The 57,671-nt window shown below is 38.8% G+C and carries 59 protein-coding genes (2 of these 59 only partly in view); 21 read left to right on the top strand and 38 right to left on the bottom strand.

The features are described 5' to 3' along the window. Positions 1–390, top strand: partial view of a response regulator transcription factor gene (locus ACSLUO_RS00920; RefSeq protein WP_448245437.1) — the 3' portion only. It extends 225 nt beyond the left edge of the window; the window shows 390 of its 615 coding nt (coding positions 226–615); the start codon falls outside the window, past its left edge; it ends in the stop codon at positions 388–390. A 77-nt stretch (positions 391–467) separates the two neighbouring features. Here the strand turns inward: ACSLUO_RS00920 and rsmI are convergent, their stop codons facing one another. Then, entirely contained in the window at positions 468–1,316 is an 849-nt protein-coding gene (rsmI, locus tag ACSLUO_RS00915) for a 16S rRNA (cytidine(1402)-2'-O)-methyltransferase (RefSeq protein WP_448245436.1), read from the bottom strand. A gap of 205 nt (positions 1,317–1,521) precedes the next feature. Here rsmI and ACSLUO_RS00910 point away from each other — a divergent pair, with 205 nt between their 5' ends. The 4 genes from ACSLUO_RS00910 to dolP are packed head-to-tail and all read left to right on the top strand — an operon-like array spanning position 1,522 to position 4,883. Continuing rightward, on the top strand, positions 1,522–3,336 hold the full coding sequence (locus ACSLUO_RS00910) for a penicillin-binding protein activator (RefSeq protein ID WP_448245435.1): 1,815 nt from the start codon (positions 1,522–1,524) through the stop codon (positions 3,334–3,336). Further along, positions 3,323–3,706 (top strand): YraN family protein, encoded by a 384-nt coding sequence (locus ACSLUO_RS00905; RefSeq protein ID WP_448245434.1) that lies wholly within the window; start codon positions 3,323–3,325, stop codon positions 3,704–3,706. The genes ACSLUO_RS00910 and ACSLUO_RS00905 overlap by 14 nt, the downstream gene beginning before the upstream one ends. Positions 3,707–3,720: 14 nt before the next feature. After that, a complete protein-coding gene (locus ACSLUO_RS00900) occupies positions 3,721–4,308 on the top strand; it encodes a phosphoheptose isomerase (protein WP_448245433.1) in 588 nt (195 codons plus the stop codon). A gap of 2 nt (positions 4,309–4,310) precedes the next feature. Then, entirely contained in the window at positions 4,311–4,883 is a 573-nt protein-coding gene (dolP, locus tag ACSLUO_RS00895) for a division/outer membrane stress-associated lipid-binding lipoprotein (RefSeq protein WP_448245432.1), read from the top strand. 94 nt (positions 4,884–4,977) lie between these two features. Here the strand turns inward: dolP and ACSLUO_RS00890 are convergent, their stop codons facing one another. From ACSLUO_RS00890 to zapE, 8 genes are all read right to left on the bottom strand, one after another. Beyond that, positions 4,978–5,448: a ClpXP protease specificity-enhancing factor gene (locus ACSLUO_RS00890; RefSeq protein ID WP_448245431.1), complete on the bottom strand. Its 471-nt coding sequence runs from the start codon at positions 5,446–5,448 to the stop codon at positions 4,978–4,980. Then, positions 5,448–6,092, bottom strand: coding sequence for a stringent starvation protein SspA (gene sspA / locus ACSLUO_RS00885; RefSeq protein ID WP_448245430.1), 645 nt, complete (start codon positions 6,090–6,092; stop codon positions 5,448–5,450). The genes ACSLUO_RS00890 and sspA overlap by 1 nt, the downstream gene beginning before the upstream one ends. 83 nt (positions 6,093–6,175) lie before the next feature. Next, on the bottom strand, positions 6,176–6,880 hold the full coding sequence (locus ACSLUO_RS00880; protein ID WP_448245429.1) for a cytochrome c1: 705 nt from the start codon (positions 6,878–6,880) through the stop codon (positions 6,176–6,178). Then, a complete protein-coding gene (locus ACSLUO_RS00875) occupies positions 6,880–8,142 on the bottom strand; it encodes a cytochrome b (RefSeq protein WP_448245428.1) in 1,263 nt (420 codons plus the stop codon). The genes ACSLUO_RS00880 and ACSLUO_RS00875 overlap by 1 nt, the downstream gene beginning before the upstream one ends. Beyond that, positions 8,142–8,732 (bottom strand): ubiquinol-cytochrome c reductase iron-sulfur subunit, encoded by a 591-nt coding sequence (gene petA, locus ACSLUO_RS00870; protein WP_448245427.1) that lies wholly within the window; start codon positions 8,730–8,732, stop codon positions 8,142–8,144. Before petA ends, ACSLUO_RS00875 begins: the two co-directional genes overlap by 1 nt. Before the next feature lie 288 nt (positions 8,733–9,020). Further along, on the bottom strand, positions 9,021–9,413 hold the full coding sequence (gene rpsI, locus ACSLUO_RS00865; protein ID WP_448245426.1) for a 30S ribosomal protein S9: 393 nt from the start codon (positions 9,411–9,413) through the stop codon (positions 9,021–9,023). Between the two features lie 3 nt (positions 9,414–9,416). Further along, entirely contained in the window at positions 9,417–9,845 is a 429-nt protein-coding gene (gene rplM, locus ACSLUO_RS00860; RefSeq protein ID WP_448245425.1) for a 50S ribosomal protein L13, read from the bottom strand. 316 nt (positions 9,846–10,161) lie between these two features. Continuing rightward, positions 10,162–11,277: a cell division protein ZapE gene (zapE, locus tag ACSLUO_RS00855; protein ID WP_448245424.1), complete on the bottom strand. Its 1,116-nt coding sequence runs from the start codon at positions 11,275–11,277 to the stop codon at positions 10,162–10,164. Between the two features lie 223 nt (positions 11,278–11,500). On the opposite strand from zapE, the gene ACSLUO_RS00850 reads away from it, so the two are divergent. The 3 genes from ACSLUO_RS00850 to ACSLUO_RS00840 all read left to right on the top strand — a co-directional run bounded on the left by ACSLUO_RS00850 (position 11,501) and on the right by ACSLUO_RS00840 (position 14,573). Next, positions 11,501–11,956, top strand: a complete 456-nt coding sequence (locus ACSLUO_RS00850; protein WP_448245423.1) for a Z-ring associated ZapG family protein — start codon at positions 11,501–11,503, stop codon at positions 11,954–11,956. 75 nt (positions 11,957–12,031) lie between these two features. Beyond that, entirely contained in the window at positions 12,032–13,384 is a 1,353-nt protein-coding gene (locus tag ACSLUO_RS00845; protein WP_448245422.1) for a Do family serine endopeptidase, read from the top strand. 181 nt (positions 13,385–13,565) lie between these two features. After that, positions 13,566–14,573, top strand: coding sequence for a trypsin-like peptidase domain-containing protein (locus ACSLUO_RS00840; RefSeq protein ID WP_448245421.1), 1,008 nt, complete (start codon positions 13,566–13,568; stop codon positions 14,571–14,573). An 80-nt stretch (positions 14,574–14,653) separates the two neighbouring features. Here the strand turns inward: ACSLUO_RS00840 and murA are convergent, their stop codons facing one another. The 7 genes from murA to mlaF are packed head-to-tail and all read right to left on the bottom strand — an operon-like array spanning position 14,654 to position 19,265. Next, entirely contained in the window at positions 14,654–15,913 is a 1,260-nt protein-coding gene (gene murA, locus ACSLUO_RS00835) for a UDP-N-acetylglucosamine 1-carboxyvinyltransferase (protein WP_448245420.1), read from the bottom strand. 22 nt (positions 15,914–15,935) lie between these two features. Further along, positions 15,936–16,193: a BolA family protein gene (locus ACSLUO_RS00830; protein ID WP_448245419.1), complete on the bottom strand. Its 258-nt coding sequence runs from the start codon at positions 16,191–16,193 to the stop codon at positions 15,936–15,938. Between the two features lie 26 nt (positions 16,194–16,219). Continuing rightward, on the bottom strand, positions 16,220–16,519 hold the full coding sequence (locus ACSLUO_RS00825) for an STAS domain-containing protein (protein ID WP_448245418.1): 300 nt from the start codon (positions 16,517–16,519) through the stop codon (positions 16,220–16,222). Continuing rightward, positions 16,520–17,179, bottom strand: a complete 660-nt coding sequence (locus ACSLUO_RS00820) for an ABC transporter substrate-binding protein (protein ID WP_448245417.1) — start codon at positions 17,177–17,179, stop codon at positions 16,520–16,522. Positions 17,180–17,187: 8 nt separating this feature from the next. After that, the gene (gene mlaD / locus ACSLUO_RS00815; protein WP_448245416.1) at positions 17,188–17,658 is read right to left on the bottom strand and encodes an outer membrane lipid asymmetry maintenance protein MlaD; all 471 of its coding nucleotides are present in this window, start codon (positions 17,656–17,658) and stop codon (positions 17,188–17,190) included. A gap of 27 nt (positions 17,659–17,685) precedes the next feature. Beyond that, positions 17,686–18,465 (bottom strand): lipid asymmetry maintenance ABC transporter permease subunit MlaE, encoded by a 780-nt coding sequence (gene mlaE / locus ACSLUO_RS00810; RefSeq protein WP_448245415.1) that lies wholly within the window; start codon positions 18,463–18,465, stop codon positions 17,686–17,688. Further along, positions 18,462–19,265, bottom strand: coding sequence for a phospholipid ABC transporter ATP-binding protein MlaF (gene mlaF, locus ACSLUO_RS00805; protein WP_448245414.1), 804 nt, complete (start codon positions 19,263–19,265; stop codon positions 18,462–18,464). The genes mlaE and mlaF overlap by 4 nt, the downstream gene beginning before the upstream one ends. 234 nt (positions 19,266–19,499) lie before the next feature. On the opposite strand from mlaF, the gene ACSLUO_RS00800 reads away from it, so the two are divergent. The 12 genes from ACSLUO_RS00800 (at position 19,500) to mgtE (ending at position 29,050) form a co-directional block, all read left to right on the top strand. Beyond that, complete coding sequence (locus ACSLUO_RS00800) at positions 19,500–20,480, top strand: calcium/sodium antiporter (RefSeq protein WP_448245413.1); 981 nt, start codon at positions 19,500–19,502, stop codon at positions 20,478–20,480. 44 nt (positions 20,481–20,524) lie between these two features. Further along, positions 20,525–21,496, top strand: a complete 972-nt coding sequence (locus ACSLUO_RS00795; RefSeq protein ID WP_448245412.1) for a KpsF/GutQ family sugar-phosphate isomerase — start codon at positions 20,525–20,527, stop codon at positions 21,494–21,496. Position 21,497: 1 nt separating this feature from the next. Next, positions 21,498–22,043, top strand: a complete 546-nt coding sequence (gene kdsC / locus ACSLUO_RS00790; protein WP_448245411.1) for a 3-deoxy-manno-octulosonate-8-phosphatase KdsC — start codon at positions 21,498–21,500, stop codon at positions 22,041–22,043. Next, complete coding sequence (gene lptC / locus ACSLUO_RS00785; RefSeq protein WP_448245410.1) at positions 22,040–22,606, top strand: LPS export ABC transporter periplasmic protein LptC; 567 nt, start codon at positions 22,040–22,042, stop codon at positions 22,604–22,606. The genes kdsC and lptC overlap by 4 nt, the downstream gene beginning before the upstream one ends. Positions 22,607–22,643: 37 nt before the next feature. Further along, entirely contained in the window at positions 22,644–23,282 is a 639-nt protein-coding gene (gene lptA, locus ACSLUO_RS00780) for a lipopolysaccharide transport periplasmic protein LptA (RefSeq protein ID WP_448245409.1), read from the top strand. After that, a complete protein-coding gene (gene lptB, locus ACSLUO_RS00775; protein WP_448245408.1) occupies positions 23,272–24,003 on the top strand; it encodes an LPS export ABC transporter ATP-binding protein in 732 nt (243 codons plus the stop codon). Before lptA ends, lptB begins: the two co-directional genes overlap by 11 nt. 88 nt (positions 24,004–24,091) lie before the next feature. Beyond that, positions 24,092–25,591 (top strand): RNA polymerase factor sigma-54, encoded by a 1,500-nt coding sequence (locus tag ACSLUO_RS00770; RefSeq protein WP_448245407.1) that lies wholly within the window; start codon positions 24,092–24,094, stop codon positions 25,589–25,591. 20 nt (positions 25,592–25,611) lie between these two features. Next, complete coding sequence (hpf, locus tag ACSLUO_RS00765) at positions 25,612–25,899, top strand: ribosome hibernation promoting factor (RefSeq protein ID WP_448245406.1); 288 nt, start codon at positions 25,612–25,614, stop codon at positions 25,897–25,899. Positions 25,900–25,902: 3 nt separating this feature from the next. After that, positions 25,903–26,355: a PTS IIA-like nitrogen regulatory protein PtsN gene (ptsN, locus tag ACSLUO_RS00760; protein ID WP_448245405.1), complete on the top strand. Its 453-nt coding sequence runs from the start codon at positions 25,903–25,905 to the stop codon at positions 26,353–26,355. Positions 26,356–26,361: 6 nt separating this feature from the next. After that, complete coding sequence (rapZ, locus tag ACSLUO_RS00755; RefSeq protein ID WP_448245404.1) at positions 26,362–27,216, top strand: RNase adapter RapZ; 855 nt, start codon at positions 26,362–26,364, stop codon at positions 27,214–27,216. A 3-nt stretch (positions 27,217–27,219) separates the two neighbouring features. Next, entirely contained in the window at positions 27,220–27,495 is a 276-nt protein-coding gene (locus ACSLUO_RS00750) for an HPr family phosphocarrier protein (RefSeq protein WP_448245403.1), read from the top strand. Positions 27,496–27,691: 196 nt separating this feature from the next. Further along, positions 27,692–29,050, top strand: a complete 1,359-nt coding sequence (gene mgtE, locus ACSLUO_RS00745; RefSeq protein ID WP_448245402.1) for a magnesium transporter — start codon at positions 27,692–27,694, stop codon at positions 29,048–29,050. Between the two features lie 55 nt (positions 29,051–29,105). Here the strand turns inward: mgtE and pmbA are convergent, their stop codons facing one another. Continuing rightward, positions 29,106–30,449: a metalloprotease PmbA gene (gene pmbA, locus ACSLUO_RS00740; RefSeq protein WP_448245401.1), complete on the bottom strand. Its 1,344-nt coding sequence runs from the start codon at positions 30,447–30,449 to the stop codon at positions 29,106–29,108. A 183-nt stretch (positions 30,450–30,632) separates the two neighbouring features. On the opposite strand from pmbA, the gene yjgA reads away from it, so the two are divergent. Further along, on the top strand, positions 30,633–31,136 hold the full coding sequence (yjgA, locus tag ACSLUO_RS00735; protein WP_448245400.1) for a ribosome biogenesis factor YjgA: 504 nt from the start codon (positions 30,633–30,635) through the stop codon (positions 31,134–31,136). A gap of 400 nt (positions 31,137–31,536) precedes the next feature. On the opposite strand, the gene tldD is transcribed toward yjgA, so the two are convergent. The 21 genes from tldD to mshL all read right to left on the bottom strand — a co-directional run. Further along, positions 31,537–32,976, bottom strand: a complete 1,440-nt coding sequence (gene tldD, locus ACSLUO_RS00730) for a metalloprotease TldD (RefSeq protein ID WP_448245399.1) — start codon at positions 32,974–32,976, stop codon at positions 31,537–31,539. Then, positions 32,976–33,821 carry a carbon-nitrogen hydrolase family protein gene (locus ACSLUO_RS00725; protein ID WP_448245398.1) on the bottom strand — a complete coding sequence of 282 codons (846 nt, stop codon included), beginning with the start codon at positions 33,819–33,821 and terminating at the stop codon, positions 32,976–32,978. The genes tldD and ACSLUO_RS00725 overlap by 1 nt, the downstream gene beginning before the upstream one ends. Then, entirely contained in the window at positions 33,811–37,833 is a 4,023-nt protein-coding gene (locus ACSLUO_RS00720) for a YhdP family protein (protein WP_448245397.1), read from the bottom strand. Before ACSLUO_RS00720 ends, ACSLUO_RS00725 begins: the two co-directional genes overlap by 11 nt. Positions 37,834–37,835: 2 nt before the next feature. Next, positions 37,836–39,311, bottom strand: coding sequence for a ribonuclease G (gene rng, locus ACSLUO_RS00715; RefSeq protein ID WP_448245396.1), 1,476 nt, complete (start codon positions 39,309–39,311; stop codon positions 37,836–37,838). Further along, positions 39,308–39,898, bottom strand: coding sequence for a Maf family protein (locus ACSLUO_RS00710; protein WP_448245395.1), 591 nt, complete (start codon positions 39,896–39,898; stop codon positions 39,308–39,310). Before ACSLUO_RS00710 ends, rng begins: the two co-directional genes overlap by 4 nt. Before the next feature lie 13 nt (positions 39,899–39,911). Next, positions 39,912–40,391: a rod shape-determining protein MreD gene (gene mreD / locus ACSLUO_RS00705; protein ID WP_448245394.1), complete on the bottom strand. Its 480-nt coding sequence runs from the start codon at positions 40,389–40,391 to the stop codon at positions 39,912–39,914. Beyond that, complete coding sequence (mreC, locus tag ACSLUO_RS00700; RefSeq protein WP_448245393.1) at positions 40,378–41,250, bottom strand: rod shape-determining protein MreC; 873 nt, start codon at positions 41,248–41,250, stop codon at positions 40,378–40,380. Before mreC ends, mreD begins: the two co-directional genes overlap by 14 nt. 64 nt (positions 41,251–41,314) lie before the next feature. After that, positions 41,315–42,358 carry a rod shape-determining protein gene (locus ACSLUO_RS00695; RefSeq protein ID WP_448245392.1) on the bottom strand — a complete coding sequence of 348 codons (1,044 nt, stop codon included), beginning with the start codon at positions 42,356–42,358 and terminating at the stop codon, positions 41,315–41,317. Between the two features lie 539 nt (positions 42,359–42,897). After that, on the bottom strand, positions 42,898–47,850 hold the full coding sequence (locus tag ACSLUO_RS00690) for a DUF6701 domain-containing protein (RefSeq protein ID WP_448245391.1): 4,953 nt from the start codon (positions 47,848–47,850) through the stop codon (positions 42,898–42,900). Continuing rightward, positions 47,847–48,323: a hypothetical protein gene (locus ACSLUO_RS00685; protein ID WP_448245390.1), complete on the bottom strand. Its 477-nt coding sequence runs from the start codon at positions 48,321–48,323 to the stop codon at positions 47,847–47,849. The genes ACSLUO_RS00690 and ACSLUO_RS00685 overlap by 4 nt, the downstream gene beginning before the upstream one ends. Positions 48,324–48,418: 95 nt before the next feature. Further along, positions 48,419–49,261, bottom strand: a complete 843-nt coding sequence (locus ACSLUO_RS00680; protein ID WP_448245389.1) for a PulJ/GspJ family protein — start codon at positions 49,259–49,261, stop codon at positions 48,419–48,421. A gap of 55 nt (positions 49,262–49,316) precedes the next feature. Then, positions 49,317–49,904, bottom strand: coding sequence for a type IV pilus modification PilV family protein (locus ACSLUO_RS00675; protein WP_448245388.1), 588 nt, complete (start codon positions 49,902–49,904; stop codon positions 49,317–49,319). Beyond that, positions 49,894–50,391, bottom strand: a complete 498-nt coding sequence (locus ACSLUO_RS00670) for a prepilin-type N-terminal cleavage/methylation domain-containing protein (protein ID WP_448245387.1) — start codon at positions 50,389–50,391, stop codon at positions 49,894–49,896. Before ACSLUO_RS00670 ends, ACSLUO_RS00675 begins: the two co-directional genes overlap by 11 nt. Positions 50,392–50,479: 88 nt before the next feature. Further along, a complete protein-coding gene (locus ACSLUO_RS00665; RefSeq protein ID WP_448245386.1) occupies positions 50,480–51,022 on the bottom strand; it encodes a type II secretion system protein in 543 nt (180 codons plus the stop codon). Between the two features lie 55 nt (positions 51,023–51,077). Then, positions 51,078–51,701, bottom strand: a complete 624-nt coding sequence (locus ACSLUO_RS00660) for a prepilin-type N-terminal cleavage/methylation domain-containing protein (protein ID WP_448245385.1) — start codon at positions 51,699–51,701, stop codon at positions 51,078–51,080. An 86-nt stretch (positions 51,702–51,787) separates the two neighbouring features. After that, complete coding sequence (locus tag ACSLUO_RS00655; RefSeq protein ID WP_448245384.1) at positions 51,788–52,300, bottom strand: hypothetical protein; 513 nt, start codon at positions 52,298–52,300, stop codon at positions 51,788–51,790. A 12-nt stretch (positions 52,301–52,312) separates the two neighbouring features. Further along, complete coding sequence (locus tag ACSLUO_RS00650) at positions 52,313–53,548, bottom strand: type II secretion system F family protein (protein ID WP_448245383.1); 1,236 nt, start codon at positions 53,546–53,548, stop codon at positions 52,313–52,315. 2 nt (positions 53,549–53,550) lie between these two features. Continuing rightward, entirely contained in the window at positions 53,551–55,272 is a 1,722-nt protein-coding gene (locus tag ACSLUO_RS00645) for a GspE/PulE family protein (RefSeq protein WP_448245382.1), read from the bottom strand. 2 nt (positions 55,273–55,274) lie between these two features. After that, a complete protein-coding gene (locus tag ACSLUO_RS00640; RefSeq protein ID WP_448245381.1) occupies positions 55,275–56,471 on the bottom strand; it encodes a tetratricopeptide repeat protein in 1,197 nt (398 codons plus the stop codon). Then, positions 56,468–57,385, bottom strand: a complete 918-nt coding sequence (locus ACSLUO_RS00635; RefSeq protein WP_448245380.1) for an ExeA family protein — start codon at positions 57,383–57,385, stop codon at positions 56,468–56,470. Before ACSLUO_RS00635 ends, ACSLUO_RS00640 begins: the two co-directional genes overlap by 4 nt. A gap of 35 nt (positions 57,386–57,420) precedes the next feature. Then, positions 57,421–57,671, bottom strand: partial view of a pilus (MSHA type) biogenesis protein MshL gene (gene mshL / locus ACSLUO_RS00630; protein ID WP_448245379.1) — the end only. It continues 1,411 nt past the right edge of the window; only the last 251 of its 1,662 coding nucleotides appear in the window; its start codon lies beyond the right edge, outside the window; its stop codon occupies positions 57,421–57,423.

The raw sequence follows: 57,671 nt of genomic DNA, 5'->3' as shown, positions 1-57,671 counted from the left end.
AAAGCGCCCAATTTAAAAACGATTATCATGACTACGTTCGCACGTAGTGGTTATATTAAAAGAGCTATTCAAGCGAATGTTAAAGGTTTTATTTTAAAAGAATGCCCCTCTGATGAATTAGCTCAGGCCATTCTAAAGGTATTTAATGGCAAAACCATTATTGATCCTGAATTAGCCATTAATGCATTAAGCGATAATGATCCGCTCACCGACAAAGAGCGCAAAGCATTAAGGTTAGCCGGTGAGGGATTATCAACAATGGAGATTGCTGAAAAGCTATTTTTATCGGAAGGCACTATCCGCAATTATTTATCAGAAGCCATTGCTAAACTCAACGCCACTAATAGAATTGATGCGGCTCGCATTGCTCGGCAAAAAGGCTGGTTATAAAATTCCGTAAGTGGTTAAGTTGCTCATAACAGCAATTAACCACAGTTTCACCATGACATCTTACTAATATTGCCGCACTATTCTTTCATTGCTAAGGCAACGTCATACAAGGTATTTTTTTTCACACCATAAATACTGGCAGCTATAGCACAGGCTTTTTTCGGTGGTAGCTCTTCTAAAAGTAGCTTTAAGGTGGTAATTATTTGGGGCGAAATTGCATTAGGGTCAACTTTATGACCTTCAATTATTAAGACCATTTCACCTTTTAACTGATTTGCATCTTCTTGTAACCAAGCTAATAAATTACCCGCCGTGTCATTATGAATGGTTTCAAAGGTTTTGGTCAGTTCACGAGCAATTACAATTTGGCGATCTGCACCGAGTACCTCAACAATATCTGCAACAGTATCAATGGCCCGACGTGGAGCGTCATAAAACACCATAGTACGGGGTTCATTAGCAAGCTCTGCCAACGTTGTTTTTCTAGCGCCTGATTTAGAAGGTAAAAAACCTTCAAAGCTAAATCTATCCGTAGGTAGACCTGACGCGCATAACGCGGTAATTAAAGCGCAAGGACCAGGAATAGGTACAACCGGTAAATCCTGCGAGCGTAAATATTTGACAATATGAAAGCCAGGATCACTGATCAGTGGTGTGCCCGCATCAGACACTAATGCAATGCTTTTCCCCTCTTTGAGCATATCCGCAATTTGCTCTTGGCGCTGGCGCTCATTGTGATCATGTAAAGATAAGGTTCTATTTTTTATTGAAAAATTTGATAATAATTTTCCCGTATGACGAGTATCTTCACAGGCGATCACATCCACTTGCGCTAAAATATCTAACGCTCGCTGGCTAATATCAGCCAAGTTTCCGATTGGCGTTGCAACAATATATAAACTTCCTACATCAACCCTTGTTGTCATTTTTTAACCTTATTTCAAATATTGAGTTCATTTTCTCTGTTAATGAGCTTAACCATACTTTATGCAATAACGCAGTTTAACCAAGACAAGTGTTGAGACAAATGAAGATGGCGTTTATTATAACCTTACTATTAAACTCTCTGGTATCTAACTAGTGCGCTTTACTCTTAATTTTCCATCTTTTTTTACAAATATAGGCCATATTTTGGCTGTTATTATGATTTCAGGCTATTTAGCCAGTTGTTCAAGCTCTACAACCTCGTCAACCAATCAAGCTATAAAAAAAACACAGCAACAAGTTGTTAAACGTTCAACACAAAGTGCTGAGCAATTAGTTAAGCAAGCTAAAGCGGCAGACACTGAGCAAGCAAATACATTATTGATACAAGCAAGCCAGCAATATTTAATTGAAAATTCACCGGAGCAATCATTATGGTTAAGTGAGCAATTAGCAACACTTGAGCAAACGCCGGCGGAGCAATACACCTTAGCTGTAACGGCAGCACAAGCAAACTTAAGTTTAAATGAAATTGAGCGAGCGCAAGCTCAACTACAATACTGTGAACAACTCGCTGAGCTTCATGGCATTAAACACAACTTTGATTTTTACAATACTTGGTATCAAGTTGACACATTAAGAGCACAAGCGGTAACTGCCTTAAATGCTTATCTACACGCCTTTTCATTGAATGCTGCGGCATCAGAAGAAGATATAAATTATATCTGGCAAAACATTAGTCACTTTTCATTATGGCAACAAGATCAGCTAGCTAAGCTGCAAGCACCGCTAGTTGATGGTTGGGTAAAGCTTACTCAAATAACAAATCAATATGGCGGCAGCGACAATTTTTCTACTCAACTCTCTGTTTGGCAAAAAAATCATCCTAGTCACCCAGCCAATAGCATAGTTACCTTATTAAAAGCGCAAGAGCAGCAAAATGCGCTACAAGATAATATGATCACTCATGTTGCCATTATTTTACCTTTATCAGGTAAACAAGCAGCTGCAGGTAAAAGCGCACAGCAAGGTGTTTTGGCAGCTTATGCAGAAAACCCTTATACCACACTTCATTTTATTGACTCTAATGGTTTAGATTTTCTTACGTTACCACAAACCTTAACGTCACTAACTGCTAGCCATGTGATTGGCCCTTTATTAAAAGAAAACGTTGAGCAATATTTAGCAATCCCTGAACTTAACTTACCCACCCTTGTATTAAATATTCCTGACAACCTGATATTGCAGCCGCAACAAATGGCACTGTCAATGCGGCCAGAAGATGAAGCACAGCAAGCAGCTTCTGTACTTAGCCAAAAACAATTTAAACACCCTGTTGTATTAAGCCATCAAGATAATGTTAGCTTGCGCATTGCGAAAGCCTTTGTGCAAAAATGGCATAGCTTAACTGGCGAATCTCCTGACATTGTTAATTTTGAGCAAGGTAAAAAAATGCAAGAAATACTCAAGCAAACCTTGTCGGTAGATGAAAGCCAAAACCGTATCAATGCGTTGCGTAGCCGCTTACGCCAAGCAATTAAAACGGAAGCAAGAAGCCGTCGTGATATCGACATGATTTATATTGTTGGTAACCCACAACAAACTCGTTTATTAAAGCCCTATATTGACGTTAATATCAGTCCTTTTGCCGATATTATTCCGGTATTTTCCAGTTCACGTAGCCATTCAATAAATACTGACCAAAGCACCATTAATGACTTACGAGGTTTAACCTTTACCCAAATGCCTTGGCTATTAAGCAGCTCGCAACAAAATAAAAAATTAGCGAATACCAGCAAGCAATTATGGCCAAAACGTAGTGATAGTTTGCAGCGTATTTTTGCTATGGGCTACGACAGTTTGCATTTATTGGCAAAATTACCACAAATGCAACAACATCACTTTATTCGTTATTATGGTCAAACAGGAATTTTAAAGTTAGGCCAAGATAATATTATTACCCGCTCGTTATTATGGGGTACTTATAAAAGAAATAAGGTGGCTGAAATTGCTATGGAATAAAACATCCGATAAACCATCCAGCAAACAAATTGGTGACAAGGGAGAATTAATCGCCAAACGCTATTTATTAAGCCAAGGATTAGAAATTGTTACACAAAATTTTCATTGTCGCTTCGGTGAAATAGATCTTATTGCCAAAGCTGCTGACTGCTACATTTTTATTGAAGTAAAATTTCGCCATCAAAATCAATTTGGCGGGGCAATATCGGCAGTATCAGTAAGCAAACAAGAAAAAATCAAAAAAAGTGCACGAATTTACCTGCAACAACAGCAATTAAATGAATATAATACCGCCTGCCGATTTGATGTGGTTGCCCTAGAGGGTGATCGCAATCAACCGCAAATAACCTGGTTAACAAACGCCTTTTAATGGAATCAGACTAAATGTTAGACCTAATCAATAGTAATTTTACTGAAAGTATTCAAACCAAAATTGCCGCTAGCGAAGCCTTAGCGGGCCCCATTGAAAAAGCGGGCATGACCATGGTGCAAAGTTTGTTATCAGGAAATAAAATTTTATGTTGTGGTAATGGCGGCTCAGCTGGCGATGCTCAACACTTTTCAGCTCAATTATTAAACCGTTACGAAACTGAACGGCCAAGTTTACCAGCAATTGCTTTAACTAGTGATACTTCAACAGTAACCTCTATTGCCAATGATTATTCATTTGATGAAGTTTTCTCAAAGCAAATAAGAGCGCTAGGTAGCCAAGGTGATGTTTTGTTAGCAATTTCTACCAGTGGTAACTCTGCTAACGTGATCAAGGCAATTGAAGCGGCTGTGGCTCGTGATATGCCGATTGTCGCCTTAACCGGTCACGACGGTGGTGACATCGCCGGATTATTAGGTGAAAACGATGTTGAAATTCGTGTACCGTCACAACGAAGTGCCCGTGTGCAAGAAGTACACTTATTAGTACTACATTGTCTTTGCGAAATTATCGATACAACTCTATTTCCACAAGGTGGTTAATCGTGTCTACAAATAAATTACTGCTCACTATTTCTATTGCTGCCATTTTACAAGGTTGTGTTGCCGCAGCCGTTGTTGGTGTCGTTGGTGGTGCCACCGTTGCTGCTGATAAACGAACGGTTGGCCAACAAATAGATGATCAAACCATAGAATTTAACGCCTATTCTGCCCTAAATAAACACGAAGGAATTAAAGAGCATACCAATTTACAAGTCACTAGCCTCAATGGTAGCGTTTTAATTGTTGGCCAAGCACCTAATGCCTTTTTAAAAGAATTAGCGGTAAAAACGATAGCGGAATTAAATGGTGTCCAACAAATTCACAATCAAATTCGCATTTCCAATAATACGTCAATAACCACGAGCACCAATGATGTCTGGTTAACTTCGAAAGTTAAAACCGCACTTTTTGGTAGTGATACGTTAGAAGCTACTAATATTAAAGTGGTTACTGAAAATGCAGAAGTTTTTCTGATGGGGTTAGTATCAACCGCTGAAGCAAATGAAGCCGTTGAAATTGCGCGCAATGTTTCAGGCGTAAACCGAGTATTTAAAGCCTTCGAGTATGTTGATTAACTGCTGCTAACTTCTGCACTGCGTCTAATTTCAGACATTAAAAAAGCAAGTTTAAAACTTGCTTTTTTTATACCTGACATTTGTCAATAACCCGTTATTTTACAACTTTTAACGACGGTCTTTTTTTCGCCGGCGGCTTAGTATCCGCTTCCGAACTAGGCTCTTCCGCTTTTGTAGTAGACTCAACTGAAGATAAATTAATTTCTTCTATCTCATCTTCATCTTCCGCTAAAGCATCATCAACTTGTTCAACCGGTAAAGCTGTACCAACACCATTTTCTTTTGCGTAAATAGCCGCTATTGCGCCGTATGGCACAAATAAGTGCTCTAACTTTCCACCAAAACGCGCACTAAACTCAATAGCATGCTCGCCTAATGATATAGCGCCAACTGCGCCTTGTGAAATATTTAATACAATTTCACCATTTTGCACAAAGCTCATTGGCACCATCACGTTATTCACAGTGGTATCAACAACAATATAAGGTGTTAACTGATTATCAGAAATCCAATCATAAAAAGCCTTAACTAAATAAGGCTTATTTGATGTCATTTCAATCGACATTATGCCGGATTACCAAAACGTAATTCGCGCTCAACTTCAGTTAATGACGCTTGGAAAGATTCACGTTCAAATAACTTCAGCATGTATGATTTCAGCTCTTTAGTCCCTTGGCCAACTAACTCGATACCTAATACCGGTAAACGCCATAATAACGGAGCTAAATAACAATCAACTAAGCTAAATTCTTCACTCATAAAGTAAGGTGCTTCATTTAAGATTGGCGCAACACTTAATAAACTTTCTTTCAATTCTTGACGCGCTTTTTCTGCTGCCGCTTCGTCTTCGTTAGCTAAAATAATTTTTGCTAAGCTGTACCAGTCGTGTTCAATACGATGCATCATTAAACGACTACGACCACGTGATACTGGATACACTGGCATTAATGGTGGATGAGGAAAACGCTCATCTAAATATTCAATAATAATGCTAGCTTCATATAACGCAAGTTCGCGATCAATTAGCGTAGGCACAGTTCCGTATGGATTTAAATCAATTAAATCTTCTGGCAAATTAGCCAGATCAACTAAATGGATATCAACACCGACACCTTTTTCAGCCAATACGATGCGCGTTTGATGACTATACATATCATCTGCATGTGAATACATCGTCATCACTGAACGTTTGTTTGCTGCTACGGCCATTTATGCCTCCAAAATTACATTTTTAAATACGGACAAAGGGGGCACTAATGCCCCCAAATAAAATATTCTATAGAATTAACGACTTAGTGTACGTCTTTCCAATATTCTTTCTTAAGTAAATAAGACAAGATTAACAAGATGAATAAAAAGCCAATTACCCAGTAACCTAAGTTTTGACGCTCAAGTTTATTTGGTTCAGCAGTATACTCAAGGAAGTTAACTAAGTCGCGCACAAAAGCATCATATTCTTCAGTGGTCATTGAACCACCTGTTGCCGCGGTTAAGTTTCCATGTTCATCTTTTGTTCGAATACCTTGCAAGTTTTGTAAAACATGCGGCATACCAACATCAGGGAAAATTGTATTATTTACCCCAAATGGACGTTTTTCATCAACATAAAACGAACGTAAATAGGTATACACCCAATCAGGTCCATTTTTTCTGAATCTTGCTACTAAGGTTAAATCTGGAGGTGTGCTACCAAACCATTGCGCAGCTGCTTTTGCTGGCATGGTGTTTTTAATATGATCACCTGCTTTTTCAGCAGTTGGCATCCAATTGGCAACACCTTCTTTTTCATCAATACCTAAGTCAGCAAAAGTACGATTATAACGTTGATATTGTAATTGGTGACACGCTAAACAATAAGTTAAGTATGATCTAAAACCTCTTTTTAAAGATTCTTTATCAGCTAAATCATTACCAGCAGAGTCTAATGGCAAGCTTGGACCAGCGGCAAAAGTAAACATTGGCACAATTGCCAAAATGGTTAAAAGTAACTTTTTCATTATTTTGTCACCCTTTCTGGAACTGGCTTAGTATTTTCATTTTTACTGTAGAACCAAAGTGCTACGAAAAATCCAAAATAACAGAATGTCGCTATAGTACCAATTAAGTTATTTAATGGCGTTGCGGCTTTTGTACCTAAAATACCTAAAGCAACAAAGCTGATAGCAAAAATAACTAAATTAATAAAATGAACTTTACTACGGTAGCGGAAAGATCTAACAACACCACGGTCAAACCATGGTAAAGCAAACAACATCCCGATAGCAGCAAACATAGCAATCATACCAATTAACTTATGCGGAATTACACGTAAGATGGTATAAAACGGACCGAAGTACCACACTGGCGCAATATGCTCAGGCGTTTTTAAGCCATTAGCCGGGGTAAAGTTTGGCGCCTCAAGGAAGTAACCACCACCTTCAGGGAAGAAAAACATAACCCAACAAAATAGAATTAAGAAAATAACCACAGCAACTAAATCTTTCACTGTGTAATACGGATGGAAAGGTATTGCATCAACAATGTCATACTTTTTAGTATATTGTTCATGGAACTTAAATTTAGCTAACTCTTCAGGTTTAACGCTGCCTTTTGGCTTTTTAATGTTAGTACCTTGAGGGTTATTAGAGCCTACTTCATGCAAAGCTAAAATATGTAAGAAAACTAAAATAACTAACACTAAAGGTAAAGCAATTACATGTAATGCGAAGAAACGGTTTAAGGTTGCACCCGAGATAACATAGTCACCTTTGATCCAAATAGTTAAGTCTTCACCGATAACAGGAATAGCACCAAATAGTGAAATAATAACCTGCGCACCCCAGTAACTCATATTACCCCAAGGTAATAAGTAGCCCATGAAAGCTTCTGCCATTAACACTAAATAAATTAACATACCAAAAATCCACAATAACTCACGTGGCTTTTGATACGAACCGTAGATTAAACCACGGAACATATGTAAATAAATAACAATAAAGAATGCTGAGGCACCAGTAGAGTGCATGTAGCGTAATAACCAGCCGTAATCAACATCACGCATGATGTATTCAACTGAAGCAAAAGCACCATCACCTGATGGCTCGTAGTTCATCGTTAACCATACACCCGTTAAAATTTGGTTAACTAAAACAACCGTTGCCAAAATACCAAAAACATACCAAAAGTTGAAATTTTTTGGTGCTGGGTATTGTAATGCATGTTTGTTCATCGCATCCATAAAAGGTAAGCGTTGTTCAATCCAAGCCATAAAACTATTCATTATGCTTCTCCTGGTCCAACACCAATTAACAAGGTGTCATCTGATGGGAAAGAATGTTCTGGCACCACTAAGTTTAATGGAGCAGGAACGCCTTGGAAAACTCGACCAGCCATATCAAACTTTGAACCATGACAAGGACAGAAAAAACCGTCTTTAACGCCAGAAACAAATTGCTCAAAATCACCTTTGTGATGCGTAGGAGCACAACCTAAGTGAGTACAAACACCTAACGCCACCATAAACTCTGGATTAATAGAGCGGTGACCATTAGCAGCATATTCTGGTTGCTGTGCTTCTTCCGAGTTAGGATCTCTCAATTGGTCATCGTGTTTTGGTAACGCTTTGACGATTTCATCAGTACGACGAATAATATAAACAGGCTTACCACGCCATTCAGCGCGAACTAATTGACCTGGCTCAATTTTGCTTACATTAACTTCAACCGGCGCACCAGCAGCTTTCGCTCTAGCACTCGGGTTCCACGAGCCAATGAAAGGCACAGCTACACCAACAACACCTACACCACCAACTACCGAAGTAGCCGCAGTTAAAAAGCGTCGACGGCCGTTATTTACGGGCGCATTGCTCATTCAACATCTCCAATTATTTTCCACTTAAACAAATCACTTTTATCCGTTGATAGCAATAAAACAACAAGACAACTTATTTTAAGCGAACTAGCGATAAAAAAATTTTTCTGATCATAAAGAAAAGCCCCTTTTTTTACAAGGGAATTCAAGTAATAACCGCTAAGAATACCCAAAAAAGTGCAAAAACGTACAAGACTTGTGCAATCAGACAGAATGAGTATAGAAGATAAATTTACAGGTATAAAAAAAGCCGGTAAAAACCGGCTTTTTTGAAAAATAAACGAAAAATTAACGTTTTGAAAATTGTGGCTTTTTACGAGCCTTGTGTAAACCAACTTTCTTACGTTCAACTTTACGAGCATCACGAGTAACGAAACCAGCTTTACGTAAATCAGCACGTAAAGTTTCGTCAAATTGCATTAAGGCACGAGTAATACCGTGACGAATTGCACCCGCTTGACCCGAAATACCACCACCAACAACAGTGATGTTAAAGTCAAATTTCTCTAACATTTCAACTAATTCTAATGGTTGACGAACAACCATACGAGCCGTAGGACGACTAAAGTATTCAGAAATGTCACGTTTGTTAATTGTGATTGCACCGTTACCAGCTTTCATAAACACACGAGCAGTTGAGCTCTTGCGACGACCAGTACCGTAATATTGATTATCAGCCATTGCTTATAGCTCCAAAAGTTGTGGTTGTTGTGCAGTATGCTTATGTTCAGTACCAGCATACACTTTTAGTTTACGGAACATGTCACGGCCTAAAGGACCTTTAGGTAACATACCCTTAACTGCTAATTCGATAACACGCTCAGGCGCTTTTTCGATAAGCTTTTCAAAACTAATTTGCTTAAGACCGCCAACATATTCTGTATGCGAGTAGTAAATTTTACCTTTCGCTTTGTTACCAGTTACTTTAACTTTCTCAGCGTTGATAACAACGATGTAATCGCCAGTGTCAACACTTGGAGTGTATTCTGCTTTATGCTTACCACGTAAACGACTAGCGATTTCAGTGGCGATACGACCTAAAGTTTTATCTTCAGCGTCCACTAAAAACCATTCGCGTTGTACGCTTTCTGATTTTGCTACAAAAGTTTTCATTAAAAAACCCAATTTAAATAAAGTTACTTAAAAAACAATCAATCGATTGTCGATTATAAAGACTACGCTATTACCCCTTCGAGTATCGAGCCTGTTGCCAATTACTGGAAATATAAGAGGCACTTGTAACGTTAGGGAGCGCGGATTATACAGAACATTATTTAACCTGTCACGGTTAAATTGACTAAAAGTTGAAAAATATAGCTCAAGGCTGGAGGCTGGAGGCTGGAGGCTGGAGGCTGGAGGCTGGAGGCTGGATAAGTTTATCCGCCCCCTTAATAAGTAAACCTCTTTTATTGTAAGCCAATGCTTAAAGCTAAGGTAAATGCTCGCTGGCTAAATAATCGCGAGATTGCATTTCTTGTAAGCGACTTAAACAACGTTTAAATTCAAACTCTAAACCGCCATGACTATATAAAGACATCATCGGTACTTCCGCGGAAATAATTAATTTTACATTACGTTCGTAAAATTCATCTATCATCGCAATAAAACGACGCGCAGCATCGTCACAATCAACATGCATTTGTTTAACATTTGCTAATAAAATGGTGTGATACAAGCGGCTTAATTCCATATAATCACCTTGGCTGCGGGCGCTTTCACATAACACCGAAAAATCAAAATGAGCAACACCATCCGAAACTTCAATAACTGGCAGCATACGGTGATTAATTTCAATATCAACATTCTTCTTGCCAGCTTCAACTGATAGTTGTTTAAAATAAAGCGCTAAATTTTCATCTGCTTTTTTATCTAATGGCGAATGATAAATTTCGGCTTGTTCTAATGTTCTTAATCGGTAATCAACACCACTATCAACATTAACAATATCAGTATGTTTGTTAATTAAGGCAATCGCAGGTAAAAAACGCGCTCGCTGCAAGCCATTACGATAAAGTTCATCTGGCACAATGTTACTGGTGGCTACCAAGGTCACATTATGAGCGAACAGCTCTTCAAATAACGTCCCGAGGATCATGGCGTCGGTAATATCTGAAACAAAAAACTCGTCAAAACAAATAATACAGGTTTCATCGGCAAATTTTTTGGCAATAATTTTTAACGGATCAGATTGTTTACTTAACTGCTTTAACTCGTCATGCACCCGGTGCATAAAACGATGAAAATGCACCCGCATTTTATTTTTAAACGGTAAACAATCGTAAAAGGTATCCACTAAATAAGTTTTACCACGGCCAACCCCACCCCAAAAGTACAAGCCTTGAATCGGCTTTGGCTCTTGTTTGGCAATAATACGTTTCCAACCTGACAATACTTTTTGAAAACCAGCTACCGGTAATGGTTTATTTTGTAAATCTTCATATAAACGCTGCAAATGCTTAACTGCATTTTCTTGTGCTGCATCGTATTGAAAATCATCTCGTTTGAGATCTAATTGATATTTTTCTAAAGGGGATAAATGTATCATTTAATAACCAGTTACCAAATAAAGTCTTGAAAATGTAAAGTTCGTTAACATATCAACAATTAAGTCATTTAATGATTTAGGCGGAATTGTTGAAATAATTCTATGAACTTAAATCTTGAGCGCGCTATAGTATATCAAGAGCAGCGCAATTTTCCTTTGCCGACACTAAATTTATTGAATTATTTTTACTTTATTATTATTTGAGACATATAGAGGTTTTATCATGACAGTAGTTTTCATCATCTTAGGGTTTATTGCCGGCATTATCGCTGGCGCATTCGGCTTTAAAATGCTGGCTTCATCGGCTATCGAACAAAAACAGTTAGCTGAAAAAGTAGCGTCTAGTGAAAAAGCCTTAGCGCAATATAAATTAGATGTTGCTGAACATTTAGATAACTCGGCCAGTTTGTTGGCTCAAATGAACAATACTTGCCAAGCAGCCATGAAACAAATGGAAGAAAGTACGCAGTTATTAAAACAAGCAACGCCTTTAGATATGTCTACTATGCCGTTTTTCTCAAAAGAAACTCAAGAGCAACTTGCTGAAACTGTTAGTTTACGACACAAAAAAGAAAGCAACGAACCGCCAGTTTGCATTACTGAGCCACCATTAGATTATTCAGGCCAAGCTACTGGTTTATTTGATGATAAGAAACAACCTGTTACAAAAGCCTCCTAGTCAATTTAGGAACTTAGGATAAATTAATTAGTCTTTATGTGTGTATTACTTATTTTTTAGGAATTGATGATCACTATGAAAAAATTATCTTTATTAATTAGTGCCGCGCTCGTAACTAGCAGCTTAGCGTTAACAGCCTTACCTGTTAACGCCAATTTACCTATTGAACTTAATGGCCAAACTTTGCCTAGCCTTGCTCCGATGTTAGAAAAGACTACTCCTGCTGTGGTCAGTATCTCAGTTAAAGGCACCCATGAGATCAAACAAAAAATCCCTGATGCTTTCCAGCGCTTTTTTGGTAACCCTCGCCAACTCAAGCCACAAGAAAGACCATTTCGTGGCTTAGGCTCAGGCGTTATTGTAGATGCCAAAGAAGGCTATATCGTGACGAATAACCATGTTATTGATCAAGCCGACGAAATTATGGTCACGCTTAAAGACGGTCGTCAATTAGAAGCGAAAAAACTAGGCTCTGATGCCGCTAGTGATATCGCCTTATTACAAGTAGAGGCTGATGACTTAGTTGCTATCAAAATTGCCGACTCTGATAGCTTACGTGTTGGTGATTTTGCTGTTGCCATTGGTAGCCCGTTTGGTTTAGGTCAAACCGTGACTTCAGGTATTGTTAGTGCTTTAGGCCGTAGTGGTTTAAATATTGAAAATTTTGAAGACTTTATTCAAACCGATGCTGCCATCAATAGTGGTAATTCTGGTGGCGCCTTAGTTAATTTACGGGGTGAATTAATTGGTATTAATACCGCCATTTTAGGCCCAAGCGGTGGTAATGTTGGTATTGGTTTCGCTATTCCAAGTAACATGATGAATAACCTTGTTGGCCAAATTATTGAATTTGGTGAAATACGCCGTGGGGTTTTAGGTGTTTCAGGTCGTAGTGTTGATAGCGAAATAGCTAAAGCAATGGAACTAGAAACCAACCAAGGTGGCTTTGTTGAACAAGTGGTTCCTGATTCTGCGGCTGAAAAAGCAGGTATTAAAGCCGGTGACGTTATCATTAAAGTCAATGGTAAATCAGTAAAATCATTCAGTGAATTACGAGGAAAAATTGGTTCAATTGGCGCAGGTAAAGAAGTTAAAATTACCGTCATCCGTGACGGCGATGAAAAAACATTTACCGCTGAATTACAAAAATCACCATCGGCTGATATTGCTGCCGAAGGCATTCACGATATGCTTGAAGGGGCAAAACTGGTAAATAACCTTAAAAATAAAGGTGTTGAAATTGCCGCTATCGAAGAGGATAGCCCTGCCCAAATGATAGGTTTAAATGAAGGTGATATTATTGTTGGCGTGAATAAATCACGGATTAAAAACCTCGCGGAATTAAGAAGTTTCTTTAAAGATAAAAAAGGTATCTTTGCTTTAAACATTATCCGCGGCAACAGTTCACTCTATTTAATGTTGCGTTAAAACTCGCTTTTACCAAGACAAACAGCAATTTAACTACTGTTTGTCTTGGTAGCTTGTTATCAACATCCTGCTCATTTTTCAAATTTATGATAAGCTTAGAACAAATAAAATAACGAATCTGATCGTCTTGAACCTAGCTGCCATTTTTAAATATATATTTCGCGCTTTTAGCTACGGCATTATGCTTGCTGTTGCTTTATTGTTACTACTGCCACAATTACGTGACGATAACCCATTAACTTGGGATTTTTTCAATAATCAACCAAAAGAAACCCCACCACTATCTTATGCAAAAGCAGTAAGTTTAGCTGGCCCTGCAGTAGTAAACATTTACTCGAATGATATTCAAAACGACTCACGTCTCGGCCGAAAAGGCATAAATACCACTAAGTTAGGTTCTGGTGTGATTATGGCTAGCAATGGCTATATCATGACTAACTTTCATGTTGTTCAAGACGCTGATTTGATCATCGTGATGTTACAATCCGGCCAACAACTGCCGGCACAATTAATTGGTTTTGACACCTTAACCGATCTCGCAGTATTAAAAGTGAATGCACAAAACCTACCGGTTATCCCACAAAAAGAAGACATGGTTTCACTCGTTGGGGATGTTGTTCTTGCTATTGGTAATCCTTTAAATTTAGGCCAAACAGTAACTCAAGGTATTGTGAGCGGTACTGGCCGTAGTGGTTTAAGTACCACCAGCTATTTAGAGTTTTTACAAATGGATGCTGCCATTAATGAAGGAAACTCTGGTGGTGCTTTGGTCAACACACACGGCCAATTGGTGGCTATTAACTCTAGAAAATTTACCCAATTAAACCCGCAAATGAATATTCAAGGTATCTTCTTTGCTGTGCCCTATCAATTAGCCAATAAAGTAATGAATAAAATAATTACTCACGGCAGAGTCGTTCGAGGTTGGTTAGGTGTTACTAGCAGCTCGATGAACAATTTAAAGGGCTTTATTATTGATGGTGTTGCTGAGCAAAGTCCGGCACAAAAAGCTGGATTGTTACCCGGTGATTTGGTCACTAAAATTGATAATGTACCTGTTACAGGTATAACCCAAGCTCTCGATATTATTGCCGAAACTAAGCCTGGCACCCAATTAACATTTTTACTTTATCGTGATAAAAAGCCATTGGAGTTAAAAGTAACTATTGCCGAGTATCACGCAAAGTAAAATTGCTCATCCTCAGACTTTAGTTATAAAAAAAGCGTCAATTGACGCTTTTTTTAGTGGTTTAATTTGATGACAAACAATTACACTTTAACTCGAACAATATCAGCGCCTAAGCCTTGCAGCTTATCTTCAATATTTTGGTAACCTCGGTCGATATGATAAATACGATCGACTTGCGTTTCTGTGGTGGCGACTAAGCCCGCAATCACTAAACTAGCTGACGCTCTTAAATCCGTTGCCATCACTTGGGCACCTGTTAAGGTTTCAACACCACAAGTTACTGCCGTATTCCCTTCTAAACTAATATTTGCGCCCATCCGCTGTAGTTCAGGAACATGCATGAAACGATTTTCAAAAATCGTTTCTACAGTTGTCGCTGTACCTTCTGCAATGCTATTCATGGCAACAAACTGCGCCTGCATATCAGTTGGAAAAGCAGGATGAGGTGCTGTGCGAATATTGACTGCTTTCGGTCGACCTGTCATTGACAACTCAATCCAATCATCACCAATTTCTAGCTTAGCACCGGCTTCTTGCAACTTACTCAAAACCGCTTCCATTGAGCTAGGGTCGGTATTTAAACAACGCACTTTACCTTGTGTTACCGCTGCTGCCACTAAAAAAGTACCGGTTTCAATTCGATCAGGCATAACGCTGTAACGCTCACCACGTAACGAGGTCACCCCTTCAATCGTTAAGGTATTAGTACCTTCACCTGTAATCTTTGCTCCCATCGAATTTAAGAAGTTAGCAAGGTCAATAATTTCAGGCTCACGAGCGGCATTTTCAATAACCGTTTTACCATCAGCTAAGGCTGCTGCCATCATTAAGTTTTCAGTGCCGGTAACACTAACGGTATCCATAAAAATGTTCGCGCCTTTTAAACGGCCCGCTTTACTGGCATTGATATAGCCATTTTCAACATCAATATGTGCCGACATCAACTTCATGCCTTGAATGTGTAAATTCACCGGCCGAGCACCGATAGCACACCCACCAGGCAAGGACACTTGAGCATGACCAAATCTTGCTAACAACGGCCCTAAAATTAAAACCGATGCCCGCATCGTTTTCACTAGATCATAGGTCGCTTTACAATGGTTAATAGTACTCGCATTGATCTTTAACTCATTATCAGAAAGCCACTCAACTTCCGCACCTAACTGTTTAAGTAATTTGATCGTGGTTTCAATATCATTTAAGCGTGGCACATTCGCGATAACAACCGGCGTTTCAGATAATACTGCGGCCATCAGAATAGGTAATGCGGCATTTTTTGCACCAGAAATTGTGACATTTCCACGTAAAGGTTGCCCACCGTTTATTTTAAATGCGTCCAAAAGAATCTACTTATTTATTGAATTAAAGAGGAAGGTTAAACATTTTGTCACGTTTCCACTGTTCAGTAGAAAACGTTTTAATCGTAACGGCGTGAATACTACCATTATTGATGGATTCTTGTAACGGCTTATAAATAGTTTGCTGTTTTTTCACTCGGCTTAATTCTTCAAAAAAATCGGCAACCGCAATCACTTTACATTGTGAGCCGTCGAATGCGACATGCAATTCATCTAATTCTACCGACGCATTAATCAATGCTTCTATTTGTGCAACATCCACAAGGGTATTCCTTTTATATAATGAGTTTAATAGTGTGTTGGTATGAAACGGTCAACACCACTTAATTTAGCAAGTTTGACTAAATCGCCACTTAAATGACTAAAACATAGTTTGCCCGCTTGTTTTTTAGATTGTTCAACAATTGCCAACAACCAAGCTAAACCGGCGGTATCAACTTTACTTACCGCAGATAAATCAATAACAATATCTTTACCGTTCAGATAAGCTTTCATACTATGCTGATTATTTTTATTAATGGTGTGCCGTGTTAGCTCACCAATAACAAGAATTTTAGAAGCGTGCTGCTCAATAGTAAATTTAGTCACTTAGGCCTGCTTAAAGTAAATATCACGTTGGCTTTTTTCTTTTAACAGCTCAGTCACATAAGGCAAGCCCTTTTGATTAATCAGGCTGCTTAACTCTGCACGTTTACTGTCTAATAAACTAACCCCTTCGGCAATCATGTTAAAAGCTTGCCAACGGCTACTGTTCGAATCTTTTCTGACTTGGAATGAAATTTTAATTGGTGAACCACCCGGCTGGATCACTTCAACATCAACCGCAACGGTTTTTCTGTCTTCTAATGATTTGGCCGGCTCAAATTCTACCTTCTGCTGTTCATATAACGTAAATACTTGCGCGTAAGAGGTAATTAAATAATCACGAAAAACAGGAATAAAGGCTTCAACATCTTCCCTTTTTTGCTTTCTTAAATTTTTACCTAAGACCTTCAACGCCGCATAACGATAATTGATATAAGGAACTAATTCTTCTCTAACAATATCTTTTAAAATATTAGGATTATTCTGTATTTCTTTTTGCTCATCGGCAAAACGCTTAAAGGTGATTTCAGCAACCTGATTGATCATATGATAAGGATTGGTTTGATCAACCATGATTTTATGGCCAGCATCATTTACACCATCATGGGCAAAAGCGCTTAATGAACCAACTAATAAACATAAACTTAAAATTACTTTTTTCATATGCAAACCTAATCACCACTTCCTTGGCTAAATAAAAACTGTCCGATTAATTCTTCTAAAACTAACGCCGGTTTTGTGTCTTCAATAAAGTCACCTGGCGATAACATTTCTACTGATGGGTCAATAAACCCCGGTTGTAAACCTATGTATTGCTCACCCAACAAACCCGCCGTTAAAATAGAGACCGACGTGGCTTCTGAAAAATTCTTATATTGACTATAAATTTCCAATGTCACAACTGGCGTATAATCTTCATCATCTAATGCGATACGGCTAACTCGGCCTACTACTACTCCGCCAACTTTAATGGGCGAACGTACCTTTAAGCCACCTATATTATCGAATCTGGCAAATAAATTATAGGTTTCAGCATTTCCTGACATACCTGTGTTAGCAACTTTTAACGCCAACATTAATAATGCTGCAATACCTAAAGCAACAAAAAAACCCACTGTTAATTCTATTTTTTTCGACGTCATGTCATCCACCTAAAAACTTCAAGCATTCTAATGAGCAAACATTATTGCAGTTAGCACAAAATCTAGTCCTAATACCAATAATGACGATTGAACAACCGTTGCGGTTGTCGCTTGGCTAATTCCTTCTGACGTTGGTTCACAGTTATAACCTTTAAATACTGCAATCCAAGTCACTACAAAAGCAAAAGTAATACTCTTGATAATGCCGTTCATCACGTCTTTATCAAAATCAACTTGTGCCTGCATTACCGACCAAAATGTACCACCATCAACACCTAGCCAGTCAACACCAACTAAATGAGCACCTAATATACCAACGGCTGAAAAAATAGCCGCTAATAAGGGTAAACTAATAAAACCGGCCCAAAACCGTGGTGCGATCACACGTCTTAACGGGTCCACCGCCATCATTTCTAACGATGATAATTGCTCCGTAGCTTTCATTAAGCCTATTTCAGCGGTTAACGCAGAACCGGCTCGTCCAGCAAAAAGTAATGCCGCGACCACAGGACCTAATTCTCGCAATAACGATAAAGCCACCATAGGTCCTAGGCTCGCTTCAGCGCCATAACCAACCAAAATAGTATAACCTTGCAGTGCTAACACCATGCCAATAAACAGGCCAGAAACCACAATAATCACTAAGGATAATACGCCAACGGAATATAATTGGTTCAATAATAACGGCAAACCTTTTTTAACATTAGGAACATGGGTTAACGCTGAAACCAGCATTAACACCGCACGACCTAAGCCACTAACCGTAGCTAATGTTTTTTCACCTAAAGCAATCAAGCTGTTGATCATGTTAACTCCTTGATTAACTCTTCCTCAAAAGGCCTTGCTTTATAATGAAAAGGTACTGGGCCATCGGCTTCACCTTTAACAAACTGCTGCACCAATGGTGAGGTTTGCTGGGCAATTTCTGCTGGTGTGCCATGGCCAATAATTTTTTTCTCGGCAATAATATAAATATAATCCGCAATGCTCATCACTTCGGGAACGTCATGCGAAACAACCACTGAACTTAAGCCTAAAGCATCATTTAAAGCTTTAATTAAGCGCACAATTACCCCCATAGAAATAGGGTCTTGTCCGGCAAAAGGTTCATCATAAAGAATAAGTTCAGGATCTAAGGCGATGGCACGCGCTAAAGCTGCACGTCTTGCCATCCCCCCCGACAATTCACTAGGCTTTAAAGAGCGGGCACCACGTAGGCCAACCGCTTCAAGCTTCATTAATACCATTTTCTCAATCAGGTTTTCTGGTAATTGGCTATGTTCGCGAATTGGAAACGCGATATTATCGTAAACATTCATATCTGTAAAAAGCGCACCACTTTGAAACAACATACTCATTTTTTTACGTGTTTCGTACAAAGCATTACGCGATAATTTTGGAATGTTTTCACCGTCAAACAAAATATCACCTGATTGTGGTTTTAATTGACCACCAATCAAACGTAATAAAGTTGTTTTCCCTATACCACTCGGCCCCATAATTGCGGTCACTTTACCACGCGGGATCGACAGACTAATGTCATCATAAATGACCCTGTCTTCACGTTTAAAAGTGAGGTTTTTTATCTCGATTATGTTATCGGACATGGAGAAAGTTTAACGTCAATGTTAATAAGTTGTGAGTAAATTTTACCTTAGACACTGCCGAGGTGCATTATAAAAAAGTAACTATTTATGTATAAACGCTATTTTATTCTGTATAACCCCAACAAACCGTTGTTTTTTTATACTATCGCGTATTTTTTTTACCAGTTTAAGTAATTGCTCTTTTTTTTTCTCTCACAACCAGCGACAATTCATTTCTAATTACGAGGAAGTCAGATGTTTGTTGAAGTTTTAATATTATTCATTGCTTTAGCTGTGCTTGTGTGGAGTGCAGATAAATTTGTCTTTGGTGCCTCATCATTAGCAGCAAACTTAGGTGTTTCTCCTATGGTGATCGGCTTAACTATTGTCGCTATGGGGTCATCAGCGCCAGAAATGATGGTTGCTGCTACCGCTTCATTACAAGGCAACACAGATACTGCCATTGGTAATGCCATTGGTTCTAATATCACCAACATCGCTTTAGTGCTTGGTATTACTGCTATTTTTCATCCTCTCGTGGTTTCATCAAATACTATTAAACGTGAATTACCGTTAATTTTAGCTGTTACCCTTTTAGCCTGCGGTGTACTTGCTAACCTTTATTTCAGCTTCGCTGAAGGGGTTTTATTAATGGTGCTGTTTTTTGCTTACATTATTACTTTATTGGTGATCACTTTAAAACGAAAGCAAATGAACAATGGTATTGAAGACGACCCTATGGTGCTAGAAGCTGAGCAAGAAGTTCCGGAAGCGGTAAGTACTAAGCTTTCTATTGTTTGGTTAGTGATTGGCATGGTATTACTCCCTGTAAGTGCTAGCTACCTAATTGATTCGGCTACCTTTATTGCTAAAGCTTTTGGCATTAGTGATTTAGTCATCGGCTTAACCATCATTGCTATTGGTACCAGCTTACCTGAGTTAGCAGCCAGTCTAGTGAGTATTTGGAAAAAAGAAGATGACCTAGCTATGGGCAATATTATTGGTTCAAATATTTTCAATATATTAGCGGTATTGCCTTTGGCTTCCTTGATTGCTCCTGGCGAATTAGATCCTGCTGCCGCAACCCGTGATGCTCCTTATATGTTAGGGGTAACCATTTTATTATTTATCTTATGTTTTAGTCGTCAAAAAGGCTTTTTTCGCATCACTCGTTTGAAAGGTGTACTATTACTTTTATGTTTTATTGCTTATCAAGTAATTTTATTTACCCATTAATTTATTGATTAATTAATTTGCCACTAATAATGAGTTAAGAGATTTTGTCCGTGAACCAGTTTAAAGAAGATGCCAGTAAGGTTATTAATATTGAACAAGCAGCAATAAAAAAGTTGCTTGATTATATTGATGATGATTTTGCTTGTGCCTGTCAATTAATGCTTAACTGTACTGGTAGAGTTATTGTTATTGGTATGGGTAAATCAGGCCATATTGGTGGTAAAATTGCGGCTACGCTTGCCAGTACTGGCACCCCCGCTTTTTTTGTTCACCCTGGTGAAGCCAGTCATGGCGATGTTGGTATGATCACCAAAGATGATGTTGTGATTGCTATTTCCAATTCTGGTGAAACCAGTGAAGTTATGGCCATCATTCCGGTGATAAAACGCTTAGGTGCGAAGCTAATAGCGATGACCGGCAACACGCACTCAAATTTAGCCAAATTTGCTGATACTCATGTTTGTACCAAAGTAGAACAAGAAGCCTGCCCTCACGGTTTAGCACCTACTTCAAGCACAACCGCCGCTTTAGTTATGGGGGATGCGCTTGCTGTTGCTTTATTACATGCCAGAGGCTTTACTGCCAATGATTTTGCCTTATCACACCCGGGTGGTAGTTTAGGTAAAAAACTGATTTTACGTTTAAGCGATATTATGCATATTGGTGAGCGTATACCTATGATTAACGAACAAGCCTTGATCAAAGAAGCATTAGTAGAAATGTCTAATAAAGGTTTAGGTATGACCGCTGTTGTTAATAACAACAAGCAACTGTGTGGTTTATTTACCGATGGTGATTTACGCAGAGTATTAGATGAACAAGTTAATATTCATCACGACAGTATCAACACCGTAATGACAATCAACCCAATTGTCGCCTCAGCCGATATCTTGGCTGCGGAAGCATTAAAAATAATGCAAGATAATAAAATTAATGGTCTTATCATTGTTGATAAACAAAATGTCCCTGTCGGTGCCATGAATATGCACGACCTACTCAATTCGGGAGTTTTATAATATGAACACGTTATACGGGAAAGTTTCTGCTGATGTTTTTCAGCAAGCGAAAAACATCAAATTATTAGTTTGTGATGTCGACGGCGTTTTTTCTGACGGTAGAATTTATTTAGGCAATGATGGCGAAGAATTAAAAGCTTTTCACACCAAAGATGGTTATGGCGTAAAAGCCCTGATTAATTCAGGTGTTGATGTCGGTATTATTACCGGTCGCCGTTCAAACATTGTTGCCAATCGTATGAAATCACTCAATGTGCAATATTTAGTGCAAGGGCAAGAAAATAAATTACCTTCTTTAAAGGAGTTAACCGAATTATTGTCATTAAAACCTGAGCAAGTCGCCTATATTGGCGATGACATGCCTGACTTGGCCTGCATAGAATATGTAGGTTTAGGCATAGCGGTTGCTGATGCACATCCGGCACTATTACAAAAAGCAAACTTAACCACCTTCACCCGTGGTGGCTTTGGTGCTGTGAGAGAAGTGTGTGATCTGATCATGCAAGCACAAAACACCTTAACGCAAGCGACTGGCGCAAGTATATGAAGCGTTTGTATTTCATTGCCAGCTTTGTTTTTTTATTTGCCATGCTTTGTTATGGCCTGATCAATTGGCAACGGCAAGAAAACATTAGTGAAAAAAACATTAGCACAGAAATTATGCCCGATTTTGTTGCCGAACAATTACAAACAAACATATACAATAGTGAAGGTAGGCTATCACATACCATTAATGCTGATCGTATGGAGCATTACACTGAGCTTGCGGTAACACACTTTGAACAGCCTAAATATACACTCTACCCAAAAAACAAAAGTGCGGCATGGCATATCAGCGCTAAAGAAGGTATTTTAAGCCATAACAACCGCGTTAGATTAGAAAACCGAGTACAATTAAAAGCAACCGATGACAATAGTATGATCCAAGAAGTACACGGAAAATATTTTGAACTCGACTTGAACACCAATATTATCAGCTCAGATCAAACCATAATGATCCAAGGCAAAGACTTTACTATGTATGGCTCTGGCTTGATTGTTGATTTAAATACCACTCAGATGACAATGACCGAACATGTGCAGACTGTATATAAAAAGAACCCTAGTTAAACTTTTAGTGTTGAGTACGATTTGCTCATTTTCAACAATGGCAAATAATCAAGACTTTAACGAAGACATCTTAATTTCGGCTGATCGCCAAGGTGCCGACTTAAAAACTAAAACATCAATTTATTTTGATAATGTTGTGATCTCGCAAGGCAGCTTAAAAATTAATGCCGATTTAGCTCAAGTGAGTAATAAAAATGCCGGCCCGCTTTATACTTTAAAAGGTAACCCAGCAAAACTTACTCAAACTTTAGATGACGGCAATCAAATTAGTTTAGAAGCACAAGAAATTACTTACCAGCCTGATAGCTTTTTAATTACTATTAGCGGGCAAGCTAAGCTGCAACAAAAAAATAGCCAAGTGTTAGCCGATGAAATTATTTACCACATGAAAACTGAACGGTTAGATGCGAATGGCTTACCGGCAAAATTGCAGCAAGGGTTAATTAGTGGTGATAACATCAGCTTACAAGCTAACAACATCACCTTCCAACCAGCTTTGTCGTTAGTATCCATTAAAGGCAATGCCAAATTAAAACAGGAAGGCAGTGAAGTTCACGCGAACGAAATTACCTATAATATGAAAACAGAACAAATGGAAGCAAGCGGCAATACCGAGCAAGCCGTAACCACCATTTTACAGCCCCAACTCCAAAGTGGCACTAACAATGAGCAATAATATTCTAATAGCAACAGGCTTAGCCAAAGCTTATAAAGGCCGAAAAGTTGTAAAAAATGTCAGCTTAGCGGTTAAACAAGGACAAATTGTTGGTTTATTAGGACCTAACGGTGCTGGTAAAACTACCTCGTTTTATATGATCGTTGGCCTAGTTGCGAATGACAGCGGATCGATTATGCTTAACGGTGAAGATATGACATTCGAGCCAATGCATGTCCGTGCTCGTAAAGGGTTAGGTTATTTACCGCAAGAAGCATCAATTTTTAGAAAGTTAACCGTTTATCAAAATATCATGGCGATATTAGAAACGCGTAAAGAGCTTAATGCCATAGCCCGTGAAGAAAAGTTAGAAAGTTTAATAGAAGAATTTAACATTGGCCATATTCGCGACAACCTTGGCATGAGTTTATCGGGTGGTGAGCGCCGCAGAGTTGAAATAGCACGTGCTCTTGCCGCTGATCCACAATATATTTTACTCGATGAACCCTTCGCAGGGGTTGACCCAATTTCAGTAGGTGATATAAAGAAAATTATTATTCATTTAAAAAATCGTGGTATTGGTGTATTAATTACCGACCACAATGTTAGAGAAACCCTTGATGTTTGTGAACTAGCCTACATTGTTAGTCATGGTGAATTAATCGCTCAAGGCAGTGCCGATGAAATACTTGCAAATCAGCATGTAAGAGATGTATACCTTGGTGAGCAATTCACGCTATAGTTAAAACAACGTAAAAGATAATCGTAATTTTCCGTATGAGTGTTTAAACAACACAATACAATGTACAACAAGGATAATGACAAGCTAAATGCGCCCATCACTGCAGCTCCGTATAGGACAACAGTTAACGATGACACCCCAATTACAGCAAGCGATACGTTTGTTGCAATTGTCGACGTTAGATTTACAACAAGAAATTCAAGAAGCGTTAGATAGCAATCCACTTCTTGAAGTTGATGAAACACCTCAAACTAACCAAGAAGATGTTCCTGATCGGTTAGAAGAGGCTTTTTCTGCATCGGTAACTGAGAAACCACAACTTGATGGTAGTGAAGATGCAACACCGTCATCTGACGAGTTAAGCACCACGGATGCCATGGAGAAAAATGACATTCCTGAAGAACTGAGTATGGATACAACTTGGGATGACAATTATACTGCTGGCTCAGCAAGCAGTAGCAGCGGAACCTTGTCTGAAGATTATACTTACCAAGGTGAAACTACCGACTCCATACAAGATCATTTAAGATGGCAAATGGAATTAACGCCTTTTTCTGATACCGACCGTACCATAGCCATGGCGATTATCGATGGTATTGATGACGCCGGTTACCTCACCATAACCGCGGAAGACATTTTAGAAAGCCTAGGCGATGATGAAGTTGAATTAGACGAAGTTGAAGCCGTATTAAAACGGATTAATATGTTCGACCCCATTGGTGTTGGCGCACGTTCAATTGCAGAATGTTTGCTCATTCAACTTAACCAATTTGACAAAAGTACGCCTTATTTAGAAGAAACCAAAAAAATAATTGCAAATCATATCGATTTATTAGGCAATCGCGACTATCGTCAATTAATGAGAAAGACGCGTTTAAAAGAGCCACAATTAAAAGAAGTCATGCAACTTATCCAGTCTCTCGATCCAAGACCGGGTGATAGCGTCATTAAAAGCGATGACCAATACGTTATTCCTGATGTTTCAGTTGAAAAGAAAAATGGTCGTTGGGTTGTGGAATTAAATCCTGATTCAGCACCGCGTTTATCAATAAACCAACAATATGCGGCGATGACTAAAACCATGAAGTCATCCGATGATAGCCAATTTATGCGTTCTAATTTACAAGAAGCAAAGTGGTTTATTAAAAGTTTAGAAAGTAGAAATGATACTTTATTAAAAGTATCCAATTGCATAGTTCAACGCCAACAAGGCTTTTTTGAACATGGTCCTGAAGCGATGAGACCAATGGTGTTAAATGATATCGCTGAAGCCGTAGAAATGCATGAATCAACGATATCACGGGTGACAACCCAAAAGTATATGCATACCCCACGAGGAATATTTGAATTAAAATATTTCTTTTCAAGTCATGTTAGTACCGAAAATGGAGGAGAGTGTTCATCAACCGCTATTAGAGCGTTAATTAAAAAATTAGTGTCTGCTGAAACGCCATCAAAACCATTGAGTGACAGCAAAATGGCTGAATTATTGGCTGATCAAGGCATTAATGTAGCCCGACGGACAATAGCTAAATATCGTGAATCATTAGCTATACCACCGTCTAATCAACGAAAAAGTTTACTTTAGTTACTAAAAGGATACAGCTTATGCAAATCAATCTTTCTGGACACCATGTAGAAATTACCGATTCATTACGCGATTTTGTTAATACTAAATTTGCAAAGCTAGAGCGACATTTTGATCACATTAATAATGTTTATGTGGTACTTAATGTTGAAAAAATAAACCAAATAGCGGAAGCAACACTGCACTTAAATGGTGGTGAAATTCATGCTAAGGCCGACAATCAAGATATGTATACCGCCATTGATGCCTTAATTGACAAATTAGATCGTCAAGTACTAAAACACAAAGAAAAGCTAAAACAACATTAACCTATGAAGTTACAAGATATTTTAACACTGGACTGCACTTTATGTGCAGTACCAGCTACCAGTAAAAAAAGAATTTTTGATACCATTTGTCAAACGGCCTCCAGTCACATTACAGAATTAAGCCAACATGAATTGCTCGAAAGTTTAATGAACCGAGAACAAATGGGTAGCACCGGTATTGGTAATGGTATAGCGATCCCCCACGGTCGATTAAGCGAAACTAATCAAGTAGTCGCAGTATTATTAACCACTCAAGAACCAATTGGTTTTGATGCTATTGATAATCGCCCTGTTGATATTTTTGTTGCGTTATTTGTTCCTGAAAGTGCTTGCCAAGAACACTTAAGCACCTTACAAAGTATTGCGCAATTATTCAGTGATAAACAAACCATTAAAAACGTTAGAAAATGCCAAAATAACGACCAGTTATTTCAAATTATTCAAGAAGCGAGCTAAACATTTATGAAGCTGTTAATTGTTAGCGGACGCTCAGGCTCGGGTAAATCAGTCGCCTTAAGAGTACTTGAAGATTTAGGTTATTATTGTGTTGATAATATTCCCGTAAATTTGTTACCCGCACTAACCCACACGGTTATTAATGACAGTAAAAAAGTGGCAGTTAGTTTAGATGTTCGTAACTTACCAGCTGATCCTAATGACATTCCTGAAATCATCAACTATTTACCTAATAGTGTTGAATTAAGTATTTTATATTTAGATGCTAGCGACTCTGATCTGATCCGACGTTTTAGTGAAACACGCCGCTTACATCCATTAATTAAACATAACATTGCACTTGATCAAGCGATTTCATTAGAAAAAAAATTACTTGAGCCAATATCCACCCGCGCTAATTTGTACATAAATACCAGTCAACTCACTCCGCATCAATTAGCCGATTTAGTTAGAGAGCGTATTTTAGGCAAAAAAACCGGTAATATGGTGGTAGTGTTTGAATCTTTTGGCTTTAAACATGGTGTGCCGCAAGATGCCGATTATATGTTTGACGCTCGCTTTTTACCCAATCCATTTTGGGAAAAAAGCCTCAAAGGGCTGACTGGACAAGATCAGCCGGTAAAAGACTTTTTAGCAAGCCAACCCATAGTCACTAAATTTATTTGGCAAATTAATAGCTTTATGATGACATGGTTACCGCACCTAGAGCGTAATAACCGTAGTTACATTACCATTGCTATAGGTTGTACGGGTGGCAAACATAGATCTGTTTACATTGCTGATTTATTGGCAAATAATTTAAGAAAAGAACGTGGTGATGTGCAAGCAAGGCATCGCGATATCGAAGTAAAAAGTACCTAACTTATGTCTCAATTTGAAAAAACTCTGATCATCACTAATAAATTAGGCTTGCATGCTCGTGCAGCCACTAAACTTGCCCAGCTTTGTCAAAAGTTTGATGCCAAAGTGACCGTAGCGTTAGCCGATAAACAAGCCGACGCCAGTAGTGTTATGGCATTAATGTTATTAGCAGGCAGCCAAGGCAAAGAAGTCTGTGTAAAAACAACCGGCCCTGATGGCCAAGCTGCCTTAGATAGTATTTGTCAGCTATTCACTGATAAATTTGAAGAAGGTGAATAAGCGCTCCTTTAGGCAGTAAATTCACCTGTTAATAATAAAAAAGCTGAAAAAACCAGTAAGTTGCGTTACAATCAAAGGCAGATACTGGTTAATAAAATATGAATCCGCTTGTTTTCATCAAACGTTCATGATTTTCCGCTAGCTTCATCGTAAACTCAAAACAGTAAAACCCTTTAATCGGCACAGGATTATGATTATGCCGGAAATAATAGAGCAAGAAGATACACACACACGCCTCCAGCAAGTCAATCAAGCACTTGATAGCGGTATGTTCGTTTCTGTCCGTAAATTATTACAGAACACTTCTGCCTATGATCTTGCCTTAATTCTAGAATCCTCGCCAGCTAAAAGCCGTCCGGTACTTTGGCAACTCGTTGATCCTGATCACCACGGTGAAGTACTTGAAGAGCTAAACGAAGAAGTCCGTAAAGGTATCCTTAAGAGCATGCGACCAGAAAAACTGGCTGCTGTTGCTGAAGGCATGGATGTTGATGATTTAGCAGAAGTACTTCGTACCTTACCCGATAGTGTTTACCGGGAAGTTATCCGGTCAATGGACTCGCAGGATCGAGCCCGCGTAGAAGAAGCCCTCTCTTACGAAGAAGATACCGCTGGCGGTATCATGAATACAGATACCATAACAATCAGACCTGATGTTACAGTTGATGTTGTTATCCGGTATTTACGCTTAAAAGGTGAGTTACCCGAAGCCACCGATTCGTTTTATGTGGTTGACCGCGCAGATCATTTTATCGGTGCGGTATCTTTAACCACGATCATTACTTCAAAACCAGAAACCGTTGTCTCAACCTTAATTGATAAAGATATTGAAGCCGTGACAGCCGATATGGACGAAACTGATGTTGCGCAATTATTTGAGCGTTACGATTGGATTTCGGCACCCGTCATTGATCAAGAAGGCCACCTGCTTGGTCGTATCACAATTGATGATGTCATTGATATTATTCGTGAAGACGCCGAGCATTCTATGATGAGTATGGCGGGTTTAGACGACGAAGCGGATACCTTCGCTCCTGTGTTAAAAAGTACCCAACAGCGCTCTATTTGGCTTGGTGTTAACTTAATTACCGCACTAATGGCAGTTGCCGTATCTAGTATGTTTGAAGGTATTCTAAGCCAGCTTGCTATTCTAGCCGTACTTAATACCTTAGTGCCAAGTATGGGTGGTGTGGCCGGCAATCAAACATTAACTCTAGTTATTCGCGCCATGGCCTTAGGTCAAATAGGCGAAAGTAACTCTCGTGCTTTACTACTTAAAGAGCTAGCTGTCGGCTTTTTAAATGGCATCATTTGGGCGGTATTAATTGCCGTGGTAGTCAGTATTTGGAAACAAGATCTAGTCTTAGGTGGTGTTATTGCTTTTGCCATGGTGATGAACTTAACCGCCGCAGGTATTGCCGGTGTAACCGTACCTTTAATGCTGAAAAAAATGAAAATAGACCCAGCCTTAGCAGGCAGTGTTATTTTAACCACAGTGACTGATGTCGTAGGTATTTTTGCCTTCTTAGGTACAGCAACCTTGATGTTAAGCTAAGCTAGAAGACTCAAGCTTTTAGCTTTTAGCTTTTAGCTTTTAGCTTTTAGCCAGCCTAACTACCCGCTACTTGTAATTCATCAATAATTATTGAACCGGTACGAATACTTCCATGCATATCAATATCATTACCTACAGCAACAATGTTTTTAAACATGGTTTGTAAATTACCCGCAATGGTAATTTCCGAAACCGGATAAGCAATCTTGCCATTTTCTACCCAGAAACCAGCAGCACCACGTGAATAATCACCGTTAACCACATTAACGCCTTGCCCCATTAATTCCGTAACTAATAAACCTGTGCCTAATTTTTTCAGCATAGCGTCAAAATCACCACCATTAGATGAAACCAACCAATTGTGAATACCGCCAGCATGTCCTGTTGTTTCAAGCCCTAATTTACGAGCAGAATAGCTGGTTAATAAGTAGGTATCTAAACTTCCTTGGGTAATAATATTACGATCTATGGTAGCGACACCTTCACTATCAAACGAACTACTCGCTAACGCCGTTTTTATCCGTGGGCGCTCTTCAATAGTTAAAAACTCTGGGAAAATTTGTTGCCCTAATGCATCAACTAAAAATGACGATTTACGGTATAAATTACCACCGCTAATGGCCGCAATAAAATGTCCCCAAAAAGTATTCGCTATATCTGCGCGAAACATGACAGGCACCTTTTGTGTTGAAAGTTTCTGAGCATTTAACCGTGAAACCACTTCTGTCGCCGCTTTTTCACCAATCGCTTTTGGTGTCATTAATTCACTAAATTGACGATTTACACTATAAGCATAATCACGCTGCATATCGTCACCATCACTGGCAATCACGACGCAACTTAAACTATGACGCGTACTTGGATAACCCACTAATTGGCCATGGCTGTTGCCATACACTTTAAACCCTTCAAAGCTCGCTAAAGTAGCACCATCTGAATTGGTAATGCGTTTGTCTGCTGCCATAGCGGTTTCTTCACACAGTGTCGCAAGTTCAATTGCTTCTTCAGTGGTCATCGCTTCCGGGTGGTATAAATCTAAATCAGGAGCATCAAATAACAACCTGTCTTTATTAGCTAAACCTGAACATTTATCCACTGAGGTATATTTAGCGATATTAACAGCCGCTTCAACTGTTTGAGCTAATGCTTTTTCAGATAAGTCTGCCGTTGATGCGCTACCTTTACGACCATTTTGATAAACCGTGATCCCTAAAGCACCATCATTGGTAAATTCAACATTTTCCACCTCACCTAAGCGAGTATTAACACTTAAGCCAGATTGTCGACTCATCGCCACTTCAGCGCCGTCAGCACCAAGCGATTTTGCTAAGGATAAAACTTTTTCGACACGGTCTTTTACTGTTTGGATCTGTTGATTAATATCTAATAGTTGTGACATGTTATTGATTCAGGTGTAAATATTACCCAACATTATACGCTTTCCACCGCTAGGTGCTAGTTTGAAAGAAAATTATCTTATGTAAAAAACTGCAAGAGTAACGCTAAGCGGTACGTGCGAATAATTTTATAGTATAATGCCGACATATTTATCCAAATCCCTTATTTCAATAAGAATAGTTCAATGAGCAAAGCCCCTATAGAGCAAGATGAAGAATTCATCAGTAAGTCCCAAATAAAAAAAGAAATGCATGAGTTACAAGCTCTTGGTCGTAAAATTGTTGCCATGTCGAAAGCACAGCGCGCAAAATTACCCCTAGATGACGATATGAAAGATGCGCTAGTGCTTGCTGATAAAATTAAAAATAAACACGAAGCGGCCAAACGCCATATGCAATATATTGGCAAATTATTACGTGAAGCCGATCTAGAAGCCATTCACCTAGCAATGGATGCAATAGCAAATAAACATCAGCAAGAAACCATCAAGTTTCAGCAATTAGAACAATTACGCGACCAATTAATTGCGGGTAACAATGATGACGCTGAAGCTTTGTTGGCTGAGTCACCAAACATGGAAAGGCAGAAATTAAGACAGTTAATTCGCCAAGCGGCAAAAGAAGTTAAAGCTGAAAAGCCTGGCAAAAGTTATCGCGATTTATTTCAATATATTAAAGAAAATAAGTAGTCGGTTTATTCTCTGCTATCAAACATTCCCAATAAGTACGTAATGTTAATCAGTTAACAACACCAACTTGCAGAAAGCATAATTCTGCTTGATAAAATGTCTGGATGAAAAAATCAATATCAGCTGATGCCATCATGGATGATGGCAAAGCGCAGTGGCACAAGGATGTGCCATCTAAGCGTTAGCTCGAGATATTGAGTTTTTCAGGAAGATTAACATTTTATAGCAGCGCCATGGGGTTCCAAGGGGATAGTGGCGTTAGCATCCCCTTGGGTGCCGTCGCCACCGCGACAATATAATGAAGAAGCAACTCAGGATAAAAAGTATTTTATTTTTAGAACGCTTAACTGACAAATATTATTCAATGAATTCGGCCTTTTCTTATTATGAAATGACCCGATTACTGAGTACCACCAATAGTCATTTCATCCACTTTTAGTGTTGGTTGACCAACGCCAACTGGGACACTTTGACCATCTTTACCACAAACGCCAACACCGGCATCTAATTGTAAATCATTGCCAACCATACTCACTTTTTTCATGGCTTCAGGGCCACTACCAATTAACGTAGCACCTTTAACTGGCGAAGTAATTTCACCATCTTCAATTAAATAAGCTTCAGCACTGGTAAAAACAAACTTACCTGAGGTGATATCAACTTGCCCGCCTGCAAAGTTTGGCGCATAAATTCCTTTTTTAACCGATTTAATAATATCGGCAGGATCATGTTCGCCAGCTAACATATAGGTATTGGTCATACGCGGCATCGGTAAGTGAGCGTATGACTCACGGCGACCATTACCAGTAGGCTTCACTCCCATTAAATGAGCATTGTGCTTATCTTGCATGTACCCTTTTAAAATGCCTTTTTCGATCAAGACATTATATTGTGCTGGTGTCCCTTCATCATCAATATTTAACGAACCTCGGCGATTTGCCATAGTGCCATCATCAACAATGGTACAGTGCTCAGAAGCCACCTGTTGACCTACTTTTCCTGAAAAAGCCGATGACCCTTTACGGTTAAAGTCACCTTCTAAACCATGACCAACCGCTTCATGTAATAAAACACCTGGCCAGCCCGCACCAAGAACTACAGGAAAGGTGCCGGCAGGAGCATCAATCGCCACTAAATTAACTAAGGCTTGACGCACAGCTTCTTCGGCATATTGTTTATAACGCGGCTTATCACCTAGTACTTCAAAAAAGTAGCTATAGTCGGTACGCGCACCACCACCTGAACTACCTCGTTCACGTTTACCATTATCTTCAACTAACACTGAACAGTTAAGCCTCACCAAAGGACGAATATCCGTAGCAAAGGTACCATCAGTTGCTGCCACCAAAATGGTTTCATAAACACCAGACAAACTCACAATCACTTGCTTTACACGTTTATCTTGTGAACGGGCATGCGCCTCAACTTCATGTAATAAATTAATTTTTTGCTCTTGCCCTAACGAGCCTAATGGATCGATAGTTTGATAAATTTCAACGTGGGGTTGACGAGCAAAAGCTTGAATTTTGCCACTAACACCTGCGCCCGCAATACCTTTTGCCGCTTCCGCAGCTTTTGTTAATGCCACTTGTGAAATATCATCAGAATACGCAAAGCCTGTTTTTTCACCTGAAATAGCACGTACCCCAACACCACGTTCAATGTTATAAGAGCCTTCTTTAACGATGCCGTCTTCTAACATCCACGATTCGTGTTTACTCGACTGAAAATAAAGATCAGCAAAATCGATTTGATTAGAACAAATATTCTCTAACGTTTGGGTGAGAAAATTTTCATCAAGTTGGCTATCTGTTAATAATGCTGATTCCACTATATTCATTAATTTTTTAACTCTACAATAAATTGGTTGTGAACATGTACAGGCATCGCCTGACGTATCCGTGATATTTCTTGTTTTTTATATTCGGCAGAAATAATGCCGGCTTGCTCAGGTAAACAGGTTAACACTTCACCCCAAGGTGAAATAATCATGCTATGTCCCCAAGTTTCGCGGCCATTTTCATGTTTACCCTGCTGACCGGCGGCAATAACATAACATTGATTTTCAATAGCTCGGGCTTGTAATAATGGCTGCCAATGAGCTTGACCCGTCACTTTAGTAAAGGCGCTTGGTACCGTGATAACATCAGCTCCTAAACTTCTTAAAGCACGATATAACTCAGGAAAACGAAGATCATAACAAACCGACAAACCTAGCTTAGCAAAGCCAATATCCACCATGCTAACCTGTTCACCGGCTTGGGTAAATGATGATTCTAAATAATGCGCTTGCCCATCATCAAGTCGGTCATCAACATTGGCATCAAATAAATGAATTTTGTCATAATGCCCTAATACTTCACCACTTGGCGAGAAAACAAAGCTAGTATTACGATATTTTTGACCATTTCGCGACAATAGCGGAATGGTTCCAGCCACTAAGGTAACTTGATGCTTTTTAGCTAAACCACTGAGCGATGAAGTTAAGCTATTTGTTAGTTGATTTTTTTGAGCTAATTTAAAAATTGTCTGGTCATTGCCACCAAAACATAAACAACACTCGGGCAACACCACTATATGTTCTACTGTCGGCTCAAGTCGAGTCAATAAGCCATCAATCACCGCTAAATTCTCCTCAACATCAGGAGTTGAAGTTAATTGAATTGCCGATAACTTAACCATCATTATTCTCGTAAATCGGTGTGTATTGCTTTAACGGCGTAATTTTCGTATCTGATGCTTCCGCTTCAATCGGCTCTTCCACCACTTTTGGCGGTGTTGAACGACCAACACTAATATTTTGACTCTTACGGTTAACTTCTTTTAAGTTAGGCTCATCTATCGAACCAGTGAGTTCAAAAGTAAATTCGGAAACCACATTAGAGGTGATCACTTCATCAATAGCAACCCCGGCAATTATTGCGACCGGGTTCAAGGTCGCAATCCAGCCGAGTACCGGCAGGCTTGAGGTTAAGTTTGGCTTATACGACATTCGATAATCAAGCTGCCCACTAACCAAATTAGTATTACCTTGAACTAACAAATCACCTGCCGAGCCTTTCATTTTCATGTTGTCGGTATAAATAACCCCATTTTCAATGGTTGAATCACCTTTGATTTCGCTATAAAACATACCGTCACTAAAAACATCACGGAAATCTAAGGTTAATTTTCTCACTAACGATTGTAGGCTTAAAATAGAAAAAATACGTGCCTGATCACTGACATCGGCAAGGTAACCATCGTCAATAACACTGTGTATTTCACCATTTAAATTATGGGTTGAAAAATCTTGTAAACCGCCAAGCCAATTAATATCAAATTTTAACTCGGCACCACTGTCTTTAATGATCGAATCAAAGCTCATTTTATCCATTTCAGCTTCAATATTTTTTATCTGAATATTACCCGCTAACTGGCTACTTGAATAATCATCTTGCATTAACCATTGGCCGGCTAAGCGCGCTTCAAAACCTTTGCGTTTAGCCGAAAAGTTTTTTAGCAACATTAATTGCTCACTACTTTTCGCAATTTCAAAAGCAACGGTACCAAAATCAAAACTGCCTATTTTGCAGCTCTCACAGTTAAACTTTATCGGCGGTAAACTATTGAATATGGTTTGATTGTTAGCATGATCAAGCGCTGTAAATGAAGTTGTAGCCACATTTTTACTCGCTGGTTTTTCATTGCTATGAGCAGTTTTGTTATTGGCTGTTGGGCTTAATTCTTGAGTAAGTTCTTCTAACACTTCAGGGATTGGTTGTTCAGCAATATTTAAAAAATCAATATTAATGTCTAAGCCCTGCTCGTCATAATCGGGATAAAGCTTGATCTGACTACGTAATTCTTTCGCGTTAACTTCTAATAACCACCAATTTTTTTGCGCCAGCATATTTAATGAAACATCATTAAACGACTCATCCAAAAAATTTAATTGTTTAATTGACGCACGAATTCGTTCAGGTTGTTCTATTAAAACCTGTTGATTTGGTGTTTTATTATCGCTGTTTGGTAAAGACGCTAAAATATCCCCAATAAAAGGCTGCCACTCACCCACATCAGCTTCTTCTAGTGATGCAGAAATATGAAAACCATCTAATGGCAGCATCATTTTTTCACTACCTAAAACTAAGTGAGCGCGTGTAAAAGCGGTTTGCTGATGTGATAGCTCGCCATAAAAACTTAAATTATCCGCTAAGTTTGCTTGAATACGTGACAAATCGTTATCGCCGGTCACGGATGCTTGCAAACTTAATGGCATATTTTCCGCTTTAGTATAAGGGGCTGGTAAATTTAAACGATTATCATCAAGCGCCGCACTTAACTCTAATTGATAAGCAAGCTCATCACTGCCATGAGGAATTAATAGCGCTAAATTACCTTGCCAGTTAAGTGAACCATCAAGGTATTTTTGTATTGGCTCAGGAATTTCAATTTTCCATAATTCTTTTAACCAATCGCCTGAAAACTGAATATCCGTTCGATAAAGTAAAGCTTCATTTTGTGCTGCCACAGAAAAGTTCATGGGCATACCACGCCAATTAGCCGCAATATTATTGACCTTAATAATATCGTTATTAAAACTTAACTCTCCGTATAAATTAGCAAACTGCATATCAGGCGTTTGCAAATGCAGATCATTGTTTGAGAAGTTAATTTTACCTTTGGCAATGGCTTTATCGGCATCATCTAAAGGTAAATCGAGAGAAAACTCGCCCGAGATAGGATGGCTAAATACGGCGGTATTTAATACCGTACCGACTGAGTCGGCTAACGGACTAGCATTCATTAAAGCGGAAATATGCGCAGGTTTCTGCTGATTAATTTTAGCATCAACGGTTAATATTTGATTATCGCTTAAACTAGCAATACCAACCTGCACACCATTAACATTTAATCCTTTTAAAGAACCTGAATGCGCAGTTATCATCATGCTATTGTTAGTAAAATTTAAATTGGCATTTAAGTTTTCAATTGCCGGCCAATTTTTGTCAAAAACAAAATTGCTATTTTCTAATTGAGCATCAACATAAAAAATACCGGGTTTATCGGTAAAAGGAAAATCATTAAAATAACCATCGAAGACAATTTCAGCATTATTCAACTCACCGTCAGTAATGGCTCGTTCAAGATAATTCACTAAATCATCCCCCATCAATAAATGTGGATAATAATGTTTAGCAAACTCGGCCTTCCCCTTATCAACATAAGCCAATAACGCCATTGAGGCATCATCATCATTAGGAACGTTAACTACAAGCTCACCTTCAAGTGATAACTCAGGAGAAACCAAATTAATATCACTTACTTTTGCCAGTATACCTTGATCAAAGGTTAATAAAATATCTGCCGTGATTGCTTGATAAGGGATCGGCCATTTAAAATGTCGACCAAAGTCTAAATGGCCATCTTGGGCGCTAAGGTTAAGTAGAGCTTTACCTTCTTGGTAAGCCAGTGTCCCTGATAAATTTTCAATACTAGGAATGCTATTAAAATTTTGGGTGGTCACACGACTAAATTGACTAACTAAGCTAAACGTATCGTGATAATTAAACTGAATGTCATGAAATTCACCCTGCGGTGCTAACGACAATAACATGTCCTGCAGTTCAGGTTTTGTAATAAATAGTGGATTTAATGCCACAATGCTTTCAACATCTAATCTTGAGACATAACCAGACACTTGCTGGTATGTCATAGCGCCATTAAACTTTATATATTGTTGTGGTTTATCATTAACTTGCCATTTTATGGGGGATGAATAATAGCGAAACTGACTGGCTTTTTCAGTTGCTTGAATAACAAAATAACCATCATTAATGGTTAACTTATGTGCTTCATCAACAGCTTGTTTTTGTTCATCTTCTTGCCAACTGATATGGTTGTCACCAAATTTAACAATTAACTGTTCAGCGTAACCTTTATCGATTTTTAACCACGTTTGAAAGTTTATGGCCGAGTCTGTTTTATCGTCTTCAATTGCCAAAAACTGTTCAATCCATGGCGTAATATTAATATTATTGGCTTCAAAGTAGGCTTGGCCATCAAGTTCGTCTTTATTTTTCCCTTCCAAATCAACTAACAAGCTAAGCTTATTGGTTGATAACCCATCAACAATCACCTCTCCTTTGCCACGGTGAGCTTTTCCTTCGTTCAACCAAGCCAGTTCAGAAATAAATAAGGTGCGTGTAGCACTCGAAAATTGAATTTGTACCTGACTATCACGAATGGTAAAACGAGGAATTTGGGTAAGAAATAAATTATATAACTTGTCTAGAACAACACGGTCTTTTTCTGATTTTTTCAGTTTTTCAAAACGTGTTGGATCAAAGTAAATTTTAGTGTTTTCAAGATTAAAATTTGTTGTGATCAATTGGCGATGCAATAAGGTTTGCCAAAAGTCTAATTCAACTTCAAAATTGCCAACAAAAATTTTAACGCCGTTGGCATTTAATAGTGAAATATTTTTCGCTAATAAGGTTGGGCCATTTGCCGTCCAGCCAGAGTTTAAACTACCAATAATGATATTGGTTTGATAAGTGCTATTAATATGGTTTTGTAAATCATCACGATAATTTTCAGCATAAGGTAAAAATAACCGTAAACAACTCAGCAGTACCGCAAACACCACCAGCAAAATGGCAATGCTTTTATAAAGCCATCGTAGGCTATAGTGTAGTGCGGTTGCTAATTTCATCGTTACATCATGACAACATCAAATTGCTCTTGATTATACATGGATTCGGTTTGAACTTTAATTTGTTTGCCAATAAATACTTCCAGTTCCGCTAAGTGATGAAATTCATCATTAATTAACGCTTCACTGACGGCTGGCGCGGCATAAACAATAAATTTGTCGGCATCATAAGCTCGTTTAACCCGCACAATTTCTCTTAAAATTTCGAAACAAATAGTTTCTACGGTTTTTAATTGACCGCGGCCATGACAAACTTCGCATTCACCACAAAGAATATGCTCTAAGCTTTCTCTGGTACGTTTACGCGTCATTTCCACCAAACCTAAAGGGGAAAAGTCATGAATGTTAAATTTAACGTTATCTTTGGATAATGCGACATCTAAACTATGCAATACGCGCTTACGGTGATCTTTATTACTCATATCAATAAAATCGATAATAATAATACCGCCTAAATTACGTAACCTTAACTGTCGTGCAATTGCTTGGGTTGCTTCAATATTGGTATTAAAAATAGTTTCTTCTAAATTACGATGGCCAACAAAAGCCCCGGTATTAATATCAATGGTGGTCATGGCTTCGGTTTGATCAATGATTAACGAACCACCTGATTTTAAATCGATTTTACGATGTAGCGCCCGTTGAATTTCCTGCTCTACGTCAAACAAGTCGAAAATGGGTCGTTCACCGGGGTAATACTCCATCACTTTAGCTAGTTCAGGAACAAACTCTTCAGTGAACTCAATAAGTTCGTCGTAGGTTAATTTTGAATCAATACGAATACGCTCGAGTTTAATGCCAACAAAGTCGCGTAATACCCGAAAAGCTAAAGACAGATCTTGATAAATAGGCGCTTTAGTTTGTCGACGTTTTTTTCGCTCTAATACTTTTAGCCATAATCGGCGTAAAAAGTCAGCGTCATGCTTAAGTTCATCATCACCCACCCCTTCCGCTGCGGTACGCACAATAAAGCCATGGCTGTCATCACAATATGGGGTAACTATTTCTTTTAAACGTAAGCGCTCACTTTCATCATCAATACGTTGAGATATACCGGCATGGCTTGAATCAGGCATCAATACTAAATAGCGTGAAGCAATCGTAATATCGGTTGTTAAACGTGCCCCTTTAGTACCTAGTGGATCTTTGACCACTTGTACCATTAATAACTGCCCTTCATGTACCAAGCTTTTTATATCTGGTACTTGTGCATTCGAGTTATCTTTTACGCTATCTTCATTGGTGATAAGTTTTGAATTGATATCTGCAGCATGCAAAAACGCGGCTTTATCCAAGTTAATATCAACAAAAGCCGCTTGCATACCGGGTAACACGCGGATCACTTTACCTAAATAAATATTACCTACTAAACCACGTTTTGATTCACGTTCTACATGGACTTCTTGCAACACACCATTTTCAATAAGAGCAACCCGTGTTTCACTTGGTGTCACATTAATTAATAATTCACCGCTCATGTTATAACTCCCATCGCAAGTGTCGGTTTAATACCACACTGCGTTAATAATTCTGCGGTTTCTACCAAAGGCAAACCAACCACTGACGAATAACTTCCGTTAATACTTTTGACAAATTGCCCACCTAGCCCCTGAATACCATAAGAACCCGCTTTATCTTGTGGCTCGCCTGTTTGCCAATAGGCCGTGATGTCGTCATGGGTTAACGCTTTAAAATCAACATGCGTTACTACCACTTTACTAAGCACTTGTGTGCCCATAACAACCGCGATTGAGGTATAAACTTGGTGCCTAGTATTAGAAAGCTTAGCTAACATTTCAGCACTTGCTTGTTGGTTCGCCGGTTTACCTAAAATTTCATTGTTAATTACCACTGCCGTGTCTGAACCTAAAACACAGGCTTCGCGGTACTCAGGAAAACTAGCTATTGCCTGCGCCTTTTCAATGGCTAAACGCTCAACATAATGGCGCGGTGTTTCATCAAGGTGAATAGATTCATCAATATCAGCGCTAACCGCTAAAAATTCAAAACCTAACTGAGCTAATAATTCTTTACGACGAGGAGATTTAGATGCCAATATAACCACAATAGCAGCTCACTTATTTAATTTTAAAATGTCGTCTGACTTTTCTTAACAGTAAAAATAACCAAGGCCAGATAACAATCGAAGAGATAACCGGATATAAATAACTCGGTAAAAAAACAATATCGGTTAAAAAGCGTTGTAACCAAAACACTAACAAATGATATAACGCCGCTAAAACACCAACGATAAGTGACTGTTGCCACAGCGAGAAATTACGTATTTTTTGATAATTTACGACGGCAATATAAACAGCAATGGCCATTGCAGCAGTGTGGACACCAAGCGTTGCCCCTAATAAAACATCAAGAATAAATCCCATAACCGCTGCGGTAATAACATTCACCCGCATAGGTAGAGCAATGCCCCAATAAATTAAAACCACTAACACCCAGTCAGGACGAAATATATCTATGCTCAGTGGCATTGGCATAATGCTAACAATTAATGCCAGCAATAAGGTGAAAAGAATGATCAAGCCATTATTCGCTAACATTAGCCGGCTCCTTGACCACAGGTGTGTTTAGTGACGTTGATGCACCAGGCCATAATAATAATAAATAACGTAAGCGATCAATTTGAGCGATCGGTTGGCTATAAACGCGGGCAAAAGGGCGAGATTCATCTTGTTCAACCGAACTGACACGAGCAACCGGATATCCTTCCGGATATTTGCCGCCCAAGCCTGAAGTAACTAATAAATCACCTACTTTAACATCGGCACTATGTGGCACGTGATTTTGGATTAAACGATCAATTCTACCACTACCCGAAGCCACCATACGAATACCATTGCGTTGATTTCGTACCGGTACACCATGGGTAAGATCGGTAATTAAAATAACACGGCTATTGGTCGCGCCAACATGTAATACCTGGCCAACCACCCCTTGATCATCAATAATTGCCTGTCCTTCAAAAACGCCATTGTTAGCACCGCGATTAATAACCACTTGGTGACTATAAGGATCACTATCTACAGAAATAATCTCAGCAACCATTTTTTTCAAGTCAGCACGTAAAGGCGAAGCTAATAACTCTCTTAAACGTTTATTTTCACTTTTAATAATGGCGAGTTGCATGCTTTGTTCTTGAAACAATACCTGCTGGGCTTGATATTTTTGATTTTCTTCCATTAATCTTTGGCGGGTAACTAAGTTTTCACTCATCCAAGTGACAAGCTGCTTAGGGGTATTAGCAAGGTATTGCAATGGACTAACCATTGATTGCAAATAGCTACGCGCAAATTCGAAGCTATTCATTTTATGATCGAAAAAAATTAACAATACAGAACAACACAGCACCAAAACGAGTCGGTGCTGTGAAGAAGGTCCGTTTTTAAATATCGGTGTCATCGAGAAATTATCTTCTCTTATTCATGTATACGAGGATTAACTATGACATGCGAAAAAATCTGATTTATTCGTAAGAGAATAAATCACCACCATGCATATCAATCATTTCAATCGCTTTACCGCCACCACGAGCAACACAAGTTAATGGGTCATCAGCAATAACCACTGGAATGCCAGTTTCTTCCATTAATAAACGATCTAAATCTTTTAATAGTGCACCACCGCCAGTTAACACCATGCCACGTTCAGAAATATCAGACGCTAATTCAGGTGGTGATTGCTCTAATGCCACCATAATAGCACTAACAATACCTGATAATGGCTCTTGTAATGCCTCTAAAATTTCGTTGCTGTTTAAGGTAAAGCTACGTGGAACACCTTCAGCAAGGTTGCGACCACGAACTTCAATTTCCATTAACTCTTCGCCTGGGTAAGCCGAGCCAATTTCGTGTTTAATGCGCTCTGCTGTTGCTTCACCAATTAAGCTACCAAAGTTACGACGAACATAGTTAATAATCGCTTCATCAAATTTATCGCCACCTATACGTACCGATGATGAATAAACCACACCGTTCAGTGAAATAATACCAACTTCTGTAGTACCACCACCAATATCAACAACCATAGAACCTGTGGCTTCTGATACTGGCATACCGGCACCAATTGCTGCCGCCATAGGCTCATCAATTAAATAAACTTCACGTGCGCCAGCACCTTCAGCAGACTCTTTAATCGCTCGGCGTTCAACTTGCGTAGAACCACAAGGTACACACACTAAAACACGAGGGCTTGGGCGTAAAAAGTTATTACTATGCACCTGCTTAATGAAATATTGCAGCATTTTTTCAGTCACAAAAAAGTTAGCAATCACCCCATCTTTCATTGGACGAATGGCTTCAATATTGCCGGGTGTTCTACCTAACATTTGTTTCGCCGCCGTACCAACAGCAGCAACACTTTTCGAACCACCTGAACGATCTTGTCTGATCGCAACAACCGAAGGCTCGTTAAGCACAATGCCTTGGTCTTTAACATAAATAAGTGTATTTGCTGTTCCTAAATCGATTGATAAATCGTTAGAAAACATACCGCGTAATTTCTTAAACATAAGTTTGAAGTGTCCTTTACCCGATCAGTAGATGAATTATTTCTCTACTAATTCTGCATAACAAGATGTGATAATACTTTATATCAGGCAATCATAACTCAGTATCAAGTAGATGTAATATGCCTAATGTAAAAAAACATGAAAAAAGTGATTTTTTTCATGCTAAATGATGAATAGATATAAATATTCGTATAAAAAAGCGAAATTAATGATAAAGCTCAGGCCTGTTGAACTTTCGCGGTTGAATTTTTTCGGTTATTTAAAGTTTGTTCAGTTATTTAAAGATAGTAAACCGTTTTAATCACGACGAGCAATGTGTAGCTTAGCGACTCTATGTAAACACTGCTCACAGTTTCCGCATCTTGCTCAAGCTAGGTACTTTCATCCATGTAAGCAACAAATAGCCATTGCCCTGTGGACTGAGGCTAAAATCGCTTTTGTGAGCGTTAAAATTATTGGCTTAGATGACTAAACGACATAATTTAGCCTTGATTAAAACGATTTTATCTCTCAGCTAAATTATTAACAGCCCCTAAACCTTATGGACTTATTTCGCGCCACTGAATAATACGATCATTACCACGATATAAACCAAAGGTCGCAATAGCGGTTGGATTATTATCAAAGGCACCATCACCATTCCAATCATAATCTAACCAAGGGAAAGCGTTATACTCAAGCTTAACACTACCACGATTGCTTGACTGTGGCGTTAATAGAAAAGAAACCGCACCAGACTCTAGTGTTTGACTAGCTTCTGCTATCGTCGGCAGAGTTCCCCCTAAATTAATATCCGTCACTGTCATTTCATTATTATCCGTGGCAATGACAGTACAGTTATCTTGGGTATTAACGCTATATTCGCCACTATCTGCTAGAAATTCTACTTGCATAGGAATTGATTGCGGAAGTGTTTCAGGGCCATAGCTATTTTTCATTAATAACCTAGCAAAACGCATTTCCACCCCTGTGGCGGTAGCTTCTATTAAATCGCTAGCATCACCACCTTGGGTAATACCATCACTGTCGGTGATTGACTCAACTAGCAAAGGAATTTCCGCAGTAAATGGTGCTACTTCACTATTCGCATTTTTAATATAAGTGTAATGGTCAAAATCACTAAAGGTATAGCGCAAGCTTCCTTGTTCGTCATGATTAGCTAAAGTTGCCGTTGCCCAATTAGCAGACACAGTAACTAAATCTGTCTGGTTTTTACCTAGCTGATTTTTATCATTAAGAATACCATCGTTATTAACGCCATCAGCTAACACAACGCCGGCTACCGACAGCTTGTTAAAGTTATCTTCCGCTGTACTACCTAAGGTAAAGTTTTTAGTAATATCGCTCCCGTTACTTGCATATGCGGTAATAATTAATTCCGGTTGCTGGCTATATGTGATGGCACCAGATAATTGAGTGGCCGCATCTTTTTGCCCGGTATAAGCCCAAGTACCACATTCTCCGATTAAAACACCATGCTCTTCAACCGTTTGCTTGTAATGTGCCGGTGTAAAACGACCAACAAAAGGGAGGTTCCCTTGAACATCGCCAGCACCTAAATAATCATTATCCGTTAAACTAGCATCCAACCGGATAATACCAACCTCATTCCAGGTCATACTTTTACTTTGTGATGGGGTAACAAAGTTATCAAAATTACCATTTGATAATGTACCAAGATTTCCCCCAATCGGCCTTACTAAGCTATGTGTTAGCACGGCACTTTCCCCTGAAAAATTGGTCACATTATCATTATTACTCAGGTCTGCCCCATTATCAGGAATCCCGTCATTATTAATATCGTCTGCCGCTTGCCATTGTTTCGCGGTTAATGTCACCGTAAATGCCTCACCCGCAGCAATAAATTTATTGCCGCTGGCTTTTTCAGCTTTTGGGTTACCGGCAACAGCAACATCAAAACCAAAAGGTCGAACAATAAATGATGATTCACCACTAATATATACACCTGAGGGCGAACCATCTACAGGAATGTTATAGCGCGCATAAAAAGTTAATTTACCGGCATCTGGGTAGTTTAGCCAAAAGTCAGCCACACCTTCATTATTAAAGCCTATATCCATAGCTTGATAATTAATATTCTCTGACGGTGTGATCTTTGAGTTATTAATGGTTATATCTTCACTACAACCGGTGGAAAGATTACATTGAGCTGCAATGTCAAAATATTGATTATCAACCACCACAGCTTCACAAGCTCCGGTAGTGGTATTTCGTTGTAATGCTTTAAGTTCAAGATCGGCAGCACCAAATCCTTGATTAGAATTTTTTCCCGATAATTGATTGACGATACCTGCGGTATTATTTGAAAAAAACTTGAGCTCCGCATCCGCAAAGGTCATTACGCAACTTGTTGAAGTACCATTAGCACAAGCATATCCTTGGTTTAAAGCAAACGTAACGTCACCAACAGAGGTATGATTAAAAATAAAAGTAGATTCACCAGTATCATCAATATCAAAAGTTGAGTTTGTTAACGTCTGTTCATTAACCGTCAGTGTTACCGAAGCATTACTATTTTCAACTAAAGAAGAACAATCACTGTTAGCACACGCTTTTAGTGTTATAGCTTCAGCTTCACAGGTTAGTCCTCGACCATCATGCTCAATTAAAAAATGATCAATAACCGCACTATTACTCTGGCAACTATAATTAATTTCACTTTTATAATTTACTATTAGAATATTCGCAGAAGCCGCACCTGTAATAACAACCTCATTATCTAACGTTAGTTGTTCTTGAGAATAAACCAAGGCATTAAGTTCCGCTTTATAATCAATAGCAAGATCACCATAAGCATAAATAATAAAATTGTTTGCTTGTCCCCCTTCGTTTACTTTAACCTCATTATTAATTTTAGATGTTGAATCATTAACAAATAGCCTAACAACACCATCGCCATTAACAATCAACTCAGTTTGATAAGCAACGGTTAATTTATCAATCCAATAATCACCTGGGGCTAAATAAACCTTAGATTGCTCTTCGATACTTAAGGTAGAAATTTTATAACTATCATGATTAGCACTAAAGTATAAGGTACTTTGATATCCTACTGTTACCTCATCAAATTCATTTCCGGTTTGATCATTACCAACACATTTAGTGTATGGCTCTCTATTTGGATTAGCTTCACCAATAATACAGGTATCAATTTTAGTGCCACCATCCCAATGGCCAACACTATAATCTATTGAGCTACTGGTTGGCTGAAAATCGCCCAAATCTAACGTTTGTGTCGCTCCATTACTATCACGACTACAATCACCATAAGGATCACAAGCAGCAGTATCCCCTAGAAGTGAACTACTCGCTAACAAGTTATCGGGGTTATTATTAATTTTCACCTCGCCCTCAAAATCAATATAATCGCCAGAGCTATGACTCGTAACAGCATCAACAAAAGTGGTAGCGCAGTAATTTAGCTCGACTACCTCACAATCATTTTCATTCATCGCCGATTTTATTTCAGCTTGTGTCAATACTTGATTATAAACCCTGACTTCATCAAACTTTCCTCGAGCAGAAATGTGAGAAGGTAAAGTAAGGTTATTATTACCTGAATACCCTTTGGCGGCATTATCACCAATAATCAGGTTACCTAAACCTGAAATTTGACCATTAGTATTAATCGTATTAGGGAAAGTACTATAAGTAATTAGTTCGCCATCAACATAAATATCAAAGCTATCATTTTCATAATCCCAAGCTACGGTAAGGTAATACCAAACGTCTTTCGCGCGTGCAGGAATATTTGTTTCTTGTAATCGGAAGTCAGCATCTCTTGAATCTTCAAACGCAAATTTGAGCCCGCCTGATGCCATAATTTCAAACGTAAAGTATTTATCACTAACCCCTGTCGCATCTTTATGGGTACCATCAAATAACACACGTTCATTCTCATCATTCCAGTCTATATCGCTATTAAACCAGAAACTCACGGTTCCTTTTGTGCCTATATCTTGGTCTACATCAACACCGGTATCAAAAGCATTACCAGTATCCGTGCTCGTATTACTGCCATTAGGATCAAATGCTGAACAATATTTACCTGAAGAGGTTACAACTCCCCCTTGATTTTCACCATGATAATTATTACCGCTAGAGTCGGTAATACCACCACTAAAACTACTTTGTTCAAACGAATACTGGGCTACTACAGCAGGTAAGCTAACTTTAGTATAACGTGCTTCAAAATTATCAATAACAATGCCATCGTCATTATCATATGAATATAAACCACTTTGATTTAATAATGGTTGCTCACCCGCTGCATATAATAGTTCTTGTTGATTAACACAAATCGCGGTTCCTAAGTTGTTAACAACAACACCTAAATTAAAAGGATCATTGGCATCAAAATCACCCTGATACGCTAAAACTTCAACCTCACCAGCAACTACTTTGATCAACTCTAAGCGACGATAATGACCGGGAAAACTACTATTATCTCGATAGCCAATACCAAATTTTGCCCACCTCACTAAATAATAATTTTCTGTATTTTGATAACCAAAAATAATACCAACATCATTATTAACATTAGATTTATTCGCATTAATATCAACAAATACCGCGTATTCATCAATAGTCGCGGTATCAGTCAGAGTGTACTCAGGTTCGAAGCCTAAAAAACCAAATTCATTATCACCGTTGGCAGTTGTTGGGCCAACAAGTGTCAATTGCTCATTCGCTACTTGCCAAGCCATTATTTGACTTTCACCATTTGAATTAGCAATTGCCCCTTTAGTCCAATGATTAATACTTCGGTCTAAATTATAACTTTGCCAATTGTTATTCGTTGTTGAAAAATCATCTGAATATGCCAAAGCAGGCAAATCACTGGTACATGAAATAGGAATATTTACCGGTGTAGTTTCACAAAAACCACGAGAATCAATATGGTTAACGTTACTCGGTTCAAAGTAATATTGACCATTCACATCTGCTTTTAAGCCACCTTCAGTGGAAATTGCGCCAGTAAAGGTCACATTCTGGCCTAATGTCGCGCCACCAACAGAATAAATATAAGCATTAACCTCAGCATTATCACCAATAGTCAGTGCGCCATAAACAACCATTAATACATCAGCGGCATCACCATCTTTATTAACAACTGTATTAGCGGGAATATTTAAGTTGCCACTGAACAGTAATATCGCTGTGCCCGCATCGGTATACCTAACCACCGAACCTTCAGGCAAGTCCCATATAGTATGTTCATAGGTTTGCCCACCCGCTATCGCTGTTGATGTAAAAGCACCATTTGGATTAACGTCTGGCAAAGTTAACGGTTTTTCGAACGTTGAAATAGGTGAACAAGTACCATCATTACAACGGTTACTTGCTTCTACGAGAGGTAACCCATTCACTGCAAAGCTTATATCACCAGAAAAAATATCACGGCACTGTGAAGCATTCGCGCTTAAAACCAGTAAACTGCTAACTAAAGCGATACATAGGCGGGTGATCATAAACGTCTCGCTTCAACTTGAATGGTACGACTACTTAAAACAATATCTTTACTATCATTTGCCATCGTACCTGAACCACACTCTCCAGTACTAACCACTCGGTAATATGCAACACCATCATGATTGGCATAATTTTCACAAGTGACAATTGCCTTGCATTGTTGTAAACCACTAATATTTGTTAGCTGGCTATACGTTGAATTAGTACAATTATTTGAACTGCCCGAGCTTATTCCTAAATCTAACGGTAACAATTTATACAATTTTATTTGCATGCCAGTACGGGCTGCCGCTAAAGCTCTTGTCCCTAATACTTCTTGTGCAATGGTTTCACTGCTGGTCATTTGCATTTTTAAAATAGCGCCACCTAACAAGGTCATTATAATGATGACAAACAGTGCCACTAACAGCGCTGAGCCTCGTATTTTTGTCCGTTGCTTTATTTTTTTAACTTGCAGTGGCTGATAAGACATAGTTTATAACTTCTTTTGATACGCTAATTTCAATAAGTGCCTAGTCAAAAATAACGCTATCTAGCTGATTAAGCAATATTTGATAGCGTTCTTGTTTAAGGTGTATTTCTAATATGAATCTCATGATTGAAAGTAACGCTTTCACCATCATCTGATGGTCGAGTAAAAGTTAAATTAACTTGTACTACGCTATTCCGAGTAAGTGTTGCATCATTTACTATAAAGTCTGCTACAACATCTTCAGCCATCAATGCTTTTGTGCTCCCTGTAGGGAAAGTACTTGTAGTTAATTGTGCCGATAAATCATAGTCAGTTACTCGCCATAATTCACCACTATCTTCACAATACCGAACAGCTTGATTAACAACATAAAATCGATCTGTCGGTGAAAGCTGTTCTATGGTTACCGTATTAGCTAGTTTAAGCAACCAAATATCTGGGTTGCCTGACGTGGTTTTATCAACACTCAATAAGGAAAACAATTGCCCTGATGCTTGTTCTGGATCTGCATAAACATCACCATTTGAGAGCGGGTAAATAATAAGATTGTCATTACAAGAAACACAATCATAGGCTTGTTGTGGTTGCTGGTTAATTTTATTAAATTCAATCACCTTAATTTCATCTACTGGATTAACATTTGATAAATCAAGGTAAGTGGACGTTGCCACAATTGGGACAAATTCTAAACAGTGCGCACCTGAAATATTAAAAACCCGCGCACTATTAGGCAGAGCACTTCTTAGTTCTCGGTTAAGTCGTTCTACCGAAAAACGTGCGCTGCTAATTAATTGATCACGTTCACTGGTATTAACAAAAGTTTGCGCCGCAAAATTAAAAAAACTGCTAATACCAACAGAGATTACACCAAGCAGCACAATAACCGTGATCATTTCTATCAAGGTAAAACCTTGTTGTGGTTTTATGAACTTACACATTTATTTTATCAAACACCTTAAATGACAACGCTTAATTATAGGCTGTTTATACAGTTTAAAAATTGGTTTTATAAACGCTAAACGCTATTTCTGTTCCTAATGGCGTAGTCACCACTATGGTAATACGTTTGGCTAACCGTTTAGCTAACCTCACCTCAATACGACCATCATAATCAACCGTAACATTGATGGTAAAATTCTGATAACTACTATCTAAATTGCCATCTGTCGTGGTGCTTGCGGTAATTGTTTGACCGTAATTATTAAAGTCATCAACATCATCAAATAAACTTCTTGAAGTTTCCCCACTATCGGGCCCCATAACCGTAGAGCATCTTTCATCGGCTTCAACGCTGCCACTATCGTCTTGGTCTTCGTCACAACGCAATAAACCGCCCGCCATATCTGAGTTTTCATCAAAAGCACGGCTCATAATGTCATCCATTAAAGCTTGGGCTAATTGTGCAGCTTTAATTTGATGAATTTGATCGGCGCTATTTTCTTCTGCTGGCGCTAAGTAAGGTATGATCACCGCTAACGAAATAGCAAAAACGACAATCCCAATAATAATCTCAATTAGAGTAAAACCAGTAACTTTTGAGGAGGCGCTTTTAGCTCGAATAAAAGATAATTTAACGGGCATGAATATAACCCTCAGATTCTATTTCAATCATCACTGTTTCATCATTGCCAATCACGTTAATAATGCAACCGCCAACGCAATCTTCTAACGGCCGCCCCATGCTATCAAACCGGACACGACTAGGGTTAGTTTTACCAGCAATACTGAAACTAACTTGATGCTTATCTTCTACCACTAAACCACTTGCATCTGGCTGCCAATTACTTGGAAAAGCAATAATAGAACAATCTGTTCGATCAGGTACACCATAACGACTTTTTTCATCGTCAAAAACAATTTGATGACAATAATTAGTGGCACTATTGGTTTGCTGCATGGCGCGCTGCTGAGTTAATCGTAAAGCAGAAATTAACTGTACACGGTAGCTATAAGCTTCAAAGCTGCTTGAGCCAGAAAATTTAGGCAAAACATTTACCGCTAGAATACCAATAATGATAATCACGGTAACAAGTTCAACTAAAGTAAAGCCGGCTTGATGTTTTTTCATAACATTCTACTGATAAAAAAGGAGAGCAAAGCTCTCCTTTTCTTAAAATAAAATAAGGTTAATATTAAACAAAATACTAATTACTTTATTAAAGGCAATTTACCACGCCAAAAGTTGGTTTAGCTCCTGAAGCAGTAGCTTCTTTGTAAAAAGCAAAACAGGTGCTATCTCCACTTGCTGGACTGCTTATATCAGCTGGAAATTTATCTGCGGCAGGAGCTGTGCCGCCTTTAGGGTAAACAACAACATAAACACCAGCGTTAGCTGCTGCCGCAGTAAAAGTAATTTGAGCTATTGTAAAGTCCTCTGCCGTATCTAATAACGCTCCCCAAACAGTTGCGCCATTTGTTGCATCAGAAACTGGATAACCATACTGTATATTTAAAGCGCTGCCATTTACAAATACTGTATCATCTTCCTTGGTTTCATTACCTGCAATAAGTGATTTACTATAAACTAAAGTGGCTGCACTTTGCATTGACGCTTGCACCGCTTCTAACGTTGCAGTTTTTGCATCATCTTGTAAGTTAATAAATTTAGGAGCTGCCGTTGCCGCTAAAATACCTAAAATAACAATAACCACTACTAATTCAATTAAGGTGAAACCTGATTGTTTTTTAATGCTTTTCATTTGTATTCCTTTAATGCTGATACTAAAAATTATTAATTCGTTTTATTTATCTGTACTAGTTGTTAATAGTAATAGCTACTGAGCTATTTGAGGGATCGTAACTAAAGTTATTACCGACATTAACATTGCCATCAGGGCTTTCAAAATCCCCATTATTGCCTCTATTTAAGGTTTCTTTTAAATAATAGACACAAATACTATTTCCTGCATTACCACCTGTAGCCGTATCAACAAAATATTGAATATTTTCATCATCGTCGTTTACATCAGTAATTGAAGATGAAACTATCGGCGGCTGTTGTAAAATATTTTGCCATATTTCAACACAGTTAGCTTCATCAAAGCCCACTCCTAAGCCAGAACCATCAGTTAAACCAACAACATAACCTGGGCGAATAGAACCACTGCCGGTATTGTTATTTTCATTGGTTAGCATTAGCACAGTACCGTCATAATTAACTAAGTTATTAGTGCCATCATTTGGTCGTCCTTCGGCTTCCCACTGCGCTCTTGCTAACGAAATAGCTGTGGCAAAACCGCCCGCCATACCTTCAATATTCGCTTGCTGTGCTTGATCAGTTAAATCTAAATACTTAGGTATAGCTGTTACTGCTAACAAGCCTAAAATCACCACAACAACCACTAATTCAATTAGCGTAAAACCTGTTTGCTTTTTCATGTTCACCTCAAATCTAATTTTAATTTAGATAATTAACTCATTCTAGCAATGAATTATTAAATAAGTCACTGACAAAATAGCGAAAATTACAAATTATTCTTATTATAAACCTTTGAAACCTGTCCGTTCACACTGTTGTATTCAAAATAATCGCCATTTTTTACCGTATAACGGCACTGTCTACCTGCAAATTTATCGGTATTTTCTCGCATATCGATAACATTCACCGCCCCAATGGGCATATTAAAAAATGCTAGTGGCCTATCCATAACCATTAACCAAATCTCCTCGCAGGCATTAGTTTCATGATTTGAATCTATCCAGCCTTGCTGGTTGACCGCTACAACCTTTTTAATGACAGTATTGTTCTCTTTTATTTCAATGTTAACTTGTTTTGGCTTTTTATCCATTAACCACTGGCTACGCACCACAGTTATTTGACTGATAAAGTTAGCAGCAACCGCCTTTAATGCAGCCGTTGCTATCTCTTTTTCTTGTTTAAAATAATAAGATAAAAATACCGTCATTAAGATTGCCAGCAATATCATAACAATCAAGACTTTGTTTAAAGTTAAATCACCATAGCTGCCGGTTGTCATATTATAACGAGCCTATTTACCTTGCATTGCTGATGCCATATCCCACATTGGGGTAAAGATACCTAAAGCTAATAGTAGTACCATACTAGCAACAATAACTATCATTATAGGTTCAATACGTGCTGTTAGCATACTTAGGTCATAATCAACTTCTCGTTCGTAATAATCACCCACTTCTTGCAATAATTCATCAACCCGCCCGGTTTCTTCACCTACGGCGATCATCTGCAATACCAAAGGCGTAAATAACTGACTATTAGCAGACGAACGCAATAAACTATCGCCACTTTCGATACCACTGCGCATGGCAAGAATTTTTTCGGCCATATAGTCATTATCAACAGCGTCGGCCACTAACGTTAACCCCGTTGTCATTGGTACGCCAGCTTTTAAGACAATGGCAAAACTGTGAGAAAAACGCGATAAAATTGACCGTTCAATAACACTCCCGACAATCGGTAATTTGATTTTTAACCGATCCCAACGATATTTACCCTGTGCCGTTTTTAAGTAATTTCTTAGACCAAAAAATAACGCTAAACTTGCTACTAACATATGCGGCCAATAGTTAATAAAAAAGTTTGAGCTAGAAATTAACAATTGCGTGGCAAAGGGCAAGTCAGCACCTAAACGGGCAAATAGGCCAGAAAACATAGGGATAACAAAAATATTTAAGATCACCATAGCCGCCGCTAGAAAAATCATAACTAAGGTTGGATAACGCAGCGCTGACTTTATTCGCTTTCGAGTTTCTTGTTCACGCTCAAAATAACTAGCGAGCTTTAAAAATGCGCCATCAAGTTGACCGGTATTTTCACCAACATGAATCAAGGAAATAAATAACGGTGGAAAAATTTTCGGGTGTTGATTCATCGCCGAAGATAAGCTAAAGCCCCCTTCTAAATGACTACCGACCTCTTCCAATGCAGCTTTTAGTTTTGGCGAGTTAGCCGATTCGGCAAGGCCATTAATTGCCCGTAATATAGGGACGCCCGATTTCATTAACGCGTACATTTGCCGACAAAAAACAATCAGTTCATCTAGCTTTACCGCTGAAAAACCCAATAAATCAGCAATATCAATATCGCCAACATTTTGGCTAGTTACCACTTTTTTAGCTTCAATTGAAATAGGGATAATACGTTGACGGCTTAACTGCTCGGCAATGGCATGTTCATCACTACCATCAAGCGAACCTTTTATTTGTGCTCCTGTACTATCTCGCCCGATATAATTAAATGCTGGCATGGTTAATTATCACCTGTAATTTCGACCGATTCCACCAAACGTAGCACTTCTTCAACACTCGTTATACCGGCCAGCGCATAATCATAAGCCGCTAACGCTAATGAGCGAAAGCCAGGATTAGCTTTAGCAAGTTCAGTGAAAGCTTCGGGGTCATCACGTTTTAAGGCTGACATCATAGCTTCATTCATTTCTAATAATTCAAAAACACCAATCCGGCCGCGATAGCCAGTATAGTTACAACTTTGACAACCTTTACCATGTTCAAAACTTGCCGTAGCTGATGCTTCACCCACGAGATGGTTTAACCAAAGTTTTTCTTGGTTATCCGGTTGATAACTTTCTCGGCAACTATCACATATTCTGCGTACCAAACGTTGGGCAATAATTGCACGTAGTGAGCTCCCTACTAAAAAGCCAGCCGCTCCCATATCAATCAAACGTAAGGCACTAGTAATAGCATCGTTAGTATGCAGAGTTGATAATACTAAGTGACCAGTTAATGCACCTCGTAAGCCAATTTCAACGGTTTCTTGGTCACGCATCTCACCCACCATGATAATATCGGGATCTTGCCGTAATGCCGTTCTTAAAATGCTTGAAAACGTTAAGTTTATTTTACTATTAATTTGTACTTGGTTAATGCGTGATAACCGATACTCAACCGGATCTTCGGCCGTGATAATTTTTTTAGTTGATTGATTTAATTCACTTAAGGCAGCATAAAGTGTCGTGGTTTTACCGCTACCTGTTGGGCCAGTCACTAACACCATGCCATGTGGCCGAGAAATTTGAGCCCGTAACCGTGCCACTAAGTCACTCGGCATCCCTGTTTCATCTAACGATAATAAACCTGCTGATTGGTCAAGCAAACGCATAACCACAGATTCACCATGCTGAACGGGCATGGTTGACATACGGACATCAATATTATGGCCTTTAATATTTAAGTTAAAACGACCATCTTGTGGTAAACGCTTTTCTGAAATATCTAAACCAGCCATCAGTTTTAACCGTAAAACCATAGCCGAAGCTATTTTATTTTCTTTTAAAACATTTTCTTGTAAAACACCATCAATACGCTGACGAATGCGTAACGTGTTTTCATCCGGTTCAATATGCACATCTGACGCCCGCATTTGTACGGCATCTTCAAATACTGACTGCAACAATTTACCAACCGTTGCATCGCCACCGTCATCTAAAAAGGTTGAACCTAAATCAAAATCACTGGTTTGCTCGTATTCATCTTCTAACTGGCTAGCAAACGATTCAATATCTGCAGTACGGCGATATAAACTGTCAAAGGCATCAAACAGTTGCGATTCCATGACAACAGCCAATTGAATACGCTTTGGAGCTAATAAATTTTCTAACTGATCAAGAGCATTTAAATCTGCAGGATCACTCATCCCAATCAAAACTGAATCGCCATTATCTTCAATGATTAAGGCTCGTAATCGACGGGCATGTATTTCCGATAATAAGCTAGCAACTTCACCAGGAATACGACGCTGTCGAATATCAAGGAAAGGCACATCAAGTTGTTGGGCTAAAAACTCTAATAATTGACGCTCACCTATATGGCCAAGCTCTATTAAAGTATCCCCTAATTTTCGTCCCGTGGTTTTTTGACTATTCAGCGCTTGCATCAGCTGTTCATTGCTAATGATATGCTCATGCACTAATAAATCACCCAGACGCATTTTTAGTTTTGGTGCTGCCATGATTATTCTCCTAACTCTTCCATTCGTTGCTTAGCAAATGCGATAGCGCTACTTGATAAACCACCTTGGTTTATGGCGCTGTTATAAGCACTTATTGCCTCACTGAATTGACTATTACTGTCATAAGCAATAGCTAAACCTAACCAATAACGCGCATTTTGTGGTGCTAGCTGCACTAAGGTTACATAGGCCTTTGCTGCTGCGCTATGGTTACCTATTTGTTGAGCGGCATTCGCTAATAACGATTGGTATTCAATATCTTCAACATCGCGTAAAACACTTAAGACATCATAAGCTTTATCAACTTGACCTACTGTTAAGTATATACGCGCTTTCATTAAGCGAAACTCTTGATTAGTAGAATCTAAATCAATGCCTGTTTGTAATAAGTTTAACGCTGGTTGATACGACTTGCGACCAAACCATAACGCGGCGAGTTGCTTACGTGCTGTCGCATTATCTGGTGTTAACATAATAATTTCTTCAAATAGCGCTTCAGCTTGTTCAATTTCATTATCTGCTAACGCCCGTTCAGCCTTATTCATTTTTTGGCTAGCTAATGCTGTTGGCGACATTTGTTTACGAGATATAGTTAAACTAGAAGTTTTTTTGGCAGCAGGTTCCGTATTATTGACCGCTACAGTTTCAAACGACTGTTGATTAACCTTAGTTAAAGGTGGTGCCGATAAAGTTTGCTGCTTTGGCAAAACATGATGCTGATGACCATGATCAGCGATTGTTTCTGCTTTGTGATCTTGATAGTTAACTTCTGCTTGTTTCAGTGTTTGTGACGCCGCAAACTCTGGTTCAGGTATTAATTGGGTAGGTTGTGCCTCAGTTAACGGTTGCGACTTAGTTTCATTGGCCATGCCACTAGCTTGCGTGCGAAGGTTACTTTCTGAAACTTGCGCTGCTGGTTGACTGCTGTTCGGCTGATCAGCTGCTTGCTCAGAAACAGATTTAACCGCCATGGTAGTTGAAATTGCTTGTTCGGCTTGCTGTTTAAGCGCTTGGTTTTCTTGATACATTTGCCAAACGAAAAATGCCAACACGGTTAAACACAACATAGTGAATACCGTTAATATAACGACTTTTGTAGACGATTTTGCTTGCTCTGGGATATACGGACGCGAAGCGGTGCCATGTTGCTCAGCTGTTCGACTGTCTAAGTCTTTTAACATTTGATTGATAACACTCACACTTTTGCTCCAAATGAAATATAACCCGTTACCAAAAATAACGTTAAACCTACAAGACCAAACAAGGCCAAAATAACCACAGGCATTAACCAAGGTTTTGGCATAATACTGTCTTCAGTATCTTTAGTGGCTAACAATAAGTGCTTATTGGTAATTTGATAACTACCTTCACCATAACTTAGCATCAACATTTTGTGGCACAGTATATTCACCAAACGAGGAACACCTCGACTAGCTTTGGCGATTTTTTTAGCTAATTGACTGCTAAATAAAGCAGGTCCTTTATAACCGGCTACGTATAAACGATGACTGACATAATGCTCAACTTCAGCGGCGGTCATTACCCGTAGTTGATATGAAAAAGTAATGCGTTGGCGCAGTTGTCTAAATTTTTGCTCGGCTAAACGAACATCTAATTCAGGCTGAGCAAAAAGCACCACCTGCAATAATTTTCGACTTTCGGTTTCTAAATTAGTAAATAAACGAAGCGCCTCTAAACTATCTTCAGGTAAAGCCTGTGCTTCATCTAAAATCACCACCACCGAATGTCCTTCGCCATGCAGTGTTAATAAACGCTCTTGAATACGTTGTGTTAACAACTGGCTCGACATCCGTTGTGCTTGTTTAACCCCTAATTCACTGGCCACTGCACGACGTAATTCATCAGGGTTTAAGTAAGGATTAGGGATATACGCCGTAACAAAATGTGCCGGTATTTCGTTTAATAATTTCCGGCACAATAAGGTTTTACCCGTACCCACTTCTCCGACAACTTTAATAAAACCTTCACCGGTTTTTAACGCGGTTAATAACACAGCTAACGCTTCGTTATGCGGCTGTAAGCCTAAAAAGAAGCTCGTATTTGGTGTTAACGTAAACGGTAGTTCGGTTAAGCCAAAATGGTAAAGGTACATACGTTATAAATGCATAGTTAAGTTTAATGTGTTAATTATTGCTCTTCCGGAAACCATTGTTTTAACAAGTTACGCGCATCTTGTAATTGCTCCTGCCAAGCATCTTGACCAGTAACAATCGGCTTGAGCATGATCACTAACTCACTTTTTTGCGTGGTTTGGCTTTTACTTTTAAATAACTCACCTAAAAATGGAATATCGCCTAACAAGGGCGTTTTTGATTCTTTATCGGTTTTACGGCTTTCAATTAAACCGCCTAGCACAACAATTTCACCAGAGTGAGCAC

The sequence above is a fragment of the Thalassotalea agariperforans genome, assembly GCF_053470345.1.
The sequence above is the reverse complement of the archived record's forward strand: the minus strand, read 5'-3'. Positions and strand labels throughout refer to the sequence as shown.

Coding starts and splice junctions, on each gene's coding strand:
- zapE (WP_448245424.1), bottom strand. CDS start 11,277: ATGATACATTTATCCCCTTTAGAAAAATATCAATTAGATCTCAAACGA.
- ACSLUO_RS00845 (WP_448245422.1), top strand. CDS start 12,032: ATGAAAAAATTATCTTTATTAATTAGTGCCGCGCTCGTAACTAGCAGC.
- ACSLUO_RS00850 (WP_448245423.1), top strand. CDS start 11,501: ATGACAGTAGTTTTCATCATCTTAGGGTTTATTGCCGGCATTATCGCT.
- ACSLUO_RS00670 (WP_448245387.1), bottom strand. CDS start 50,391: ATGAAAAAACATCAAGCCGGCTTTACTTTAGTTGAACTTGTTACCGTG.
- sspA (WP_448245430.1), bottom strand. CDS start 6,092: ATGGCCGTAGCAGCAAACAAACGTTCAGTGATGACGATGTATTCACAT.
- ACSLUO_RS00880 (WP_448245429.1), bottom strand. CDS start 6,880: ATGAAAAAGTTACTTTTAACCATTTTGGCAATTGTGCCAATGTTTACT.
- ACSLUO_RS00645 (WP_448245382.1), bottom strand. CDS start 55,272: ATGGCAGCACCAAAACTAAAAATGCGTCTGGGTGATTTATTAGTGCAT.
- ACSLUO_RS00650 (WP_448245383.1), bottom strand. CDS start 53,548: ATGCCAGCATTTAATTATATCGGGCGAGATAGTACAGGAGCACAAATA.
- mreD (WP_448245394.1), bottom strand. CDS start 40,391: ATGTTAGCGAATAATGGCTTGATCATTCTTTTCACCTTATTGCTGGCA.
- ptsN (WP_448245405.1), top strand. CDS start 25,903: ATGAAGTTACAAGATATTTTAACACTGGACTGCACTTTATGTGCAGTA.
- ACSLUO_RS00900 (WP_448245433.1), top strand. CDS start 3,721: ATGTTAGACCTAATCAATAGTAATTTTACTGAAAGTATTCAAACCAAA.
- ACSLUO_RS00690 (WP_448245391.1), bottom strand. CDS start 47,850: ATGATCACCCGCCTATGTATCGCTTTAGTTAGCAGTTTACTGGTTTTA.
- ACSLUO_RS00695 (WP_448245392.1), bottom strand. CDS start 42,358: ATGTTTAAGAAATTACGCGGTATGTTTTCTAACGATTTATCAATCGAT.
- ACSLUO_RS00720 (WP_448245397.1), bottom strand. CDS start 37,833: ATGAAATTAGCAACCGCACTACACTATAGCCTACGATGGCTTTATAAA.
- ACSLUO_RS00840 (WP_448245421.1), top strand. CDS start 13,566: ATGCTTGCTGTTGCTTTATTGTTACTACTGCCACAATTACGTGACGAT.
- ACSLUO_RS00685 (WP_448245390.1), bottom strand. CDS start 48,323: ATGTCTTATCAGCCACTGCAAGTTAAAAAAATAAAGCAACGGACAAAA.
- kdsC (WP_448245411.1), top strand. CDS start 21,498: ATGAACACGTTATACGGGAAAGTTTCTGCTGATGTTTTTCAGCAAGCG.
- ACSLUO_RS00660 (WP_448245385.1), bottom strand. CDS start 51,701: ATGAAAAAGCAAACAGGTTTTACGCTAATTGAATTAGTGGTTGTTGTG.
- rpsI (WP_448245426.1), bottom strand. CDS start 9,413: ATGGCTGATAATCAATATTACGGTACTGGTCGTCGCAAGAGCTCAACT.
- tldD (WP_448245399.1), bottom strand. CDS start 32,976: ATGAATATAGTGGAATCAGCATTATTAACAGATAGCCAACTTGATGAA.
- ACSLUO_RS00750 (WP_448245403.1), top strand. CDS start 27,220: ATGTCTCAATTTGAAAAAACTCTGATCATCACTAATAAATTAGGCTTG.
- lptA (WP_448245409.1), top strand. CDS start 22,644: ATGGCAAATAATCAAGACTTTAACGAAGACATCTTAATTTCGGCTGAT.
- lptC (WP_448245410.1), top strand. CDS start 22,040: ATGAAGCGTTTGTATTTCATTGCCAGCTTTGTTTTTTTATTTGCCATG.
- ACSLUO_RS00820 (WP_448245417.1), bottom strand. CDS start 17,179: ATGAAAAAAGTAATTTTAAGTTTATGTTTATTAGTTGGTTCATTAAGC.
- mlaD (WP_448245416.1), bottom strand. CDS start 17,658: ATGACGTCGAAAAAAATAGAATTAACAGTGGGTTTTTTTGTTGCTTTA.
- mgtE (WP_448245402.1), top strand. CDS start 27,692: ATGCCGGAAATAATAGAGCAAGAAGATACACACACACGCCTCCAGCAA.
- ACSLUO_RS00770 (WP_448245407.1), top strand. CDS start 24,092: ATGCGCCCATCACTGCAGCTCCGTATAGGACAACAGTTAACGATGACA.
- rapZ (WP_448245404.1), top strand. CDS start 26,362: ATGAAGCTGTTAATTGTTAGCGGACGCTCAGGCTCGGGTAAATCAGTC.
- ACSLUO_RS00890 (WP_448245431.1), bottom strand. CDS start 5,448: ATGTCGATTGAAATGACATCAAATAAGCCTTATTTAGTTAAGGCTTTT.
- lptB (WP_448245408.1), top strand. CDS start 23,272: ATGAGCAATAATATTCTAATAGCAACAGGCTTAGCCAAAGCTTATAAA.
- mreC (WP_448245393.1), bottom strand. CDS start 41,250: ATGACACCGATATTTAAAAACGGACCTTCTTCACAGCACCGACTCGTT.
- petA (WP_448245427.1), bottom strand. CDS start 8,732: ATGAGCAATGCGCCCGTAAATAACGGCCGTCGACGCTTTTTAACTGCG.
- hpf (WP_448245406.1), top strand. CDS start 25,612: ATGCAAATCAATCTTTCTGGACACCATGTAGAAATTACCGATTCATTA.
- ACSLUO_RS00635 (WP_448245380.1), bottom strand. CDS start 57,385: ATGTACCTTTACCATTTTGGCTTAACCGAACTACCGTTTACGTTAACA.
- ACSLUO_RS00665 (WP_448245386.1), bottom strand. CDS start 51,022: ATGAAAAGCATTAAAAAACAATCAGGTTTCACCTTAATTGAATTAGTA.
- ACSLUO_RS00675 (WP_448245388.1), bottom strand. CDS start 49,904: ATGCCCGTTAAATTATCTTTTATTCGAGCTAAAAGCGCCTCCTCAAAA.
- ACSLUO_RS00655 (WP_448245384.1), bottom strand. CDS start 52,300: ATGACAACCGGCAGCTATGGTGATTTAACTTTAAACAAAGTCTTGATT.
- ACSLUO_RS00680 (WP_448245389.1), bottom strand. CDS start 49,261: ATGTGTAAGTTCATAAAACCACAACAAGGTTTTACCTTGATAGAAATG.
- rsmI (WP_448245436.1), bottom strand. CDS start 1,316: ATGACAACAAGGGTTGATGTAGGAAGTTTATATATTGTTGCAACGCCA.
- mlaF (WP_448245414.1), bottom strand. CDS start 19,265: ATGTCCGATAACATAATCGAGATAAAAAACCTCACTTTTAAACGTGAA.
- rng (WP_448245396.1), bottom strand. CDS start 39,311: ATGAGCGGTGAATTATTAATTAATGTGACACCAAGTGAAACACGGGTT.
- pmbA (WP_448245401.1), bottom strand. CDS start 30,449: ATGTCACAACTATTAGATATTAATCAACAGATCCAAACAGTAAAAGAC.
- yjgA (WP_448245400.1), top strand. CDS start 30,633: ATGAGCAAAGCCCCTATAGAGCAAGATGAAGAATTCATCAGTAAGTCC.
- ACSLUO_RS00800 (WP_448245413.1), top strand. CDS start 19,500: ATGTTTGTTGAAGTTTTAATATTATTCATTGCTTTAGCTGTGCTTGTG.
- mlaE (WP_448245415.1), bottom strand. CDS start 18,465: ATGATCAACAGCTTGATTGCTTTAGGTGAAAAAACATTAGCTACGGTT.
- ACSLUO_RS00875 (WP_448245428.1), bottom strand. CDS start 8,142: ATGAATAGTTTTATGGCTTGGATTGAACAACGCTTACCTTTTATGGAT.
- rplM (WP_448245425.1), bottom strand. CDS start 9,845: ATGAAAACTTTTGTAGCAAAATCAGAAAGCGTACAACGCGAATGGTTT.
- ACSLUO_RS00725 (WP_448245398.1), bottom strand. CDS start 33,821: ATGATGGTTAAGTTATCGGCAATTCAATTAACTTCAACTCCTGATGTT.